The sequence below is a fragment of the Mycobacterium sp. TKK-01-0059 genome, assembly GCF_000709305.1.
GTDB classification, from domain to species: domain Bacteria; phylum Actinomycetota; class Actinomycetes; order Mycobacteriales; family Mycobacteriaceae; genus Mycobacterium; species Mycobacterium intracellulare.
On the sequence record NZ_KL446993.1, the window covers coordinates 2,496,535 to 2,552,666 of the forward strand.

Annotated in this window: 55 protein-coding genes and 1 pseudogene (2 of these 56 only partly in view); 25 read left to right on the forward strand and 31 right to left on the reverse strand. The window is 67.8% G+C overall.

Features of this window, described 5'->3' with window-relative positions; all coding sequences use genetic code 11:
* A protein-coding gene (locus tag K883_RS12100) for a cytochrome P450 (protein WP_008263839.1) crosses the window boundary here: on the forward strand, positions 1-878 show its 3' portion. 370 nt of this gene lie to the left of the window's left edge; 878 of the gene's 1,248 nt are visible here — the last part of the coding sequence; its start codon lies off the left edge, out of view; its stop codon occupies positions 876-878.
* Positions 875-1,897: a tellurite resistance/C4-dicarboxylate transporter family protein gene (locus tag K883_RS12105; protein ID WP_008263842.1), complete on the forward strand. Its 1,023-nt coding sequence runs from the start codon at positions 875-877 to the stop codon at positions 1,895-1,897. Before K883_RS12100 ends, K883_RS12105 begins: the two co-directional genes overlap by 4 nt.
* On the opposite strand, the gene K883_RS12110 is transcribed toward K883_RS12105, so the two are convergent.
* On the reverse strand, positions 1,862-2,482 hold the full coding sequence (locus tag K883_RS12110) for a hypothetical protein (RefSeq protein WP_008263843.1): 621 nt from the start codon (positions 2,480-2,482) through the stop codon (positions 1,862-1,864). The two genes, K883_RS12105 and K883_RS12110, sit on opposite strands and share 36 nt — an antisense overlap.
* 51 nt (positions 2,483-2,533) lie before the next feature.
* Here K883_RS12110 and K883_RS12115 point away from each other — a divergent pair, with 51 nt between their 5' ends.
* The gene (locus K883_RS12115; RefSeq protein WP_008263844.1) at positions 2,534-3,424 is read left to right on the forward strand and encodes a phosphoribosylaminoimidazolesuccinocarboxamide synthase; all 891 of its coding nucleotides are present in this window, start codon (positions 2,534-2,536) and stop codon (positions 3,422-3,424) included.
* Positions 3,421-5,559, forward strand: a complete 2,139-nt coding sequence (locus K883_RS12120) for a S9 family peptidase (RefSeq protein ID WP_036454572.1) — start codon at positions 3,421-3,423, stop codon at positions 5,557-5,559. The genes K883_RS12115 and K883_RS12120 overlap by 4 nt, the downstream gene beginning before the upstream one ends.
* 8 nt (positions 5,560-5,567) lie before the next feature.
* On the opposite strand, the gene K883_RS12125 is transcribed toward K883_RS12120, so the two are convergent.
* Positions 5,568-7,193, reverse strand: coding sequence for a DHA2 family efflux MFS transporter permease subunit (locus K883_RS12125; RefSeq protein ID WP_036455433.1), 1,626 nt, complete (start codon positions 7,191-7,193; stop codon positions 5,568-5,570).
* Between the two features lie 144 nt (positions 7,194-7,337).
* Positions 7,338-8,957: a DHA2 family efflux MFS transporter permease subunit gene (locus tag K883_RS12130; protein ID WP_225336781.1), complete on the reverse strand. Its 1,620-nt coding sequence runs from the start codon at positions 8,955-8,957 to the stop codon at positions 7,338-7,340.
* Between the two features lie 159 nt (positions 8,958-9,116).
* Between K883_RS12130 and K883_RS12135 the strand changes: the two genes are divergently transcribed.
* Complete coding sequence (locus K883_RS12135) at positions 9,117-9,821, forward strand: DUF2334 domain-containing protein (protein ID WP_036454576.1); 705 nt, start codon at positions 9,117-9,119, stop codon at positions 9,819-9,821.
* A 47-nt stretch (positions 9,822-9,868) separates the two neighbouring features.
* Positions 9,869-11,536 carry an FAD-binding dehydrogenase gene (locus tag K883_RS12140; RefSeq protein WP_036454578.1) on the forward strand — a complete coding sequence of 556 codons (1,668 nt, stop codon included), beginning with the start codon at positions 9,869-9,871 and terminating at the stop codon, positions 11,534-11,536.
* A gap of 9 nt (positions 11,537-11,545) precedes the next feature.
* Here the strand turns inward: K883_RS12140 and K883_RS12145 are convergent, their stop codons facing one another.
* Positions 11,546-12,184 (reverse strand): MBL fold metallo-hydrolase, encoded by a 639-nt coding sequence (locus tag K883_RS12145; protein ID WP_014710903.1) that lies wholly within the window; start codon positions 12,182-12,184, stop codon positions 11,546-11,548.
* On the opposite strand from K883_RS12145, the gene K883_RS12150 reads away from it, so the two are divergent.
* The 3 genes from K883_RS12150 to purQ all read left to right on the forward strand — a co-directional run bounded on the left by K883_RS12150 (position 12,161) and on the right by purQ (position 13,867).
* Positions 12,161-12,895: a hypothetical protein gene (locus tag K883_RS12150; RefSeq protein ID WP_014710904.1), complete on the forward strand. Its 735-nt coding sequence runs from the start codon at positions 12,161-12,163 to the stop codon at positions 12,893-12,895. The two genes, K883_RS12145 and K883_RS12150, sit on opposite strands and share 24 nt — an antisense overlap.
* A gap of 61 nt (positions 12,896-12,956) precedes the next feature.
* Positions 12,957-13,196, forward strand: a complete 240-nt coding sequence (gene purS / locus K883_RS12155; RefSeq protein WP_008263864.1) for a phosphoribosylformylglycinamidine synthase subunit PurS — start codon at positions 12,957-12,959, stop codon at positions 13,194-13,196.
* Positions 13,193-13,867, forward strand: a complete 675-nt coding sequence (gene purQ, locus K883_RS12160) for a phosphoribosylformylglycinamidine synthase subunit PurQ (protein ID WP_008263873.1) — start codon at positions 13,193-13,195, stop codon at positions 13,865-13,867. Before purS ends, purQ begins: the two co-directional genes overlap by 4 nt.
* Here the strand turns inward: purQ and K883_RS12165 are convergent.
* Both K883_RS12165 and K883_RS12170 read right to left on the reverse strand, forming a co-directional pair.
* Entirely contained in the window at positions 13,834-15,249 is a 1,416-nt protein-coding gene (locus K883_RS12165; RefSeq protein ID WP_172417486.1) for a wax ester/triacylglycerol synthase family O-acyltransferase, read from the reverse strand. The two genes, purQ and K883_RS12165, sit on opposite strands and share 34 nt — an antisense overlap.
* An 81-nt stretch (positions 15,250-15,330) precedes the next feature.
* Positions 15,331-16,146: a lysophospholipid acyltransferase family protein gene (locus tag K883_RS12170; protein WP_051445827.1), complete on the reverse strand. Its 816-nt coding sequence runs from the start codon at positions 16,144-16,146 to the stop codon at positions 15,331-15,333.
* A gap of 148 nt (positions 16,147-16,294) precedes the next feature.
* On the opposite strand from K883_RS12170, the gene K883_RS12175 reads away from it, so the two are divergent.
* Positions 16,295-17,377: an NAD-dependent epimerase/dehydratase family protein gene (locus K883_RS12175; RefSeq protein WP_036454586.1), complete on the forward strand. Its 1,083-nt coding sequence runs from the start codon at positions 16,295-16,297 to the stop codon at positions 17,375-17,377.
* Positions 17,378-17,389: 12 nt separating this feature from the next.
* Here K883_RS12175 and K883_RS12180 read toward each other — a convergent pair whose 3' ends face one another.
* From K883_RS12180 to K883_RS12220, 9 genes and pseudogenes are all read right to left on the reverse strand, one after another.
* The gene (locus K883_RS12180; RefSeq protein ID WP_036454588.1) at positions 17,390-17,857 is read right to left on the reverse strand and encodes a YbjN domain-containing protein; all 468 of its coding nucleotides are present in this window, start codon (positions 17,855-17,857) and stop codon (positions 17,390-17,392) included.
* 98 nt (positions 17,858-17,955) lie between these two features.
* The gene (locus tag K883_RS12185) at positions 17,956-18,423 is read right to left on the reverse strand and encodes a cupin domain-containing protein (RefSeq protein WP_036454590.1); all 468 of its coding nucleotides are present in this window, start codon (positions 18,421-18,423) and stop codon (positions 17,956-17,958) included.
* A gap of 28 nt (positions 18,424-18,451) precedes the next feature.
* Positions 18,452-19,132 carry a haloacid dehalogenase type II gene (locus tag K883_RS12190; RefSeq protein ID WP_036454592.1) on the reverse strand — a complete coding sequence of 227 codons (681 nt, stop codon included), beginning with the start codon at positions 19,130-19,132 and terminating at the stop codon, positions 18,452-18,454.
* Position 19,133: 1 nt separating this feature from the next.
* Positions 19,134-19,697, reverse strand: coding sequence for a TMEM175 family protein (locus K883_RS12195; RefSeq protein WP_081914366.1), 564 nt, complete (start codon positions 19,695-19,697; stop codon positions 19,134-19,136).
* Between the two features lie 39 nt (positions 19,698-19,736).
* Positions 19,737-20,162, reverse strand: a complete 426-nt coding sequence (locus K883_RS12200) for a VOC family protein (protein ID WP_081914393.1) — start codon at positions 20,160-20,162, stop codon at positions 19,737-19,739.
* A 150-nt stretch (positions 20,163-20,312) separates the two neighbouring features.
* Positions 20,313-21,047: pseudogene (locus tag K883_RS12205) on the reverse strand (DUF427 domain-containing protein); the annotation flags it as partial.
* Between the two features lie 54 nt (positions 21,048-21,101).
* Positions 21,102-22,148 (reverse strand): zinc-binding dehydrogenase, encoded by a 1,047-nt coding sequence (locus tag K883_RS12210; protein ID WP_036454594.1) that lies wholly within the window; start codon positions 22,146-22,148, stop codon positions 21,102-21,104.
* 115 nt (positions 22,149-22,263) lie between these two features.
* Entirely contained in the window at positions 22,264-23,649 is a 1,386-nt protein-coding gene (locus K883_RS12215) for a TetR/AcrR family transcriptional regulator (RefSeq protein ID WP_036454595.1), read from the reverse strand.
* A gap of 97 nt (positions 23,650-23,746) precedes the next feature.
* The gene (locus tag K883_RS12220; protein ID WP_036454597.1) at positions 23,747-24,616 is read right to left on the reverse strand and encodes an alpha/beta fold hydrolase; all 870 of its coding nucleotides are present in this window, start codon (positions 24,614-24,616) and stop codon (positions 23,747-23,749) included.
* A gap of 234 nt (positions 24,617-24,850) precedes the next feature.
* Here K883_RS12220 and K883_RS12225 point away from each other — a divergent pair, with 234 nt between their 5' ends.
* Positions 24,851-26,554 (forward strand): MOSC and FAD-binding oxidoreductase domain-containing protein, encoded by a 1,704-nt coding sequence (locus K883_RS12225; protein WP_036454599.1) that lies wholly within the window; start codon positions 24,851-24,853, stop codon positions 26,552-26,554.
* Between the two features lie 22 nt (positions 26,555-26,576).
* Here the strand turns inward: K883_RS12225 and K883_RS12230 are convergent, their stop codons facing one another.
* Both K883_RS12230 and K883_RS12235 read right to left on the reverse strand, forming a co-directional pair.
* Positions 26,577-27,374, reverse strand: a complete 798-nt coding sequence (locus K883_RS12230) for a family 1 encapsulin nanocompartment shell protein (RefSeq protein ID WP_009951922.1) — start codon at positions 27,372-27,374, stop codon at positions 26,577-26,579.
* Positions 27,371-28,384 carry a Dyp-type peroxidase gene (locus tag K883_RS12235; protein ID WP_020821570.1) on the reverse strand — a complete coding sequence of 338 codons (1,014 nt, stop codon included), beginning with the start codon at positions 28,382-28,384 and terminating at the stop codon, positions 27,371-27,373. The genes K883_RS12230 and K883_RS12235 overlap by 4 nt, the downstream gene beginning before the upstream one ends.
* A 280-nt stretch (positions 28,385-28,664) precedes the next feature.
* Here K883_RS12235 and K883_RS12240 point away from each other — a divergent pair, with 280 nt between their 5' ends.
* Positions 28,665-29,975, forward strand: coding sequence for a M18 family aminopeptidase (locus K883_RS12240; RefSeq protein ID WP_104150639.1), 1,311 nt, complete (start codon positions 28,665-28,667; stop codon positions 29,973-29,975).
* 4 nt (positions 29,976-29,979) lie between these two features.
* Here the strand turns inward: K883_RS12240 and K883_RS12245 are convergent, their stop codons facing one another.
* Positions 29,980-30,594 carry a TetR/AcrR family transcriptional regulator gene (locus tag K883_RS12245; RefSeq protein ID WP_014710911.1) on the reverse strand — a complete coding sequence of 205 codons (615 nt, stop codon included), beginning with the start codon at positions 30,592-30,594 and terminating at the stop codon, positions 29,980-29,982.
* Between the two features lie 151 nt (positions 30,595-30,745).
* Here K883_RS12245 and K883_RS12250 point away from each other — a divergent pair, with 151 nt between their 5' ends.
* Positions 30,746-31,819, forward strand: a complete 1,074-nt coding sequence (locus tag K883_RS12250; protein ID WP_014710912.1) for a phosphotransferase — start codon at positions 30,746-30,748, stop codon at positions 31,817-31,819.
* On the opposite strand, the gene K883_RS12255 is transcribed toward K883_RS12250, so the two are convergent.
* Entirely contained in the window at positions 31,816-32,037 is a 222-nt protein-coding gene (locus K883_RS12255; protein WP_008263898.1) for a hypothetical protein, read from the reverse strand. The two genes, K883_RS12250 and K883_RS12255, sit on opposite strands and share 4 nt — an antisense overlap.
* 102 nt (positions 32,038-32,139) lie before the next feature.
* Here K883_RS12255 and purL point away from each other — a divergent pair, with 102 nt between their 5' ends.
* Complete coding sequence (gene purL / locus K883_RS12260) at positions 32,140-34,473, forward strand: phosphoribosylformylglycinamidine synthase subunit PurL (protein ID WP_085976424.1); 2,334 nt, start codon at positions 32,140-32,142, stop codon at positions 34,471-34,473.
* A 19-nt stretch (positions 34,474-34,492) separates the two neighbouring features.
* Complete coding sequence (locus K883_RS12265; RefSeq protein WP_179945063.1) at positions 34,493-35,131, forward strand: Rv0804 family intramembrane glutamic endopeptidase; 639 nt, start codon at positions 34,493-34,495, stop codon at positions 35,129-35,131.
* Here K883_RS12265 and K883_RS12270 read toward each other — a convergent pair.
* Entirely contained in the window at positions 35,121-36,335 is a 1,215-nt protein-coding gene (locus tag K883_RS12270; RefSeq protein WP_036454602.1) for an MCE family protein, read from the reverse strand. The two genes, K883_RS12265 and K883_RS12270, sit on opposite strands and share 11 nt — an antisense overlap.
* A gap of 19 nt (positions 36,336-36,354) precedes the next feature.
* Here K883_RS12270 and K883_RS12275 point away from each other — a divergent pair, with 19 nt between their 5' ends.
* From K883_RS12275 to purM, 3 genes are all read left to right on the forward strand, one after another.
* The gene (locus K883_RS12275; RefSeq protein ID WP_014710916.1) at positions 36,355-36,744 is read left to right on the forward strand and encodes a sterol carrier family protein; all 390 of its coding nucleotides are present in this window, start codon (positions 36,355-36,357) and stop codon (positions 36,742-36,744) included.
* A 137-nt stretch (positions 36,745-36,881) separates the two neighbouring features.
* A complete protein-coding gene (gene purF / locus K883_RS12280; protein WP_008263903.1) occupies positions 36,882-38,408 on the forward strand; it encodes an amidophosphoribosyltransferase in 1,527 nt (508 codons plus the stop codon).
* A gap of 66 nt (positions 38,409-38,474) precedes the next feature.
* Entirely contained in the window at positions 38,475-39,569 is a 1,095-nt protein-coding gene (gene purM / locus K883_RS12285; protein ID WP_008263904.1) for a phosphoribosylformylglycinamidine cyclo-ligase, read from the forward strand.
* A 67-nt stretch (positions 39,570-39,636) separates the two neighbouring features.
* On the opposite strand, the gene K883_RS12290 is transcribed toward purM, so the two are convergent.
* Both K883_RS12290 and K883_RS12295 read right to left on the reverse strand, forming a co-directional pair.
* On the reverse strand, positions 39,637-39,822 hold the full coding sequence (locus tag K883_RS12290) for a DUF3073 domain-containing protein (RefSeq protein ID WP_008263905.1): 186 nt from the start codon (positions 39,820-39,822) through the stop codon (positions 39,637-39,639).
* 146 nt (positions 39,823-39,968) lie between these two features.
* Positions 39,969-41,063, reverse strand: a complete 1,095-nt coding sequence (locus tag K883_RS12295) for a CAF17-like 4Fe-4S cluster assembly/insertion protein YgfZ (RefSeq protein ID WP_014710917.1) — start codon at positions 41,061-41,063, stop codon at positions 39,969-39,971.
* Between the two features lie 142 nt (positions 41,064-41,205).
* Here K883_RS12295 and K883_RS12300 point away from each other — a divergent pair, with 142 nt between their 5' ends.
* Positions 41,206-42,075, forward strand: a complete 870-nt coding sequence (locus K883_RS12300; protein ID WP_014710918.1) for an aminodeoxychorismate lyase — start codon at positions 41,206-41,208, stop codon at positions 42,073-42,075.
* A 255-nt stretch (positions 42,076-42,330) separates the two neighbouring features.
* Here K883_RS12300 and K883_RS12305 read toward each other — a convergent pair whose 3' ends face one another.
* The 6 genes from K883_RS12305 to lmeA form a co-directional block, all read right to left on the reverse strand.
* Positions 42,331-43,017 carry a heme-binding beta-barrel domain-containing protein gene (locus K883_RS12305; RefSeq protein WP_014710919.1) on the reverse strand — a complete coding sequence of 229 codons (687 nt, stop codon included), beginning with the start codon at positions 43,015-43,017 and terminating at the stop codon, positions 42,331-42,333.
* Between the two features lie 146 nt (positions 43,018-43,163).
* The gene (locus K883_RS12315) at positions 43,164-43,466 is read right to left on the reverse strand and encodes a DUF1416 domain-containing protein (protein ID WP_008263909.1); all 303 of its coding nucleotides are present in this window, start codon (positions 43,464-43,466) and stop codon (positions 43,164-43,166) included.
* 1 nt (position 43,467) lies between these two features.
* Positions 43,468-44,301, reverse strand: coding sequence for a sulfurtransferase (locus K883_RS12320; protein WP_014710920.1), 834 nt, complete (start codon positions 44,299-44,301; stop codon positions 43,468-43,470).
* 37 nt (positions 44,302-44,338) lie between these two features.
* Positions 44,339-44,809, reverse strand: a complete 471-nt coding sequence (locus K883_RS12325; RefSeq protein WP_014710921.1) for a DUF4395 domain-containing protein — start codon at positions 44,807-44,809, stop codon at positions 44,339-44,341.
* Between the two features lie 224 nt (positions 44,810-45,033).
* Positions 45,034-45,468 carry a thioredoxin family protein gene (locus tag K883_RS12330; RefSeq protein ID WP_014710922.1) on the reverse strand — a complete coding sequence of 145 codons (435 nt, stop codon included), beginning with the start codon at positions 45,466-45,468 and terminating at the stop codon, positions 45,034-45,036.
* Between the two features lie 49 nt (positions 45,469-45,517).
* Positions 45,518-46,330, reverse strand: a complete 813-nt coding sequence (gene lmeA, locus K883_RS12335; RefSeq protein WP_014710923.1) for a mannan chain length control protein LmeA — start codon at positions 46,328-46,330, stop codon at positions 45,518-45,520.
* A 169-nt stretch (positions 46,331-46,499) separates the two neighbouring features.
* On the opposite strand from lmeA, the gene K883_RS12340 reads away from it, so the two are divergent.
* The 6 genes from K883_RS12340 (at position 46,500) to pstB (ending at position 52,262) form a co-directional block, all read left to right on the forward strand.
* Positions 46,500-47,288 (forward strand): winged helix-turn-helix transcriptional regulator, encoded by a 789-nt coding sequence (locus K883_RS12340; protein ID WP_014710924.1) that lies wholly within the window; start codon positions 46,500-46,502, stop codon positions 47,286-47,288.
* Positions 47,285-48,214 carry a mycothiol synthase gene (gene mshD, locus K883_RS12345; RefSeq protein ID WP_020821576.1) on the forward strand — a complete coding sequence of 310 codons (930 nt, stop codon included), beginning with the start codon at positions 47,285-47,287 and terminating at the stop codon, positions 48,212-48,214. The genes K883_RS12340 and mshD overlap by 4 nt, the downstream gene beginning before the upstream one ends.
* Positions 48,215-48,378: 164 nt before the next feature.
* Positions 48,379-49,503, forward strand: a complete 1,125-nt coding sequence (gene pstS / locus K883_RS12350) for a phosphate ABC transporter substrate-binding protein PstS (RefSeq protein WP_014710926.1) — start codon at positions 48,379-48,381, stop codon at positions 49,501-49,503.
* A 15-nt stretch (positions 49,504-49,518) separates the two neighbouring features.
* The gene (gene pstC, locus K883_RS12355) at positions 49,519-50,562 is read left to right on the forward strand and encodes a phosphate ABC transporter permease subunit PstC (RefSeq protein ID WP_036454606.1); all 1,044 of its coding nucleotides are present in this window, start codon (positions 49,519-49,521) and stop codon (positions 50,560-50,562) included.
* A complete protein-coding gene (pstA, locus tag K883_RS12360) occupies positions 50,559-51,473 on the forward strand; it encodes a phosphate ABC transporter permease PstA (RefSeq protein ID WP_014710928.1) in 915 nt (304 codons plus the stop codon). Before pstC ends, pstA begins: the two co-directional genes overlap by 4 nt.
* Positions 51,474-51,485: 12 nt before the next feature.
* Entirely contained in the window at positions 51,486-52,262 is a 777-nt protein-coding gene (gene pstB, locus K883_RS12365) for a phosphate ABC transporter ATP-binding protein PstB (protein WP_008263919.1), read from the forward strand.
* Here the strand turns inward: pstB and phoU are convergent.
* The 3 genes from phoU to dusB form a co-directional block, all read right to left on the reverse strand.
* On the reverse strand, positions 52,259-52,927 hold the full coding sequence (gene phoU / locus K883_RS12370) for a phosphate signaling complex protein PhoU (RefSeq protein WP_008263921.1): 669 nt from the start codon (positions 52,925-52,927) through the stop codon (positions 52,259-52,261). The two genes, pstB and phoU, sit on opposite strands and share 4 nt — an antisense overlap.
* A 58-nt stretch (positions 52,928-52,985) precedes the next feature.
* The gene (locus K883_RS12375) at positions 52,986-55,091 is read right to left on the reverse strand and encodes an LCP family protein (RefSeq protein ID WP_014710929.1); all 2,106 of its coding nucleotides are present in this window, start codon (positions 55,089-55,091) and stop codon (positions 52,986-52,988) included.
* A gap of 203 nt (positions 55,092-55,294) precedes the next feature.
* A protein-coding gene (gene dusB, locus K883_RS12380) for a tRNA dihydrouridine synthase DusB (protein WP_014710930.1) crosses the window boundary here: on the reverse strand, positions 55,295-56,132 show its 3' portion. 296 nt of this gene lie beyond the right edge of the window; only the last 838 of its 1,134 coding nucleotides appear in the window; its start codon lies off the right edge, out of view; its stop codon occupies positions 55,295-55,297.

Sequence of the window (56,132 nt, forward strand, 5' to 3'; positions counted from 1 at the left end):
ACGATCTGCGGGCCAGGGCGCGCCGGCTGCTCGACGCCGTGGTGCCGGGCGAGCCGTTCGACTTCCTGGTCGACATCGCCGCCGAGCTACCGATGCAGATGATCTGCATCCTGCTGGGAGTCCCTGAATCCGAACGGCATTGGCTGTTCGAGGCGATCGAGCCGCAGTTCGATTTCGGGGGTTCGCGCAAAGCGTCGCTCTCGCAGCTGTCGGTGGAAGAGGCCGGATCGCGCATGTATGACTACGGCCGGCAATTGATCGCGTCCAAGCGTGAGAACCCGACCGATGACATGTTGTCGGTCGTGGCGAACGCGATGCTCGACGATTCGGAGGCGTCGGCCCTCTCCGACCTCGAGCTGTATCTGTTCTTCAGCCTGCTGTTCAGCGCCGGCGCGGAGACCACCCGCAACGCGGTCGCGGGCGGGCTGCTGGCGCTGGCCAACCATCCGTCGCAATTACGTTCCCTGCGTGAGGATCTCGGTGCGCTGCCCACCGCCGTGGAGGAGATGGTGCGGTGGACCTCACCCTCGCCGTCGAAGCGGCGCACCGCCACCCGCGACGTCACGCTGGGCGGCCGGCCGATCGAGGCCGGACAGAAAATACAGATCTGGGAGGGTTCGGCGAATCGCGACGCCAGCGTGTTCGACCACGCCGACACATTCGATATCGCCCGGAAACCCAACCCGCACCTGGGATTCGGTCAGGGTGTGCACTACTGCCTGGGCGCCAACCTGGCCCGGCTGGAACTGCGGGTGCTGTTCGAGGAGTTGCTCTCCAGGTTCGGTGCCGTGCAGGTGGTCCGGCCGGTCGAATGGGCCCGCAGCAACCGGCATACCGGCATCCGGCACCTCGTCGTGGAGCTACGCGAAGACCAGTGACGATCCGGTTCGCCGATATCGAGCCCTCACCCGATGTGTTCGCTGCGGTGATGGCAACCGGCATCTTGTCGATCGGTGCGAAAAATCACGGGTACCGGTTGATCAGCGACACGATGGGTGTCATCGCCACCCTGGGTCTGGTCCTCCTGGTTGCCCTCGTTGTCGCGAAGGGTTGCGCCACCGGACACAAGCTGCGCTGGGATCTGACCGATCCCGACGTCACGCTGCGGATGATCACCTTCGTCGCCGCCTGCGCGGTGATCGACACGCGCCTGTCGTCGAATGTGTGGGTGGCGCGGGTGCTCGGTGCCGTCGGGCTGGCGTCGTGGCTGGTGCTGATCCTGCTCAGCGCGCGAAACATGTTGGCGCACCGCTGGTCCGCGCTGCGCGACCGCGCCCACGGCGCCTGGCAGCTGGGCAGCGTCGGAACATCGGGTTTGGCGATCGTGATCGCCCGGGCGGCCCGTCACACCGGTCATCACTGGTGGCTCGCGGTGGCCGTGGCCGCGTGGGTGGCGGCGCTGTGCATCTACGGCCTGATGACCTGGCTGACCCTGTGGCGCGTGGTCAATGAACGACAGGACCGCGACGGCTTCGAACCGGATACCTGGATCCTGATGGGCGGCATGGCGATTGCGACGCTGGCCGGCGACAACATCCACGCCGTGGCCCCCGCCTGGCTGGCCGGCCCGGTGCGCGTGGTCACCATCGTGACCTGGGTGACGGCCACCCTATGGATACCGCCGCTCATCTACTTCGCGCTGCACCGCATCCGGCGGTATCCGAACATGCTGCGGTTTGCCGGCGTGTGGTGGGCGTTCGTGTTCCCACTGGGCATGTATTCGGCGGCCAGCTTCGCCATGGCCATCGAGATCGGTCAGCGATCGCTGCTCACCGTCTCGCTGGTGTTCTTCTGGGACGCGTTGGCGGCCTGGCTGATTGTGGTCGCCGCGGGGCTGCTCCTGTTGTCGCGGGCGCTGCTGCTAAGCCCCGCGGATCGCGATACCCGCCGAGCGTAATTCAAGCGCGGCCAGGGCCCCGATGGTGACCGGGTCCTCACGGCGCCACCCGCCGACCGGGTCCGCGCTGACGGCCATCAACTTGCGTGGTGGGCGGTTGGTCAACGCGCGCAGCGCGAGCAACTGCGCACCGGCCGGGGTTGCGGCCAACGCGGTCACCGTCAGCTTGCGCCGAAAGAAGCGAACCCGCAGAAACAACCACGGGATTACCGCGACGAGGATCGGGAGCGCGACGACCGCCATCGCCAGCAGCACCGCGAGCCAGCTCGCCGCGGTGTCCAGGTCGTGGCCCGCACCCGCGATGTCCAGCGCGGCCTGGCTGGCGGAGTTGAGCGGCTTGCTGACCGTGTCGCCCACCACCGGGATGTGCTGGGCGCCGTGGCCGGCGGACGCGAGGTTGCCGGCGATGCCGTCCGCGCCGCTCTCGACCTGGCGGCCCGCGTCGGCGATGGTCGCGATGGCGTCGTAAACCGCCAGGCCGACGAGGAGCCACAGCGCAGTCCACACGACGACGGCGAAGTCGCTGAACAGCTGGGCGGCCAGCCGGCCGGGCCTGGTGGAGTAGGGCAGAAACCGCGGTGTCATAGCCCGATCCCAGCACAAGCCGCGTCGTCAGGTGCCCGATAGGCTGACCGGATGCCCGCACTGTCCGACTACCAGCATCTGGCCAGCGGCAAGGTCCGTGAGCTGTATCGCGTCGACGACGAACACCTCCTACTGGTCGCCACCGACCGCATCTCGGCGTACGACTTCGTCCTGGACAGCACCATCCCGGACAAGGGCCGCATCCTGACGGCGATGAGCGTCTTCTTCTTCGGTCTCGTGGACGCCCCCAATCATTTGGCCGGGCCGCCGGATGACTCGCGCATCCCCGACGAGGTGCTGGGCCGGGCCCTAGTGGTGCGGCGGCTGGAGATGCTTCCGGTCGAATGCGTCGCGCGTGGTTACCTGACCGGCTCGGGGCTCCTGGACTACCAGGCGACCGGCAAGGTCTGCGGCATCACCTTGCCCCCGGGACTGGTCGAAGCCAGCCGGTTCGCCGAACCGCTGTTCACCCCGGCGACCAAGGCCGCGTTGGGGGACCACGACGAGAACGTCTCGTTCGCCCGCGTGATCGAGATGGTGGGCGGGGTGCTCGCCAACCAGCTGCGCGACCGCACGTTACAGATCTACGTTCAGGCCGCCGACCATGCGCTGAGGAAAGGAATCATCATCGCGGACACCAAGTTTGAGTTCGGCACCGATCGCGACGGCAACCTGCTGCTGGCCGACGAGATCTTCACCCCGGATTCGTCACGGTACTGGCCGGCCGACGAGTACCAGGTCGGCGTGGTCCAGAACAGTTTCGACAAACAGTTCGTCCGCAACTGGCTCACCAGCCCCGACTCCGGGTGGGACCGCCACGGCACGCTACCCCCGCCGCCGCTGCCGGACGGCATCATCGAGGCGACTCGCGGCCGCTATATCGAGGCCTACGAACGCATTTCCGGCCTGAGCTTCGGCGACTGGATCGGCCCCGCCGCATGAGCGAGTCGCACCTTGCCGGTCCCGTGCCGCCCGTCGCCAAGCGGGTGGACAGCCGGCGCGAGCACCACGGTGACGTCTTCATCGACCCCTATGAGTGGCTGCGCGAGAAGACGAACCCCGACGTGATCGCCTACCTCGAGGCGGAAAACAGCTACGTCGACCAGATGACCGCCCACCTCGAGCCGCTGCGGCAACAGATCTTCGACGAGATCAAGGCGCGTACCAAGGAAACCGACCTGTCGGTACCGACGCGGCAGGGCCAGTGGTGGTACTACGCCCGCACGTTCGAAGGCAAGCAGTATCGCGTCCAGTGCCGTTGCCCGGTAAGTGATCCCGACGACTGGAACCCGCCGACGCTGGACGAGAACACCGAAATTCCCGGCGAACAAATCTTGCTCGATTCGAACGTCGAAGCCGAGGGCCACGAATTCTTCTCCCTGGGCGCCGCAACCGTCAGTCTCGACGGAAACCTGCTGGCGTACTCCGTCGACACCCTCGGCGATGAACGCTATACGTTGCGGTTCAAGGATTTACGCACCGGCGAGCTGTATCCGGACGAGATCGCCGACATCGGCGCGGGTGCGACCTGGGCCGCCGACAACCGCACCGTGTACTACCTCACCCTGGACGCGGCCCATCGCCCCGACAAGGTGTGGCGGTATCGGGTGGGCTCCGGTGCGGAATCGGAGCTGGTGTACCACGAAGCCGACGAGAAGTTTTGGCTCGGCGTGGGACTCACCCGAAGTGAGGCCTACGTCTTCATCGCCTCCGGTTCCTCGATCACCTCCGAATTCCGCTACGCCGACGCCGCGGATCCGCAGGCGCAGTTCACCGTCGTGCTGCCGCGCCGCGAAGGCGTCGAATATTCGGTCGAACATGCGGTGGTAGGCGGGCAGGACCGGTTCTTGATCCTGCATAACGACGACGCGGTCAACTTCACGCTGACCGAGGCGCCGGTCAGCGATCCCACCCAGCAGCGCACGCTGATCCCGCACCGCGACGATGTCCGACTCGACGGGGTGGACGCCTTCGCCGGCCATCTCGTGGTCAGCTACCGGCGTGAGGCGCTGCCGCGGCTCGCGCTGTGGCGCGTCAACTCCGACGGCACATACGCGGAGCCCGAAGAGGTTTCGTTCGATTCCGAACTGATGTCGGCCGGCCTGGCCGGCAACCCGAATTGGGGCGCGCCCAAGCTGCGGATCCGGGCGGGGTCTCTGGTCATTCCGGCACGGGTCTACGACATCGACTTCGTCACCGGCGAACGCACCCTGCTGCGCGAGCAACCCGTACTCGGCGATTATCGCCCGGACGATTACGTCGAACGGCGCGACTGGGCGGTCGCCGAGGACGGCGCCCGGATCCCGGTCTCGGTCGTGCACCGCTCAGGAATCGAATTCCCAGCGCCCGCGCTGGTTTACGGCTACGGAGCCTACGAGATCTGCACCGATCCGAGTTTCTCCATCGCCCGGTTGTCGCTGTTGGATCGGGGAATGGTGTTCGCGATCGCCCACGTCCGCGGCGGCGGCGAGATGGGCCGGCTGTGGTATGAGCACGGCAAGCTCTTGGAGAAGAAGAACACCTTCACCGACTTCGTCGCGGTGGCAAGGCATTTGGTGGATTCCGGAGTAACCCGCCCGCGCCGGCTGGTGGCGTTGGGGGGCAGTGCCGGCGGACTGTTGATGGGAGCGGTGGCCAACCTGGCGCCGGAACTCTTTGCCGGCATCCTCGCGCAGGTACCGTTCGTCGACCCGCTGACCACCATTTTGGATCCCTCCTTGCCGCTAACCGTCACCGAGTGGGACGAATGGGGAAACCCGTTGGCGGACAAGGACGTCTACTCCTACATGAAGTCCTATTCCCCGTATGAGAACGTCGAGGCAAAGCCCTATCCGGCGATCCTGGCGATGACGTCGCTCAACGACACGCGGGTCTACTACGTGGAACCCGCAAAATGGGTCGCGGCCCTGCGACACGTCAACGCGAACGGCAGCCCGGTGCTGCTGAAGACTCAGATGAATGCCGGGCATGGCGGCGTCAGCGGTCGCTACAAGGGTTGGGAGGAAACCGCGTTCCAGTATGCGTGGCTGCTGGCCACCGCCGACGGCGACCGTTATGGCGGCGGCCGGGACGGCTAGCTCGAGGATCAGCCGGGCCCGGCGCTAGTCGTCGCCGACGGCGGGGTCGCCAGCTTCCTGGGCAGGAAGGATGCCGGGACGACGGTGAACGCCACCAGCACGACCGCCAGCACGAACACCGTCGTATAGGCGTGCGCCAGGTGGTGCGACACGTGGCTGGCCAGATCGGGCGTCATCGTCTGCCCGGGAAGGGCCGACGGGTCAACGCTTCGCTTGCCGGCGGGCGGGCGCACCCCGGCCATCTCGTTCGCCGCCATCAGGGCTTCGTTGCGATTGAACTGATTGGTCAGGATCACCGCCATCAGCGCGGCCCCGATCGACCCGCCCACTTGCTGATTCACGCTGATCAGCGTCGTCCCGCGGGCCACCTGACGCGGGGTAAGCGCCTGCATGAGCGCCGCGGAAAGCGGCGTGGTGGTCAAGCCGGCACCCAGGCCCATGATCGCGAGCCCGGACACCAAGACCGGCGAGTACTCGGCCTGCGTCGCGACGCCGTAGGTGAACACGCCCAGACCCGCTGCCATCAGGGGCAGGCCGATCAGCACGATGTTGCCGGGACCGTGCTTGTCCATGAAGGCCCCGCCGATCGGCATGGTCAATACGGCCCCGATTCCGATCGGCAGCATGTGCAGCCCGGACTGCATCGGCGTCTCGTGGCTGACGATCTGGAAGTAGCTCGGGATCAGCAGGCCTACGCCGACCGAGGCGGCCCCGAACACCAGCATCGTCACGTTGACCTCGGTGACCACGGGGTTGCGGAACAGCCGCAGGTCGATCAGGGGGTGATCGGTGCGATGCCACGCATGCACGATGAACGCGCCGATCAATGCCAGGCCGAGCAGCGCCGGCCCCAGCACGTAAGGGTCGGTGATCGTGTGCCGACCGGGGATGGAGCACACCCCGCACAGGAAGATCGCCACCCCGGGGGAGAGCAACAGCGCGCCGGTGATGTCGAGGGCCTCCGAGGGGGCCGAGCGATCCTTCGCGAACATGATCGCGGCCAGCGCGAACGCGGTCAGCCCGATCGGCAGGTTGATCAGGAAGATCCACTTCCAGCCATACGCACCGATCAGCCAACCCCCCAGGATGGGCCCGCCGATGGGGCCGAGGAGGATCGGGATTCCCCCCACCGCCATGAGGCGGCCGACCCGTTTGGGCCCGGCCTCACGCGTCAAGATGACGAAGCTGAGCGGCAGCAGCATGCCGCCGCCCACCCCTTGCACCACCCGGAACAAAATCAGCAGCAAGATGTTTGGTGCCACCGCGCACAGCAGCGACCCCAGCGTGAAGATCAGGACCGAACCCATGAAAAGCCGCTTGGTGCCGAACCGATCCGCCGCCCATCCGGTGATCGGGATCACGGTCGCAAACGCGAGCATGTAGCCGGCGATGGTCCACGAGACGACCGCCTGAGTGGACCCGAACTGATCGATGAAGGTGCGTTGCGCGACGGCGACGACGGTGCTGTCCAGGACGGCCATGATGCAGGCCAGGCCGCAGACTCCGGCGATCCGGAACAGCGCTGCGTCGAGCTTGTCCGGGTACTCGTCTGGGTGCCGCGACGGACCCGGCTCGATGGGCAACGGAACGGTGAAAGATGCGGAACGGGTGTTCTCCATGGCGCCGCTGAGCATATCCACCCGGCTAGCCGTGCTGAGGCGTTTTTACTCGTATTCGCCGCTATTCCCACGCGTGTAATTCCTGCCGCGCAGAGGCGGCGCGGACGGCAGTTTAAAGCGAAAAAATCGGCTTTTCGCGGGCTACAGGGCGCGAATGCGTTATTCGCCGGCGGTTTCGCTTGCCGGCTTTTTCGGCAAAAAGGACGCCGGAATGATCGTGCAAACCACCAGCACGACGGCAATCACGAATACCGCGGTATACGCGTGGGAAAGATCATGCACCACATTCCCCCAAAAGCCCGGGACAAGGGCCTGCCGGGGGATTGCGGATTGGTCCACCGGCACCCCGTCGACGGTCGCACGCTGATGCAGGGCAGCAACCTTGTTTGCCGCGACGATATTTTGGCTCCGATTGAACTGATTGGTCAGGATCATCGACATCAGCGCGGTCCCCATCGAGCCGCCCACCTGGTGGTTGACGCTCATCAAGGTGGTTCCCCGGGCGATTTGATGCGGTGCCAGCGCCTGCACGGCGGCGACCGACAACGGCATCATCGTGCAGCCCATGCCCAGGCCCGTGACCGCCAGCGCCACCAGCAGCACAGGTAGATAGTGCGCCTGCTTGGCCACCCCGAACGCGAAGGCCCCCAGCCCGGCCGTGATCAGCACAATCCCGACCAGCACGATTTTGCCCGGCCCTTGCCTGTCCACCAGCGGCCCGGTCAGCCGCATGGTCAGCATGGCGCCGAGCCCCTGCGGGATCAGGTGCACGCCCGCCTGCATCGGCGTTTGGTGCAGCACCTGCTGGAAGTAGCTCGGAAGCAACAGGCCGGCGCCGAAAAAGGCGGTCGCGAAGACCAGCATCGTCACATTGGCGTGGGTCAGCACCGGATTGCGGAAGAGCCGCAGATCGATCAACGGATGATCCGCCCGGTGCCAGGCGTGCGCGACGAACCCCGCGATCAATGCCAGCCCGATCGTCGCCGGGATCACCACATGGCGGTCGGCCACGGTGCCGCGGCCCGGGACGGACGACACTGCGAACAGGAACATGGCCAGGCCGGGGGAGAGCAGCAGCACGCCGACGGCGTCGAACGTTTCCGACCGGACCGGATGGTCGCGGGGGAACACGATCGCCGCGAGAACAATGGTGAGCAGTCCGATCGGCACGTTGATCAGGAAGATCCATCGCCAGCTCGAGGTGTCGATCAGCCAGCCGCCCAGGATCGGGCCGCCGATCGGGGCGAGCAGCATCGGGATACTCAGGATCGACATCAGGCGCCCGAGCCGGGCGGGGCCGGCCTCACGGGTCAAGATCATGAACCCCAACGGCAGCAGCATGCCGCCGCCGACACCCTGAACCACCCGAAAGACGATGAGCTGCAAGATGTTTGCGGCAATCGCGCACAGCAGTGATCCGAGCATGAAGGCCAGCACGGAGCCCATGAAGAGCCGCTTGGTGCCGAACCGGTCGGCGGCCCACCCGGTTATCGGGATCACTGTCGCCAGGGCGAGCGTGTAGCCCGTCATCGTCCAGGCCACGACCGCCTGCGAGGACGCGAACTGGTCGATGAAGGTGCGTTGCGCGACGCTGACCACCGTGACATCCAGGATCGCCATGACCGTGGCCAAGATGCACACGCCGGAGATCCGCAACAGCTCGGCGTCCAACTTGTCGGGATACTCCCGTGTGTCGGCGCCCGGCTGCCCCGCGGGGGCATGGGGCAGCGGCGCTCCGGCCGCTGCGTAGGAGGCCTCGTCCATGGCGTTGCTTAGCATATCGAACAGATCGTGTCCGCCGGCGCCGGTGGCCGTTTGCTGGACCGCCCCTGAAACTCCGGTCGCCGAACCCAGTTATCGCTTTTGGGTGAGCGCATATACGCCTGCTGTCTGCGTGTCCTTCACCGTTCCGACACTTGCGGTCGGCAAACTGCTGGTGTGTCTGGAAAATTGATCGTTTCGGTCTCGGGGATCGGGGAACGCACCCTGCCCGACGTCGAGGCGTTCTGCGCGCAAATGGATGCCCGTGAGGTACCGGTGTCGCTGCTGGTGGCTCCCCGCCTGTCCGGCGGCTACCGGCTCGACAGCGACCCGAAAACCGTTGACTGGCTGACCGCCCGCCGCGCCGGTGGCGACGCGATCGTGTTGCACGGCTACGACGATGCCCTCACCAGGAAGCGCCGCGGTGAGTTCGCGATTTTGCGGGCGCATGAGGCCAATCTGCGCTTGATGGCCGCCGACCGGGTCCTCGAGCACCTCGGGTTGCGCACGCGGCTGTTCGCGGCTCCCGGCTGCGTGGTCTCGCCCGGTGTCGTCAAAGCATTGCCGGGCAACGGTTTTCGGATGCTGGCCGATCTGCATGGGATCACCGACCTGGTGCGGCACACCCCCGTGCGGGCGCGGGTTCTCGGCATCGGCGAGGGTGTTCTCGCCGAGCCGTGGTGGTGTCGCACGGTCGTGCTGTCCGCCGAGCGGATCGCGCGGCGCGGCGGCATCGTGCGGGTGGCGGTCGCCGCGCGGCATCTCCGCAAACCCGGACCGCTGCAGGCGATGCTGGACGCGGTCGACTTGGCGTTGATGCACGACTGCACACCGACGGTGTATCGCTGGCGTCGTGACAAGGCCTTGCTCGACGCCGCCTGACGAATCGACTGCCTGACCTGCTGTCCGGGGCACTACCCTGGACCGACATGAGCGTTTCTTCGGTTGGCGGGTTCGGCGCTGATGTCATCGTCGTCGGGGCGGGGCTGTCCGGCCTGGTCGCCGCCTGCGAACTGGTGGATCGCGGCCTGCGGGTGCTGATCCTCGACCAGGAGAACAGCGCCAACCTGGGCGGGCAGGCGTTCTGGTCCTTCGGCGGTCTGTTCTTCGTCGACAGCCCCGAGCAGCGCCGGTTGGGCATTCGCGACAGCCACGAGCTCGCGCTGCAGGACTGGCTGGGTACGGCGGCGTTCGACCGGCCCGAGGACTACTGGCCGCGCCAATGGGCCCATGCCTACGTCGATTTCGCCGCGGGGGAGAAGCGCAGCTGGCTGCGCGCCCGCGGGCTCAAGCTTTTCCCGTTGGTGGGGTGGGCCGAGCGCGGCGGGTATGACGCGCAGGGGCACGGCAATTCGGTTCCGCGCTTCCACATCACCTGGGGCACCGGGCCCGCGCTGGTCGAGATCTTCGCCCGTCAATTGCGCGACCGCTCCACGGTGCGCTTCGCGCACCGCCATCAGGTCGACGAGTTGATCGTCGAGAATGACGCGGTGACGGGCGTCCGGGGGACGGTGCTGGAGTCCTCAACCGCGCCGCGCGGCGTCGCCTCGTCACGAAAGGCCGTCGGGGAGTTCGAGTTCCGCGCCGCTGCGGTGATCGTGACGAGTGGTGGCATCGGGGGGAACCACGAGCTGGTGCGCAAGAATTGGCCGAAGCGGATGGGCCGCGTGCCCGAGCAATTGCTCAGCGGCGTGCCGGCACACGTCGACGGCCGGATGATCGGCATCACGCAGAAGGCCGGCGCGCGCGTGATCAACCCGGACCGGATGTGGCACTACACCGAGGGCATCACCAACTACGACCCGATCTGGCCGCTACACGGAATTCGCATCATCCCGGGCCCGTCGTCGCTGTGGCTGGATGCGAACGGCAAGCGGTTGCCGGTTCCCCTGTATCCCGGTTTCGACACACTTGGCACGCTCGAGTACATCACCCGATCCGGGTTCGACTACACGTGGTTTGTGTTGAACGCCAAGATCATTGAGAAGGAATTCGCGCTTTCCGGGCAGGAACAGAATCCCGATCTGACCGGGCAGAGCGTGCGCGAGCTGCTGCGGAACCGGGCACGCTCCGGACCGCCGGGGCCCGTGCAGGCGTTCGTCGATCGGGGCGTGGACTTCGTCAGTGCGGATTCGTTGCGCGACCTGGTGTCCGCGATGAACAAGCTGCCCGACGTGCAACCGCTGGACTACGCCACGGTGGAGGCCGAGGTCACCGCGCGGGACCGGGAGGTCGCCAACAGGTTCAGCAAGGACGGCCAGATCACCGCGATCCGTGCGGCCCGCGGCTATCTGGGCGACCGGCTGGGCCGGGTCGTGGCGCCGCACCGGTTGACCGATCCGAAGGCCGGGCCGATGATCGCGGTCAAGCTGCACATCTTGACGCGAAAGACGCTGGGCGGCATCGAAACCGATCTTGCCGCACGGGTGTTGACCTCCGACGGCACTCCGCTGAGCGGGCTGTACGCCGCCGGCGAGGCGGCCGGCTTCGGCGGCGGGGGCGTGCACGGCTACCGCGCGCTGGAGGGCACATTCCTGGGTGGATGCATCTTCTCGGGCCGCGCCGCCGGCCGCGGCGCCGCCGACGACATCACCTAGCTGCTCGCGCTAGAAGGTGACGGCGTCCTCTTCGGGCAGCACCTGGAAGTCGGTGCTGGTCATCTCGGTGAGCCGGCCGTAGTAGATGCCACGCGCATCGGGGGCGATGATCCCCTGGTGGATGGGGACGGCGCGCGCTGGTGCCACCGCGCGAAGGTAATCGACCGCTTCCGAAACCTTCATCCACGGGGCCGCCGCCGGGGTGGCCAAAACGTCCACCGGCTCGTCGGGCACGAACAGCGCGTCGCCGGGATGCATCAACCGGGCGGGATGCTCGCCGTCGCCGATGAGAAACGAAATGTTCTCGATCACAGGGATTTCCGGGTGGATGACGGCGTGCTTGCCCCCCAAGGCCCGCACGGTCAGCTCACCGATCTGCAGCTCGTCGCCGACGTGCACCTCGCGGCAGGGCGCGCCGAGTTGCGCGGTGGTCTGTGGGTCGGCATACAACGCGACATCCGGGTTACCCTCGAGCAGTGCCGGCAACCGTTTCCCGTCGACGTGGTCGGGGTGCTGATGAGTGATCAAGATGGCGGTTAAGCCGGTGATTCCCTCGAAACCGTGGGCGAAGGTACCGGGATCAAACAGCACGCGTGTCTGGTCGAACTCGGCGAGTAGGCACGAATGACCGAAATGCGTCAGTTGCATATCTACGATTGTGCCTTGATGGACAAGCTGCCGCTGCGCGTGATCCTGGCCACGATGCTGGTCGCCGGCGGCCTCGCGGTCGCGCTGGTCGTCGTCATCCCTGCGCACGGCGAGCCCGAGACCTGCCCCGCCATGTGCGACCGGATCCCCAACACCGCGTGGATCGATCAGCGTGCCGTGCCGCTGGACGCGGTGTACCACTGGCCCGCGCTCGCCGGTCAGGCGGTCCAGACGACGGGCTCGGCGCCCGGCCCCCGGTTTCGGTTCGAGGAGCTGTGCGCCACGCCGGCCACCGCTCGGGACCCCCGCGACTCGGCGGTCTCCGCCCGCTCGACGGTGCAGCATCCGGACGGTCAGTGGCAGTTGCAGGCCCAGATCCTGCATTGGCGCGGTGATACGGCCCGCGGTGGTGAGATCGCGGCCGAGGCGTTCCGTAGCGCCGTCGCCGCGTTGCGGAGTTGCCAGCAGCGTGCGCCGCAGCAATCGCCGTCGTTGACCAGCGACGACACCAACCGCATGGCCGCCGTGATCAGCGGGCCGGTGGTGATGCACACCTACCTTTTCGCCCACCCGGCCAGCAGCACGGTCAGCGAGGTCACGCTCTGGTCGACGTCCCCGCCGCAGACGCCCTGGCCGGCGATGGCCGACGACCCGGTGCTGGGCGCCATGGGCGCGCCGCTGTGCGAGGCCTACATTGCCTCGTGCCCGTGAGGGCGAGCTGCGGTTTCGCCGGTAGAGTTGGCGGCGAAACGCCAACTGAGGAGGAGCGCCGGTGGCCCGGGTGATCGTGAGCGTGATGCCCAAAGCGGAGATCCTGGACCCGCAGGGTCAGGCGATCGTCGGCGCGCTGGGCCGCCTCGGTCACCCGGGGATATCAGATGTCCGGCAGGGCAAGAGGTTTGAGCTCGAAGTGGACGACAGCGTGGACGACTCGGCGCTGGCCGAGATCGCCGAATCGCTGTTGGCGAACACCGTGATCGAGGACTGGACGATCAGCCGGGAGACGACATGACCGCACGCATCGGGATCATCACGTTTCCCGGCACGCTCGACGACGTGGACGCCGCCCGGGCGGCCCGCCGCGTCGGCGCGGAGCCGGTCAACCTGTGGCACGCCGACGCCGATTTGAAAAGCGTCGATGCCGTGGTGGTTCCGGGCGGCTTCTCCTACGGTGACTACCTGCGGGCGGGGGCGATCGCCAGGTTCGCCCCGGTGATGACCGAAGTGGTGGACGCCGCGCGGCGCGGGATGCCGGTCTTGGGTATCTGCAACGGTTTTCAAGTGCTCTGCGAGGCCGGCCTGCTGCCCGGTGCCCTGACCCGCAACGTGGGTTTGCATTTCATCTGCCGCGACGTGTGGCTGCGGGTGGCGTCGACGTCGACGGCGTGGACGTCGCGTTTCGAACCGGACGCCGATCTGCTGGTGCCGCTGAAGTCCGGCGAGGGCCGCTACGTGGCGCCCGCCGAGGTGCTCGAGGAGCTCGAGGGCGAGGGGCGGGTGGTGTTCCGGTACCACGAGAACGCCAACGGTTCGCAACATGACATCGCCGGCGTCAGCTCCGCCGACGGCCGCGTGGTGGGCCTGATGCCGCATCCCGAACACGCCATCGAGGCGCTGACCGGGCCCTCCGACGACGGCTTGGGCCTGTTCTACTCGGTGCTGGACGGGGTCCTCGCCGGCTGACCGGAAATGCCTGCGGCACAGCATAATTCGTCGAAGGCCGCGCTGATGGCGTCCGTCGCCTCATGCGGGTCGTCGAACGTCTGATCGTCGGTGAGCACGGCGACGCCGAGCCGGTCGACGTAGCTCCACACGGTGATGTTGACCGGGGCGCCGGGCGAGAGCACACCCGTGGAATAGATCTCGCTGACGGCCGCGCCGCCGAAGTGGCCGCGTTCGCGCGGTCCGACCACGCTGGATACGGCGACGTTCATCAGCTTGTTGGGCACCTCGCGCAGACCCAGCCAGCGAAATGCCGCCGGGGCGAAGGCGGTCGGCAGGTAGGCCATCATCTTCCCGTACAGCTGCGGGCCGAGGATCTCGTGGTCTTCCTTGGCGATCCGGGTGGCCACCGAGATCAGCCGGGCCCGTTCGATCGGGTCGTCGACATGCACCGGCAGCGAAATCATCAGCCCGCTGATCTCGTTGCCGGTGATCCGGTCCGACTTGTCGGTGGCGGTCGGCACCGACGCGATGATCGGGCGGTCGGCCGCGCCGTCGTAGGCCAGCAAGAGCGTTCGCAGCCCGCCGGCCGCCGTCGCCAGCACCAGATCGGTCATGGTGATGCCCAACGCTTTTGCCGTCGCCTTGGCCTGCGGCAGCGGTAACGACGTGCTGGCGAACCAGCGCCGGGGTGAGACCACATGGTTGAGGAACGTCGGGGGCGCGTCAAAAGCATCGGCGAGGTCGGGGTGGTCGCCGCGCTCGCGGGAGCGACGCCGCACCCGCATCAGCCCCACGGCCGCGTCTTTGAGCAGCCGTGGCAGTTGCGCGAGTTGCCGGACGTGGTCGCGCGCGGCGGCGCGCAGCAGGTCGGCATCGGAAACCGTGACACCGGCTTCGTCGTTGTCGCGCTCGTCGGTGAGCCCGTCCCGCAGATCCATCGCGCGCGCCAGGAGGTTGACCGACGCGACACCGTCGGCCAACGCGTGGTGCACCTTGCCGATCAAGGCGAACCGGCCGTCGGCCAGTCCCTCGGCGAAGTGAAACTCCCACAGGGGCCGGGTGCGGTCCAGGGGGGTGGACGCCACCTCGCCGATGACCCGATCGAGCTCTCGCCGCCCGCCCGGCGCGGGCACCCGGACGCGACGGAGGTGATAGTCCAGGTCGACCTCACAGTTTTCCTGCCACATCGGGTGATGCAGGTGCCACGGGATGTCAACGAGCTTGTAGCGCAACGGTTCCAGCAGGTGAAGCCGCCGGCGCACGTGGCGGCGGAACGCGTCGAACCCGAACTCGCCGTCGCAGTCGGCCGGGTCGATGATCGCCACCTTCAGCGTGTGCGTGTGCAGGTTGGGCGTCTCGCTGTAGAGCAGCATGGCGTCCATGCCGTTGAGTCTTTTCACACGTCACCTCGCCCTGCCGACGCGACCAGGCCAACAACTATGCCGTAGGGCGCCGGCCGGCGGCGCGGATTGGCGGCATCCTCAGCCGAGGATCGGAAACCGGCGCTGTTCGGCCAACCGCTTCAGCGCGTCCTCCATGACGGCGCGGACATGGGCGTCGACCTCGTCGACGTCGGGGTCCTCACCGAAGCGCGCGATGACGTCGATCGGCTCGAGCACCTCGGTGACGACCTTTGCCGGCAGCGGCAGGTTGGGCGGGAAGATCACGCTGAGCCCGAACGGGAACCCGACGCTGACCGGCAGGATGTCCATGCGGGCCTTCGTTAGCCCCAGCTTGCGGGCCAGCCAGTTGCCCCGGGTCAAAAACAGCTGGGTCTCCTGGGCGCCGATCGACACGGTCGGCACGATCGGCACGCCGGCTTCGATCGCCGTTCGCACGTAGCCGGTGCGCCCGTTGAAGTCGATGGTGTTGGCGCTGAACGTCGGGCGGTACGAGTCGTAGTCGCCGCCGGGAAACACCAGCACCACCGCGCCCGAATGCAGGGCGGCGGAGGCGTTTTCGCGGCTGGCCTCGATCACCCCGAGGCGGCGCAGCCAGCCGTCCAAGGGCCCCATGAAGATCCCGTAATGGCCGAGCGTGTAGACCGGGCGGTCGTAGCCGAACCTTTCGTAGAAGGCCGGGGAAAAGATCAACACGTCCGGTGTCAGCATGCCGCCGGAGTGGTTGGAGACCACCAGCGCCCCACCGGACGACGGGACGTTGTCGATGTTTCGCACCTCGGCCCGGTAATACCGTTTGATGGCCGGCCCGAGCGCGTTGGCGACCCGTTCGGTGAAGGCCGGATCCCATTTGGCGGTCTCGTGATTGTCCGCCGCGCCCGCACCGCTGCCCTTCATGGCTCCCTGCTGTCGTGATCGTGCCATTTGCTATTGGTTGCCGGTGTGACGCCGGTCTCAAACCTCAGGCCATGGATGACATATGATACTTTCGAATTTGGAGAATGTCATATTCGTTTGCTGGGGGCAAACCCGGCGCTGGGGGATCATGTCCGAGAAGGTTCTTGTCACCGGGGGTTTCGGGCTCGTCGGCTCACAAACGGTGCGCCGGCTGGTCGCCGACGGCCACCGCGTGGTCGCGACGGATCTGGGCACCCCCACCCAGCGCAAGGCGGCGAGGACGCTGCCCGACGGCGTCGAGGCGCACTGGGCCGATCTGACCGACCCGGGCCATGTCGACCGCCTGCTCGCCGCGACCTCACCCACCGCCATCGTCCACCTGGCCGCGGTGATCCCGCCGGCGATCTACCGCAGCCCCGCCCTCGGGCGCCGCGTCAACGTCGACGCGACCCTCACGCTGCTGCGCGCCGCGCAGGCCCGGCCGCACCCGGTGCGGTTCATCCAGGCGTCGAGCAACGCCGTGTACGGGGCGCGTAACCCGCACCGCAACGCCGAGCTGTTGCGCGCCGATTCCCCGATGAACCCGGCTGATCTCTACGGCGCGCACAAAGCCGAAGCGGAACAGCACATCCGGTCCTCGAACCTCGAATGGGTGATCTTGCGCCTGGGCGGGGTGATAAGCGTCGACCCGGAGGCCATGCCGTTCAGCGTTGACGCACTGTTCTTCGAAAGCGCCCTGCCGACGGACGGGCGCATCCACACCGTCGATGTGCGCGACGTCGCCCGTGCGTTCGCCGCGGCGACCACGGCCGACGTCGTCGGTGAGACCCTGCTGATCGCCGGCGACGAGTCGCACCGGATTCGGCAGGGCGAGGTCGGCAAGGCGCTGGCCGCCGCCCGGGGTCTCGTCGACGTCCTGCCCGGGGGACGTCCGGGTGATCCCGACAGCGACGACGACTGGTTCGTCACCGACTGGATGGATAGCGCTCGCTCCCAACAAGTCCTGCAATTCCAGCACCATTCGTGGCCGGACATGCTCGACGAGATGCGCGCGACGGCGGGGTGGCGGCGCTACCCGATGCGGTTGATCTCGCCGCTGGCACGGCGATTTCTCAAAAGCCGTGCGGCCTACCGGGATACGCCCGGACGCTACGCCGATCCGTGGGGCGCCATCCGGGCGAAGCTGGGTGAGCCGCGCCCCGATGCCCCGGGTGCCGCGAGCGGCCCCTAGACCAGGCGGGCGTCAGCCGGCGTGACGCAGCAAGGACCGCTCGGCGGACGGCAGGCCGGCGGCGGGGTCCAGCTGCTCGAAGAGCTCGGTGGCGTCCGCGATCGTCAGGTCGACGAGGGACGCGAAATCGGCGAAGGAGACTTTGCTTCGGATCCATTGCGACTTGCGGGCCACCACGCCGATGCGCTGCGGATCGCACGAGCAGTGCACGATCGCGGTGACGTGGCGGTCCTGAAGGTTCCACGTGTCGGCGAAGTGCGTCAGCCAAGGGCGGTCGGCGGCCGGAAAGTAGCACCCGGGAGTGACCCGGATGATCAACACGTCGTCGTGCGCGGGCGAGATCTCGAAATGAACGTGCAGCCGTCGCGGAGCGCCGGTGACGAAGAAGTATTCGCCATCGCGGTGCCCGCGAAAGTATTGCCGTCCGCGGGTGCGCAAATAGCGTTCGACAAGGTTCGCGCACATCTGCTCGTTCGTCATAGACGTATGGTGTCGCCGGCGACTTTGCGGACGCTGGCAGCCAAGCGATGTGGCGCCGAAGAATCTGTTGAGAATTCGCTGAGTGGCCCGCTGCCCGTTTATCGGGGCCCGTCGAGCGGATACAGGGCGGGGAGATTGATCACGATCGCTTCCTGGGTGCTGCGGGCGATCACGACCTCGGCCCCGGTGTCGGGGTCCGGGTTTTCCTCCCGGTGCGGAAGGTACGGCGGAATGAAGACGTAGTCGCCGGGTTCGGTGGCAATACGGACCTCTTGGGTGCCGTCGTGAAACACGAACTCCGGGTGGCCGCTTCGCACATAGATCGCGGTCTCCGAGTCACCGTGGTGATGGTTGTCCGAGGCGGATTTCGGCGACGCGTGCGTCTCACCCATCCAGAGCTTCTCCGCTCCGACCGACGCGCCGGAAAGCGCGGCGAAGCGCCGCAGGCCCTCCGACTGCGCGGTGTCCGAGCTGATCTCGGACGCCTTGATGTGGCGCACTCGGTTGCGGGCGATCGGCGCTGCCGTGTCTTCGAAGTCGGGATGGAATCCGTCGGAGGTGGCCATGGGTCAATTATCGTCGTGCTCTCGGCGCTCAGCGAGACCCGAGGCGCTCGGCCAGCTCGCGAAGGTTGCCGGCGACGATGTTCGGCTGCGGTAGGCCGCGGACCGGTAACGGCGCGTTGCCGCGCCGGGTGATCAGAGCCCCACTGAACCCGACGCTCTGTGCGCCGAGGGTGTCCCACACGTGTGCGGCCACCATCATGCAATCACCGGGTGTCACACGGAGCTCGTCGCACACGTACCGATAGACGGCGGGAGACGGTTTGAAGGCGCGGCGGGCATCGACGCTCAGTTGGCGCTCGAAAAAGCCTGCCAGCCCGGAATTCTGTAGCGCCGTCTGGCCGTCCGGGTTGGGTGGGGAGTTCGTCAGGGTTACCAACCGAAAACCGTTGTCGCGCAAGGTGGCGAGACCCTCGGCGGCATCGGGGTGTGCCGGCATGGTGAGCAACCCGGTCGTCAGGCGATCGAGGTGGTCATCGGTGACGTCCACCCGGTGGACGTCACCCAGCATGCGCAGCACCGCCTGAGCGAGAACGGGGAACGGCACGTACTTGCCGGCCAGTGTGATGGTCATCGAGTACTGAATGAGCTGACCGAACCACTCGCGCAGCACGCGTTCGTCGCCGAACATGTCCGCGAAAAGCGGTGCGAGGGACTCGATGTCGATCAGCGTCTCGTTGACATCGAAAACGAGGACGGAGGGTGTCGTCATGCTAGGGCTCGACCTTTTTAACGTTGGGCACATCCGGCCGCAGATACCCCGCCAGACACACGCAAATCAATACCATTCCGACGGCCGGCCACCAGAATGCGACGACTGCCGCCGCCGCGAAGACGCCGATCGTGATGAACGACCGCATGCGTAGCAGTCGGCGCACTCGCTGGGTGAGGTCCTCGTGGGCGGGACGATCGACCACTTCCTGGCACAGCGCCAAGTAGGTGATGTTGACGAGCACGAACACCGAGGCATACAGAACCACCGGTGCGGCGGCCAGCCTGCTGTCGGCGATCCATTCGGTGGTGATCGGAATCAGCGACACCGAGAACAAGTGCGCAAAGTTCGACCACACCAATCGTGGCGTCGCCACTTGCGCGTAGCCGAACAGGTGGTGGTGGTTCACCCAGACGATGGCGATGAACACGTAGCTGACCACATAGCTCAGTCCCGTGGGCCATTCCGGTAATAACGCGTTGAAGGTGTAGGACTTCGGCGGCTTGAGCTCGAGGACGAGGATCGTGATGAGGACTGCGAACACTCCGTCTGAGAATGCGCCCACCCGGTCTGGACTCGTTTTCCGCGCGGCCACGACGCCTCCTCAACCCCGCTGGTGGTTTCGTTCCTGCAAGCTCCAGGCGTTCCCGTCGGGATCGCGGAAGTCGGCGAAGCTCGCGTAGTCACCGCGATCGGGGTCGGTACCCGGGAGGAAGCCCCCTCTCCAGCCGCCGTCGGTGTCCTTGTGGCGGACCTCGCCGACGGTTACGCCGCGACCGATCAACTCGGCGCGGCAGGCTTCGATGTCCGGGACCACGAGGTATAGGCCCCGCACCGAGCCGGCCGGCGCGTCGGTCAATCCCACGCCGAATTGGATTGAGGCGTGCGATCCCTCGGGCGTCAATTGGATGACCCGGAACCCGGGCGCGGGCGCGTAATCGACATCGAGGGCGAAGCCGACCTGGTCGCGGTAGAACCGTAGTGACCGGTCGGGATCGGCGACGGGCAGGATGACGACTTCGATGGACATCCTCATGACGTGCCCCCCAACCGGGTTCTTTCCTAAGACCTCGTCGGTGTCCAATCCGCGGTCGACACCGTGCGGGATGACGGTTTGGCCTGGTTCCAGCCGAAGTTGCTTGCCGTCGAGGTACACATCGATTTTGTCCGGTTCGAAGGACACCAGGTTGCGGACGCGCGACACCTCGGTCCACGCATCGACGTAAGACCACGCCGCGTGCTGGTGGCCGCCGATGTCATAGTACGAGCAGATTCCTTTGTATGGGCAAAAGGTTTGGATAGCAACGGGTTTGAGGGCGGACTCGTCGATATCGTCGCGCTCGACGTACCATCTGGGCGCGAAGCCGGATTCATACAGGGCCACGGGTCGGCGAGTCTCGGCGATCACGCGCTCGCCGTCACGGACGACGAGATGCCGTGCCGTGGAACGGATGTCGATGCGGTGGTAAGCGTCCGCGGCGTGCCCGACGATCCGTTCCTCTTCTTCATAGAAGGCATCCATGGCGCGCCACGCAAAAGCCACCCGGCCCTGCAGGACAGTCGCATGCGCGGGCAGACCGGTATGTTCCCAGGCGCTGTGGGCGGCCTCGCGCCCCGGTGCCTTGACGGTGAACCACTGCGTGTCGCCGAGGTCGCGGTGCTGCGTCACCCGATCCTCGGCGGTCAACGTTCCCGCTTCGATATCCCCTGACGGAAAGTAGGCCACCGGGTAGCGGCCGGGCTCGTGTAACAGAAGCACGTCCTCGCTGTCGGCGATCCACCGTTCCGCGAAGCGCACCCGCATCCGGCGGCGCAACGGTTCGGCAAAGAGCAGCCGCGACGGCATCGGCTGCTCGGTGAGGAAGTGCCCTATCGACCCGGTTGCCAGCGGGCCCTGCTGCCATGCCAGTCCCATGTGGACACCTTCCTTTCCCGAATCCCCTGCGTGCCACGGTGTTTCGACGACACATCACTCCATCACGACGACCATCTTGCCGCCGGCCTCCCCGGCCTCCATCAGACGGTGCGCCTCATGGATCTGGTCGAAGGAGAAGACCCGAGACGGTTTCGCTTCCAGCGTGCCGTCGGCGACCTGCCCCGCGATGTCCCCCAGCGGTACGTCGGACAGCGGGAAGCCCGGCGTGCCGAACACGAAGCTGCCGAAGAAGTTCCAGTTCACACCGGATGCCATGCGCAACAGCGGGTTGAAATCCCCGATGGGCTCCAGCCCGCCCAGCCAACCGGCCAGGCAGGCCGTGCCGCCGCGGCGCAGCATGTCCAGGGAGTCGAGGATGGTGCTGTTGCCGACGAGATCGAGGACGGCGTCGATCCGGCCGCTCTCGGGAAGGTGGCCTGCCAGGTCGCGCCGCTCCAGCTCGATGCGCGACGCGCCCAGTTGCTCGAGCATCGCGAAGCGTCCCCTGCTGCGCGCGGTCGCGATGACTCGTGCGCCGGCGGCCACCGCCATCTTGAGTGCGGCCTGCCCCAGGGACGACGTGGCCCCGCGTAACACCAGTGTCTGCCCGGCTTTGAGATCCAGATTGCGGAAGAGGCATGTCCAGGCCACCGCGAACGTTTCGGGCAATGCCGCCAACGCTGCCCACGACAGCTCGGAGTCGATGAGGGCGACGTTGGCCGCGCGCACGCGCGTGTATTGCGCATAGCTGCCGTTGATGGTTCGGCCGAGGCCACCCATCAGCGCGGCCACCTTGGCGCCGACCGGGAACTCACCGCCCGGGCACGAGTCCACGATGCCGACGCATTCGATGCCGCTCACCTCCGCGGCCTCGGCCCACTCGCCCCGACGCATGTGCATCTCGGCGTGGTTGATCCCGAAGCCCTTCACCGCGATGACGACTTCGCCGTCTTTCGGCAGCGGCTTGGGGAGGTCGTCGTAAACCAGGTTGTCCAGCCCGCCGAATCCCTTCAGGATGATCGCCCGCATGGTTTCCCCGCCGGGGCGCTCGCGCACGACGGCCGGTGCGGTGGGCAGCTCTGGTGAATCCGTGACGGACATGGACTGCCTCTTTCGACATCGTTGGCAGCGCGAGACGCCGGTGCCTGCCGCACAATAATGGGCCAACTGACCCAGTATTATGTTCGAACCTTTCCGCCATGTCCAGGGCGGGCGGTCAGGAGTTGCGCTGACCGCGAGGCGCGCGGGGTCCGCCCTTGCGCGGCGAAACCGCGAACGAACGCACGTAGTCGACGGCGGCGGTGACGGCGGCCCGCAGCGGCTGCGGATCGCCGGTGGCGTGCGTGAGCAGTGCGCCACCCTGGTGCGCGGCAACCAGTGGCACCGCCAGGTGGCGAGGATCGGCGTCGGGGCGCAGGTCGCCACGGTCACACATCGCCTGCAGGCCCGTGCGAAACAGTTCGATCCATTGGTCGTATCCGGCGGCCAGGTCGTCGTGGATTTCGTCGTCGGCCTCGATCAGCTCGCCCGCCAAGGACCCATAGACGCAGCCTCCGACCCGGTACACCGGATCGATGTCGGAGACGCAGGCATCGGCCCACGCCTGCAGCGCATCGAGGCTGTCGAGCGCGGCGAACTTCGCTTGAGTGTGGAAGTCCCGCACATTGTTTCGGCGTACGTCGACGACGTGCCGGGTCAGGTCGCGCTTGTTGTGGAAGTAGTGGGAGATCTGGGATCCGCCGACTTCGGCGGCGCGCCGCACCTGGTCGATGCTGGTGTTGGCGACGCCGCGCTCGAACATCAGCCGGGCCGCGGCCTCGATGATGCGCGCACGGGTCGCCAGACCCTTGTGGGTGTACCGCGGCGAGGGATGTTCCGTCACCTGGTGGCCTTGGGCGCGGACGGATCCGCCGGCTTTGCGCGGGCGGCGGCTCCGCGACCGGCGCGGGGGCCGCCGCGGAACCCGTTCGGCACTATCGGTGGCGAACATTCGCAAGTAGTTCACCGCGAAACGAATCGCATCGGCGTGCGGCCATTCCTCTTGGTAGGTGAAGGCCAAAATTCCGCCTCCTTGATGCGCGGTGATGATCACCAACGCCAGCTGCCGCGGGTCGGCATCCGCAACCAGCAGCCCGTCGTCTTTCATCCGCTGGATTGCCTTCTCCACCAAATCGATCCACCGGCGGTAGCCGGCCGCCAACGCGTCGCGCGTGGCATCGTCCGACTTCGCGAGCTGGCCGGCCAGCGCGTGATAGGTGGGGGTGCCGACGTATCCGATGCGCCGCAGGTAGCGCATGTTCATCTCGATCCATTTTTCGAAGTCGTCGAACGTACTCAGGCCTCGAAGCGTGGGTTGGCGGTGAAAGTCCAAGACGACGCCGATTTGGCGTCGGATCACCGCGCGAATCAGCGCGCCCTTGTCGGCGAAGTAGTGGGCGAGCTGCGAGCCGCTGACCGAGGCGGCGCGCCGCACGTTCTCCATGTTGGCCGCGGACAGGCCGTCGGTGACGATCAACTGCGCCGCCGCTTGCACGATTCGGTCGCGGGTGGCACGCCCCTTGGCGGTCAACCGTTGTTCGTCACGAACATCGGGATGGGCCATCGCGTCAGGCTAACCCGTGGGTGCCCCCGTTTATGGGATCTCCAACCCAGACGGCGGGATCGTCGCGGTCGGTTGCCGCGCGCCCGGCGGCCGGGCATCACGCCCCGAGCTGCGCGGCAAGGAAGTTCCGGATCAGGGGAATGACGTCATCGAGCGCGGACTCCAACAGAAAGTGCCCGCCGTCGAGCAGGTGGATCTCGGCGTCGGGCAGGTCGTCGGCGAAGGCCTCGGCCCCGGCCGGTCCGAAAATTTCGTCGCCGCGACCCCAGACCGCCAGCAACGGCACCCGGCTGGCCCGGAAGTATTCGTGTAAGCGCGGATACAGGGGCGCGTTGGTGGCATAGTCGCGAAACAGCTTGAGCTGCACCAAGTCATTGCCGGGCCGGGAGAGCAGCGCGTAGTCGTGATGCCACGACTCGGGATCGACCAGGGTCTCGTCGGCCACGCCGGTCACGTACTGCCACCGGGTGGCGTCCAGCGTGAGGAACTGGCGCACCGGGGCCTCGGTGTCCGCGGTGGGCTCACGCTGGTAGGCCTGTACGACCTTCCAGAAGCTCTCGACGAATCCCGCGTCATACCCGTTGCCGTTCTGGGTGATGATCGCGGTGATCGCCGACGGGTCGCGCAGCGCCAGCCGCCAGCCGATCGGCGCGCCGTAGTCCTGGACGTACATGGCGTACCTGTCGACGCCGAGGGTTCGCAGCAGGCCCGCCGTGAGGTCGGTCAGCGCGTCGAAGGTGTAGTCGAACTCCTCGACGGGCGGCGCGTCGGACAGCCCGAATCCGAGATGGTCCGGCGCGATGACGTGGTAGCGGTCCGCCAGGGCCGGTATCAGACCGCGAAACATGTAGGAGCTGGTGGGAAACCCGTGCAGCAACAGCGCCGTGGGAGCCCTCGGGTCGCCGGCTTCCCGGTAGAAGAGTCGGTGGCCGTCGACCGTGGCGTATAGATGATGAACAGCCGGCATGACATTCCTCCTCAGCCAACGCTTTTCGCACGCGAGCGCCGCGACCGCGTTCGGTAGACATCGACAGACCAGCTCGACGTATTTTTGGGTTGTATGACCCAGTATGCACCAAACCGGACCCGGGCAACAGCCCGTGCGGCCGATGTGTTGCCGTGCGGATCGCGCTGCCATATTCTGGGCCAACCATCCCAGTTGGGTGACTGGTGCCATGGCGAGCTGGTTCGAGGTGACACGGTGGGCAAGCTTGTTTCGGTGAACGTGGGTATGCCCAAGAACGTCCGATGGCGAGACAAAACGGTCTACACCGGCATCTGGAAGACCCCGGTGCAGGGGCCGGTCATGGTGCGTCGACTCAACGTCGACGGCGACGGGCAGGGTGATCTCGCCGGCCATGGCGGGGAACAACGGGCCGTGATGGTGTACCAGAGCGAGTCCTACGACTTCTGGAAGACGTACCTGGGCCGCACCGACCTGCGGCCCGGGCATTTCGGCGAAAACTTCACCGTCACCGGGCTCGCCGACAACGAGGTGTGCATCGGTGACCGTTATCGCATCGGCGACGCCGAATTCGAGGTCACGCAACCGCGAGTCACGTGCTTTCGGGTCGGTCTTCGCCTCGACGAGCCCGACATGCCCAATCTGCTTGTCTCCCAGCACCGTCCGGGTTTCTACTTCCGGGTCATCACCGAAGGCCGGGTGCGGGCCGGGGACGACATCGTGCGGACCCGCCGCGGCCGCCACCGGCTCAGCGTCGCCGAGGTCGACGCGTTGCTCTACCTGCCGGACCGCAACGTCGAGCGGCTGCGCGAGGCCGTCGATGTTCCGGGGCTGAGCCCGGGATGGCAGCAGTCTTTTCGCGACATGCTGGCCGCACCCGATGGTGCGGCCGCCTCGCCTATCCCGGTCGAGCCCGGATGGAAGGGATTCCGAAACCTACGGGTCATCGAGACGCGTCGGGAGAGCCCGCAAGTGCTCTCGATTCGGCTGCAGGCCGACGACTCCGACCCGCTGCCGCCCGCGCTACCGGGTCAGTACCTCACGGTGAAGATTCCCGGGGCCGGTGAGCCGGCGCCGTTGCGCAGCTATTCCCTGTCGGGCGACCCGTCGGCCGGGTACTACCGCATCAGCGTCAAGCGGGAGGATCACGGATTGGTCAGCGGCTGGCTGCACACCCACCTCCGGCCGGGGATGGTGATCACGGCGGCCGCCCCGCGCGGCGACTTCTGCCTCACCGAGGACCGGCGCCCCGTCGTGCTCTTTTCCGCCGGAATCGGGGCGACGCCGGTGCTGGCGATGTTGCATGCACTCGCGGGGGCGGGCAGCGAGCGAGACATCTGGTGGGTGCACGCCGCTCGCAATCGCCAAACCCAGCCCTTTGCCGCGGAAGTCGCAACGCTGATCGAGTCGTTGCCTCACGCCCGTCAGCAGGTTTTTTACTCCGAAACGCAGGGACGCCTGAACCGCGATGCCATCGCGGGATTGGGATTGCCGACCGATGGCGTCGTTTACCTCTGCGGGCCAACGCAATTCATGGCGGACGTCCGCGAATACCTGGTCGGCATCGGATTCGACCCCGCGTTGATCCACAGCGAACTATTTGGTGCGCTGCCCGCGATCAACCCCGGCGTCGTCGAAACGGGACCGCACAGGCCGCCCCATCAGCCCGCCGGGCCGCCGGGCACGGGGCCGTCGATCACGTTCGCGCGCAGCGGGTTGACGGCCCACTGGTCGCCGGACTACGGCAGCATCCTCGGGCTCGCCGAAGCCTGCGATGTGCCCACCCGCTTCTCCTGCCGGAGCGGCGTCTGTCATGTGTGCGTCACCGGGGTCGTCGCCGGGACGACCACCTACGTCCAGCGGCCGCTGGAGCCACCGGCCGACGGGTCGGTGTTAATCTGCTCGGCTGCTCCCGAAACCGATGTGGTGCTGGACCTTTAGCGACAGAGCGAGGGGTGTGTTGCTACGCGGTCAGCGGGACGGACGCCTCCGCGGTGTAGCACAGGAAGGTGAGCGTCTCCTGCAGATACAGCTGCACGGTGTCCGCGTCGTGGCTGGTGTAGCCGATCGTGACGTCGGTCCCGAGCTGCAGGTCGAAATCGCCGCCGCGGGTGGTCAGCACGAAGGCACCGTCGATGGCCGGGGCCCAGATGATGTCTCCGGGAACCAGCCGGTCGATGTGTTCGAGGATCGGGTATCCATGCTGGGTCGTCTCGCTGACCTTCGTGTAGACGTCGGCGGACAGCAGCACCGAGTACGGGCCGTCGACGCCGGCCAGGCGGAGCTCGGAGATCGCCTGGGTGATGACGTCGGGAATCTCGCTGGGGTCCGCCGGCAGCGTCAGCGTCTTGTTGGAGCTGGCGGAACGGATGCCCTCGATCGACGCGGCGGCGTAGCCCTCGAAGATCGCCCGGTCTTCCACGAACGCGAGCTTCTTCGCCGCCGCCTTGACCGGGTCCCAGTCGGAGTCGTTGGCGCCGCGCTCGACGTTGTCGATCTCGTAGCGCGACAGGGTGAACGGAACGCGAAGCCGTACAAGCGGTTTACTCTCACGCAGGTGCGCCTCCACGCCCTCGGTGGGTGAGGCCACGTTGGCCAGCCGTCCGGTGCTGACCGCGGCGGCGACGGGACCGCCGGGCTCGCTGACGTCGACGACCCGGCGCCCGGCGATGTGGCGCTTGAATGTCCGGGTCGCCTCCAATTCGATTTCTTTCCAGGCGGCTTCGGTGACCGGTGCCAGGTCGCGGTAGAGGTTGTTCATGAAGTGGTTCCTTTCAGGCTGCCGATCGAAAGTGAGCCGTCCTGTGCAACAGACGTTTCCGCCGCCGCCGGCGTTGCGGGCAGGGGTGGGGGATCATCGAGAAAGTCGACGGTGGGGGAGAAGAACAACCCGCCGGTGATGGCGGTGGAGAAGTCGAGGATGCGGTCGGTGTTGCCGGGCGGGTCGCCGAGGAACATGTTGCGCAGCATCCGTTCGGTGACTCGAGGTGTGCGCGAATAGCCGATGAAGTACGTGCCGTACTCGCCCTTGCCGAGCTCGCCGAATGGCATGTTGTGCCGGACGATTTTCAGTTCGGTGCCGTCGTCGTCGGTGATGACGTTGAGGGCGATGTGGGAGTCATCCGGCTTGACGTCGTCGTCGAGTTCGATGTCCTCGAGCTTGGTGCGGCCGATCACTCGCTCCTGCTCGGTGACCGAGATCGCGTTCCACGCGGACATGTCGTGCACGTATTTCTGGACGTGCACGTAGCAGGAGCCGGCGAAGTCGGGGTCCTCGTCGCCGATCGCGGTGGCGCTGACGGCAAGTGGGCCGTCCGGGTTCTCGGTGCCGTCGACGAACCCGAGCAGGTCGCGGTTGTCGAAATACCGGAAGCCGTGCACCTCGTCGACGACGCTGACCGCGCCGGCCATCGATTTCAAGATCCGGTCGGCCAGTTCGAAACAGACGTCCAGACTCTCGGCCCGGATGTGGAACAACAGGTCCCCGGGCGTGGCGGGAGCGTTGTGACGCGGGCCGTTCAGTTCGATGAACCGATGCAGTTCGGCGGGACGCGGCCCGGAAAACAAGCGGTCCCAGGCGTCCGAGCCGATCGAGGCGATCGCCGACAACCGCTTCTGCGGCTCGCGGAAACCGATCGCGCGCACCAGTCCGGATACGTCCTGCAGCGCGTCGTGGACGGTTGCCTCTCCACCGTCGTCGATGGTCACCACGAGGAAGATCGCCGCGGGCGTCAGCGGCGCGAGGATGGGTTGCGGCTGGACGGGGGGCACTCTGGTGACCCTAGCGTGGCGACGGTGAGCGCCGGAAGCGGCGCGAGCAAGGAGCGCGCAATGGACCCCCCGCGTGGCGACGGTGAGCGCCGGAAGCGGCGCGAGCAAGGAGCGCGCAATGGACCCCCGCGTGGCGACGGTGAGCGCCGGAAGCGGCGCGAGCAAGGAGCGCGCAATGGACCCCCGCGTGGCGACGGTGAGCGCCGGAAGCGGCGCGAGCAAGGAGCGCGCAATCGACCCTAGCGGGAACGCCGCGGGCTCGGACAGCCATGATGTCAACATGTCCGGCGGGCCTCGAAACCAGACGAAGTCCTCGGCGAGCGCACAAGGACTCTGCGAGTTCATCGACGCGTCGCCGTCGCCGTTTCACGTCTGCGCCACGGTGGCCGCCCGGCTGATCGCCGCCGGGTACACCGAACTGAGCGAGGCCGAACGCTGGCCGTCGGTGCCCGGGCGCTACTTCACGGTGCGGGCGGGCTCGCTGGTCGCCTGGAATTCGGCGGGAGCCGATGGGCCGTTCCGGGTCGTCGCAGCGCACACCGACAGCCCCAACCTCAGGGTCAAGCAGCATCCCGATCGGGTGGTCGCCGGCTGGCGGGTGGTGGCGCTCGAGCCGTACGGGGGCGCGTGGCTCAACTCCTGGCTGGACCGCGATCTGGGAATCAGCGGGCGCCTGTCGGTGCGGGCGAAGGGTCAAAGCACCGGGATCGCGCACCGCCTGATCCGGATCGACGAGCCGATCCTTCGCGTGCCGCAGCTGGCCATCCACCTGGCCGAGGATCGCAAGTCGCTGACGCTGGACCCGCAGCGACACCTCAACGCGGTGTGGGGCGTCGGCGAGACGGCGCGGTCCTTCGTCGATTACGTCGCCGAGCGCGCCGAACTGGCGCCCACCGACGTGCTGGCCGCCGACCTGATGACGCACGACCTGACTCCCTCGACGGTGATCGGTGCCTCGGACGACGGAACCGCGGACCTGCTGAGCGCGCCCCGGCTGGACAACCAGGCCAGCTGCTACGCGGGACTGGAAGCGCTGCTGGCATGGGAGCAGGGCGCGGGCTACCTGCCGGTGTTGGTGCTCTTCGATCACGAGGAGGTCGGCTCGTCCTCGGACCACGGCGCGCAATCGGACTTGTTGGGCACCGTCCTGGAACGAATTGTGCTGGCGGCGGGCGGCACCCGGGAGGACTACCTGCGCCGGCTGCCCGCGTCGCTGCTGGCCTCCGCGGACATGGCGCATGCCACCCACCCCAATTACCCGGAGCGGCACGAGCCCGGCCACCCGATCGCGGTCAACGCGGGGCCGGTGCTCAAGGTGCACCCGAACCTGCGCTACGCCACCGACGGCCGCACCGCCGCGGCCTTCGCGCTGGCCTGTCAGCAGGCCGGGGTGCCGTTGCAGCGCTACGAGCACCGGGCCGACCTGCCGTGCGGATCGACGATCGGGCCGTTGACCTCCGCGCGCACCGGCATCCCCACCGTCGACGTCGGCGCCGCGCAGTTGGCGATGCACTCCGCGCGCGAGCTGATGGGCGCGCACGACGTGGCCGCCTACTCGGCGGCGATGCACGCGTTCTTGTCGCCGGCCTGACGGCCTACTCGGGCTTGGTCGCGGCCGCGCCGTGCAGGACCGCGTCGAGCAGCCCATCGAAAGTTCGCGGTCCCTCCGCGGCGAAATCGGTTGCGCCCCCGTGGGTTAACGCGCGAAACAGCATGGTGCCGATCAGCGCCTCGGCGATCGCGTCGAGGTCGGCGGCGGCGCTCAGTTCCTCGTCCCGGACGGCCCGGCGCAGTCGCGTCGTCAACCCGTCCAGCTGGGGCGCGCTGAGCTGCTGGTAGAGATCGTCGCCGTCGGCCGGGCGGGCGGCCGCCGCGGCGATGAGCGCCCGCACCAAGGCGGCGTTCGCCGGCTGCGCCAGGAAGTCGGCGTGCTCGCGCAGCCACGCCTGTAGGTCGGCGCGCAGGTCCCCGGTCTCGGCGACGGGAAATGACCCGGTTCCGCCGTACGCCTCCAGGACGGCCTCGGCGACGAGCGGGGCTTTCGATGGCCAGCGCCGGTAGAGGGTCTTCTTCCCCACGCCGGCGCGCGCCGCGACGCTTTCCATCGACAACTCGGCGTAGCCGCCGGTGGTCAGGAGTTCGCGGGTGGCATCGAGGATCGCGTGATGCAGCCGGGTGTCACGGGGCCGGCCGGCCCGCTCGTCTGACATGTGGGCCGAGCCTAAGTGCGCCCGGTTGCGGCGGCGAACCGATTCGGGACTGGCGGGCGGGCGTGCGCTCGGGTTACCTTCACCGGGACAAGTGTAGGAAACGATACGTGTCGTTTCTATGCTCGGCGGTCCGTGACGAAGGAGTCCACCCATGAATGCCCCCGCGTTGTCGGTGCCCACGACCTGGGATGACATCTCGCCGCAGTGGATGTCTGCGGCGCTGGCCGCCGCGCATCCCGGCGTCGAGGTGGACACCGTCACCGTGGAGGTTCGCGACGACGGCACCAACCGGCGCGCCCGCCTCGGGGTGACCTACCGCAACGGCAGCGGACCGGCGTCGGTGTTCGTCAAGGCCGCCGACCCCGACCACAAGGAACTGATCCGCATGACCAGCGGCATGTTTCACGAGCCGCGGCTGTTCACCTGCGGGGTCGACCTGCCCCTCGAGCACCCGCGCGTCTACACCGCGTTGATCGACGAGGCCGCCTACGACTTCGTGATGGTCATGGAAGACCTCACCGCGCGGGGCGCCGATCCCCGCGACGCCACCAGGCCGATGACCGTTGAGCAGGTCGCCACCGGCGTGCGCGGCCTGGCCCGCATGCACGGACGGTACTGGGGCCAACGGGTTCTGACCGAGCCGGCGCTGGAGTGGCTCGAGCCGTTCCTGCCCTGGGACGGCATGGAAATGGCGCCGTTGCCGGCCGCGCTGGAGCGCCTCGGCCCGGACGCCCCCGAGCAGGTGACCTCGCTGACCATCGACGCGCTGATCGAATCGATCTGGAAGCCCTACATCAGAACGCTGACCGCGTCGCCGCAGACCCTGCTGCACGGCGATCCGCACATCGGCAACACCTACCTGCTGCCCAGCGATGAGGTGGGGTTCCTCGACTGGCAGGTGGCCCGGCGCGGCAACTGGTCACTCGACCTGGGCTACTTCCTGCAGGGCGCCCTGACCGTCGAGGATCGCCGCCGCAGCGAGCGCGATCTCCTCGAGGAGTACCGCGGCGCGCTCGGCCTGCCGAAAGCGGAGATGCCGAGCCCCGACGAGGTCTGGTTGCGGTACCGGGCCTCGGTGGCGCACGGGCTGACCCTCTGGTTGTGCACCGCCAGCGCCGGGGAGCTCTGGCAGCGCCCCGACATCGCGCTCGCGCTGGCCCAACGGTATTCGTTCGCCTACGCCGACCTGGATACGGCCGCGGCGCTGGCAGAGATCGCCGGCTAGAGGCGCTTGGCCAGCAGCTGTTCCGCCATCTCGGCGCCCTTGCGGCTGTCTGATTGCGCCTTGCGGAACAACTCGGCCACGTCCTTGTCCCCGGCGCGCTCGGCGTCCTGGATGTAGGTCTCTAACCGCAACGCGTTGTCGAGGCACTTCTCGGTGTACCAAATCAGGTTGTAGTTCTTGTCTTTGGTGCCGGTGATGTGTCCGGTTTCGACTGTCATTTCGTACTCCGGTTGATTGCTCTTCGGACACTGTGCGGCTACCCGCCGACTACAGGTGCAAACGTTCGTCGCGCCCGGTAGGGCGGCGAGAGCGCCTTGCCGATGTCCAGCCCTAGACTGTGTCCCGTGACTGTCTCCGGGACGAGTGCGCGCACCCACGCGATCGACACCGTCGAGCACGCCGCCTCCACCCCCGACGAGCCGCAGCCGTTCGGCGAGCTGGGCCTCAAAGACGACGAATACCAGCGCATTCGCGAGATCCTGGGGCGTCGCCCCACCGAAACCGAACTGGCGATGTACTCGGTGATGTGGAGCGAGCACTGCTCGTACAAGTCGTCCAAGGTGCACCTGCGCTACTTCGGCGAGACCACCACCGACGAGATGCGCGCCGGCATGCTGGCCGGGATCGGCGAGAACGCGGGCGTCGTCGACATCGGCGACGGCTGGGCGGTCACCTTCAAGGTGGAATCGCACAACCATCCCTCCTACGTCGAGCCGTACCAGGGCGCGGCCACCGGTGTCGGCGGCATCGTCCGCGACATCATGGCGATGGGCGCGCGGCCCGTCGCGGTGATGGACCAGCTTCGGTTCGGCGCGGCCGACGCGCCGGACACCCGCCGCGTGGTCGACGGCGTGGTCCGCGGCATCGGGGGCTACGGCAACTCGTTGGGTCTGCCCAACATCGGCGGTGAGACCGTCTTCGACGCGTGCTACGCCGGCAACCCGTTGGTGAACGCCATGTGCGTCGGTGTGTTGCGGCAGGAGGACCTGCATCTGGCGTTCGCCTCGGGCGCCGGCAACAAGATCATCCTGTTTGGCGCGCGCACCGGGCTGGACGGCATCGGCGGGGTATCGGTGCTGGCGTCGGACACCTTCAGCGCTGATGGGGGGGCCGAGAACTCGCGCAAGAAACTGCCGTCGGTCCAGGTGGGCGACCCGTTCATGGAGAAGGTGCTCATCGAGTGCTGTCTCGAGCTGTACGCCGGGCAACTGGTGGTCGGCATACAGGACTTGGGTGGTGCCGGATTATCCTGTGCCACTTCGGAATTAGCGTCGGCTGGCGACGGTGGCATGGCGATCCAGCTCGAGAACGTGCCGCTGCGCACCACCGGCATGACGCCCGCGGAGATCCTGTGCAGCGAGTCCCAGGAGCGGATGTGTGCGGTGGTCACCCCGGAGAACGTCGACGCCTTCCTGGCGGTATGCCGCAAGTGGGACGTGCTGGCCACCGTGATCGGCGAGGTGACCGACGGCGACCGGCTGCGGATCACCTGGCACGGTCGGACCGTCGTCGACGTGCCGCCGCGCACGGTCGCCCACGAGGGCCCCGTCTACCAGCGTCCGGTCGCTCGCCCCGACACCCAGGACGCCCTGAACGCCGACGCCTCGACGCGGCTGCCGCGGCCCGCCACCGGCGACGAGCTGCGCGCGACTTTGCTTGCCCTGCTGGGCAGTCCGCATCTGTGCAGCCGCGCGTTCATCACCGAGCAGTACGACCGGTACGTGCGGGGCAACACCGTGCTGGCCGAGCGCGCCGATGGTGGCATGCTCCGCGTCGACGAGGTCACCGGCCGCGGTATCGCGCTGTCGACCGACGCGTCCGGCCGCTACACCAAGCTGGATCCCTACGCCGGCGCCCAACTCGCCCTGGCCGAGGCCTACCGCAACGTCTCCGTCACCGGCGCCACCCCGGTCGCGGTGACCAACTGCCTCAACTTCGGGTCGCCCGAAGACCCCGGCGTGATGTGGCAGTTCTCCCAGGCGGTGCGGGGCCTGGCCGAAGGCTGTGCGGCCCTGGGGATTCCGGTCACCGGTGGCAACGTCAGCTTCTACAACCAGACCGGGTCGACGGCGATCCTGCCCACCCCGGTGGTCGGGGTCCTCGGCGTCATCGACGACGTCGGTCGCCGCATCCCCACCGGCTTGGGCACCGAGCCGGGCGAAACGCTGATGCTGCTGGGCGATACGCGCGACGAGTTCGACGGATCGGTGTGGGCGCAGGTGACCGCCGATCACCTGGGTGGGTTACCGCCCAAGGTCGACCTGGACCGCGAAAGGCTGCTGGCCGAGGTGTTGCGCTCGGCGTCGCGCGACGGCCTGGTGTCCGCGGCGCACGACCTGTCCGAAGGCGGCCTCGCCCAAGCCGTCGTCGAGGCCGCCCTGGCCGGTGAAACCGGTTGTCGCATCGTGCTTCCCGAGGGTGCCGATCCGTTCGTGCAGTTGTTCTCCGAGTCGGCGGGCCGCGTGCTGGTGGCGGTGCCGCGCACCGAGGAGAGCCGGTTCCGTTCGATGTGCGAGGCGCGTGGCCTGCCGGCGGTGCGCATCGGCGTCGTCGACCAGGCCTCCGACGAGGTGGAGGTCCAGGGACTGTTCACGGTTTCCCTCGCCGAACTGCGCGAGACCTCCGAGTCGGTGCTGCCGCGCCTCTTCGGATGAGCGCCGGCATCGAATCCTGATGCCTGCCAGGCGTTCTCGTCAAGCCTACGCCCTGTCTTTGGCCGCCGCCCTGGTCGGTTGGAGCTTCGCCGGCCCGCGGCTGCCGGCCCGGTGGCGGATGGCGTTGCAGGCCGGCCTGGGCGGCGCGCTGGTGCTGGTGACGCGGGCCCCGCTGGGCCTGGGGCCGCCACGGTTGTGGGCCGGCCTGCGGCTGGGGTCGGCGGTCGCCTTCTCGGCGGCGAGCACGGTGGCCGCGACCACCCGCCTGCCACCGGTGCGCCAATCGATGGCCGTCCGGGAACCGCCCGCCTCCGCGCCGGACTGGCTGCTGGTGCGGATACCCGTGGGCACGGTCTGGTCCGAGGAATCCGCCTTCCGCGGGGCGCTGGCCACCGCCGGCTCCGCGGCGTTCGGCAGACGCGGCGGAAGGGTGCTGCAAGCCATCGCTTTCGGCCTCTCGCACATCCCCGATGCCCGCGCGACCGGTGAACCCGTGGCGGCCACCGTGCTGGTCACCGGCCTCGGCGGCTGGCTGTTCGGTTGGCTGGCCGATCGCACCGGCAGCCTCGCCGCACCGATGCTGGCCCACCTTGCCATCAACGAGGCCGGCGCCATCGCGGTGTTGGCCGCGAGGTCTCGGGGCGCCGTCAGGGGTTGATGGTGTAGTCACCCAGTTGGCGGCCCCACACGAAGTCGACCGCGAGGGGTGAACCGACCTCGAAGTGGTTGTAGGGAGCCATGCTCGCGCCGGTGTCCATGACCAGGAACGGGGCGGGCCACAGTTCTCGCGTGATCTTCTGCCAGCACCCCGGTCGCCCGCCCGGTCCGCCCCGGGCGTTGGTCCGGGGCAGGTTCTCCGGCCAGATGTACGGATTGGGTGCACCGGCGATAGCGCCCGAGGCGTGGGCGCCCAGCGAGTACCCGTTGTCGCCCAGCGCGTTGTGGACCCGGGGCGCGACCTCGTCGAAATTGCGGATGGTGCAATAGATTTCGGGGCTGTACTCGTCGAGCAGCTGGCTGCTTCCCACCAAATCCGCGGCACCGCGCGCGAAGTACGGCCCCGCGCGACCGAGAACATCCGCGCCGGCGTTGCCCAATCCCGCGGCCGCCAGCAGCGCCTGATCCAGATCGCGTTGCTGGCGATTGAGCGTGCGCGCGGCGGTCACCGCGTGGTCCAGCGCGTCCCATAGGTCGGGGGAGGCGTGCGCATAAGTGTCGCCGAGGGCCGCCAGCTGCGCTATGTCGGTGCGCAGCGCCGGCATCCGGGGGTTCACGTCGTCGAGGATGGCGTTGCCGTCGATCAGCGACCGGCCGAGGTTCTCACCCAACCCGGTCAACGCCTGCGCGGCCGCGCTGAGCGTCAGGTTCACTTTAACCGGATCGACCTTCTCGGCGATCGAGGTGACCGTTTCGAACAGGGTGTTGAACTCGGTTGTCACCGAAGTCGCGTCGATCACGATGGATGGCGTGATCGAATGCGCCGCAGGGTGATTCGGCGCGCTGAGCGCAACGTACTTGTTGCCGAACACCGTGGTCGCTTTGATGTCGGCGGCGACATTGGCCGGAATCCGCTTGACGTACTTCGGGGTGATGTCCAGCACCACTTTCGCGGCCGGCTTGCCGCGATGGGTGACCTCCGAAAGGCTCGACACGCGGCCGATCTGGACCCCGTTGTAGGTGACCTTGGACCCGGGGTCCATCACCAGCCCCGCCCGCGGGGCCACCATCGTCAATTGCGTATTGGGCGTGAGGTCGCCCCGGAACTGCCCATACAGCAGCAACACGATCAGCGCCATGACCACGATCGTCACCAGGCCGACGGTCTTGTACGGTGGCCGCGCCCGCAAGCGACGGGGCTCCATGATTTTGAGACCCTAGGGTATGGCGCCGCGCGACAAGGCCGATCCGGCCAAGACCCGGCAGGCCGTGTTGGCCGTGGCGCAATGGTTGGCTGACGAAACCACCCCGGCACCGAGCCGTGACGAATTGGCGGCGGCCGTGCGGCTCACCGCCCGCACCCTGGCCGCGGAGGCGCCGGGACGAAGCGTGGAGCTGCGGATCCCGCCGTTCGCGGCGGTGCAATGCGTCGCCGGACCCACGCACACCCGCGGCACCCCGCCGAACGTGGTGGAGACCGATCCGCGGACCTGGCTGCTCCTAGTCACCGGCAAGTTGTCGTTCGCCGAGGCGAAGGGCGCCGGTACGCTGCGACTTTCCGGCTCCCGTGCCGGTGAGATTGACCACTGCCTGCCGTTGTTCGATGTGGGCTGAATGCAACCCTGAACTGCACCTTTAGGGTCCGGTGCGGGTATTTCGTCGCTCAACACGCCTGGTGGATTCGGCGGCTCGGCGCCGGTGCCCGTAGACTCCCTAGCGTCACCAACCGTTCCCCGGGGAGCCGCCCAATCGTGACCGCCCAAGAGCCCGACGAGGACTTCAACGCACCCCGTGAGGAATGCGGCGTATTCGGGGTCTGGGCCCCGGGCGAGGACGTCGCCAAACTCACCTATTACGGCTTGTACGCGCTGCAGCATCGCGGGCAGGAAGCCGCCGGTATCGCCGTCGCCGACGGATCGCAGGTGCTGGTCTTCAAGGACTTGGGTTTGGTCAGCCAGGTGTTCGACGAGCAGACGCTGGGCGCCATGCCGGGCCACGTCGCCATCGGGCACTGCCGGTACTCCACCACCGGCGACACCACCTGGGAAAACGCCCAGCCGGTGTTCCGCAACACCGCGGCCGGCACCGGGGTTGCGTTGGGGCACAACGGGAACCTGGTCAACACCGCCGAGCTCGCCGCCCGCGCCCGCGACGAGGGCCTGATCGCCAAACGCGCCCCGGCCCCGGCGACGACGGACTCCGACATCCTGGGCGCGCTGCTGGCCCACGGCGCCGCCGACTCCACGTTGGAACAGGCCGCGCTGGATCTGCTGCCGACCGTGCGCGGCGCGTTCTGTTTGACCTTCATGGACGAGAACACCCTGTACGCGTGCCGCGATCCGCATGGGGTGCGGCCCCTTTCGCTCGGACGGCTGGACCGCGGCTGGGTGGTGGCCTCCGAAACGGCCGCGCTCGACATCGTCGGCGCCTCGTTCGTCCGCGACATCGAGCCGGGTGAATTGCTGGCGATCGACGCCGACGGCGTCCGCTCCACACGTTTCGCCAACCCCACCCCCAAGGGCTGCGTCTTCGAGTACGTCTACCTGGCGCGACCCGACAGCACGATCGCCGGCCGGTCCGTGCACGCGACCCGGGTGGAGATCGGCCGCCGGCTGGCCCGTGAACGCCCCGTGGAGGCCGACCTGGTGATCGGCGTGCCCGAGTCGGGCACCCCCGCCGCGGTCGGCTACGCGCAGGAGTCGGGCATCCCCTACGGCCAGGGGCTGATGAAGAACGCCTACGTCGGGCGCACCTTCATCCAGCCGTCCCAGACCATCCGCCAGCTCGGCATCCGGCTGAAGCTCAACCCGCTTCGCGAGGTGATCCGCGGCAAGCGGCTCATCGTCGTCGACGACTCCATCGTGCGCGGCAACACCCAGCGCGCCCTGTTGCGGATGCTGCGCGAGGCCGGTGCCGTCGAGGTGCACGTGCGCATCGCGTCGCCCCCGGTCAAGTGGCCCTGCTTCTACGGCATCGACTTCCCGTCGCCGGCCGAATTGATCGCCAACGCGGTCGAAGACAAAAAGGAGATGCTCGAGGCGGTGCGACACGCCATCGGTGCCGACTCGTTGGGCTATATCTCGCTGCGCGGCCTGGTCGCGGCCTCCGAACAGCCGGCCTCGCGGTTGTGCACCGCCTGCTTCGACGGCCAATATCCGATCGAGCTGCCCGAGGAGACCGCGCTGGGCAAGAACGTCATCGAGCACATGCTCGCCAACGCCGCGCGCGGTGCCGGGCTCGACGATCTCGCGGCCGGCGAAGTGCCGGTGGTGCACTGACTCGGTTGCGCTCCTTCGCCGACGTTTGATACCGGCGGTCAGCGCCGCCCGGTAGCCTTTATCGCGATGACGGATCCCGGAAAGAGCCCCGCGCGCCACTCAGGCAGTCAGGGCATCACCTACGCGTCGGCCGGGGTGGATATTGAAGCCGGCGATCGCGCCGTCGAACTATTCAAGCCGCTGGCGACGAAGGCCACGCGACCCGAGGTGCGGGGCGGCTTGGGCGGATTCGCCGGCTTGTTCGCGTTACGCGGCGACTACCGCGAGCCGTTGCTCGCGGCCTCCACCGATGGCGTCGGAACCAAGCTGGCGGTCGCCCAGGCGATGGACAAGCACGACACCGTCGGGCTGGACCTGGTGGCGATGGTGGTCGACGACCTCGTGGTGTGCGGCGCGGAGCCGCTGTTCCTGCAGGACTACATCGCCGTCGGCCGCACGGTGCCGGAACGGTTGAGCGCCATCGTCAGTGGCATCGCCGAAGGGTGCGTGCGGGCAGGCTGCGCCTTGCTCGGTGGCGAGACGGCCGAACACCCCGGCCTGATGGAACCGGACCACTACGACATCTCGGCCACTGGCATCGGTGTCGTCGAGGCCGACGACGTGCTGGGGCCCGATCGGGTCAAACCCGGCGACGTCATCATCGCGATGGGATCGTCGGGCCTGCACTCCAACGGGTATTCGCTGGCCCGCACGGTCCTCCTCGAGATCGACCGGATGAACCTGGAAGGCTACGTCGAGGAGTTCGGCCGCACCCTGGGCGAAGAGCTGCTGGAGCCCACGCGCATCTACGCCAAGGACTGTCTCGCGCTGTGCGCCGAAACCCACGTCCGCACCTTCTGCCACGTCACCGGCGGTGGACTCGCCGGAAACCTGGCGCGCGTCATCCCACACGGGCTGGTCGCCGAAATGGACCGCGGCACCTGGACGCCCGCGCCGGTGTTCGCCATGATCGCCCAGCGCGGCCGGGTGACACGCGAAGAGATGGAGAAGACGTTCAACATGGGCGTCGGCATGATCGCCGTCGTGGCTCCGGAAGACACCGACCGCGCGTTGGCCATCCTGACCGCCCGGCACCTGGATTGCTGGGTGTTGGGCACGGTCGGCAAAGGTGGAAAGGCGGGCCCGCGGGCCAAGCTCGTCGGTCAGCACCCGAGATTCTGAGGGCCCCGGACCTCAGCTGAACTGATGCGGCGCCGGTGCTCGAGGCATCGGCGCCGAGGCGTTGGTTCTAGCGCCGCCAGCTGTCCTGGTCGTCCCAGGATCCGTCGGCGCCGTCGGTGTCCAGTTCGGTGGGCTCGTCGGAGCCAGTCCCGGACAGCTCTTGCTGAAGCCGCTGGAAGTCGGTCTGCGGAGAACTGTATTTGAGTTCTCGAGCAACCTTGGTCTGCTTTGCCTTAGCCCGGCCGCGGCCCATGGGGGAACCCCCTCGCGCAATAACGGAGCGGCCTAACGAGTAGGCGGCTCCGATCTCCTGGTGTCGTATTGTCCTGCCAACAGTTTACCGTGCCCCGCCAGTGGGCGTCGGTGCCCCCTGCTCGCTGTGGCGGACGTTACCGTTCATTATCCCGCACCGCCCCGCAACCGTTCAACGGCCAGTCGCCCGGCGCCGATGTGTTCGGTGGGAGGCAGGGAATCGACGTCGATCACGGCGGCGACCGCGGCCTCCGGACCGGTCGCCAATTCCGTCTCGGCGGGCAGCCCGCGCTTGAGCAGCGCCAGCGCGATCGGTCCGAGGTCGACGTGATCGACCACGGTGCCGAGGCGGCCGACGGTACGTCCGCCGGCCAGCACCGGCTCGCCCGTCGACGGCCGTTCCACCGAGCCGTCCAGGTGCAGCAACACCAGCATCCGGGGTGGCCTGCCCAGGTTGTGCACCCGCGCGACGGTCTCTTGCCCGCGGTAACAGCCTTTGTCCAGATGGACGGCGCCCTCGCGGGGGCCGCCGATCCAACCCACCTCGTGAGGAATCGTGCGTTCATCGGTGTCGACGCCGAGCCGTGGCCGCACTGCCGCGACCCGGTGGGCTTCGTAGGCCCACACGCCGCCGGGCCGCACTCCGGCCTGCGACAACCGGTTTCGCCAGTCACCGGCGTCGGCGCGCGGAACCACCAGGTCCAGTTCGACCGGGCCGGCAGGCGTGCCGGGCATCCGTCGCACGAACCCGCCGTCGAGGGGAACCGCGGACAGCTCGGCGGGCAGCGCGTCCACTCCGAGCGCGTCGAGGATCGTTTGGTCGGCCAACCGCGGGCCCAGCAACGAGAGCACGGCCAGATTGGCGTCGGTCGGGGTGACCTCGGACCAGAACACCATCTTGCGCAGGTATTCCAGCAGCGGCTCGGCGCGCCACGGTTCGGTGTCGAGGTAGGTGGTGCCCCCGAGCTCGGTCTGGATCCAGTGGTCCTCGACGCGGCCCTGACCGTCCAGGCTCAGATTCTGCGTGCTGCCGCCCTCGGGCAGGTTGCTGACGTGCTGCGTCGAAATGCTGTGCAACCACGTCTGGCGGTCGTTGCCGGTTAAGGTGAGCACACCGCGGTGGGAGCGGTCGATCACGATCGCGTCGGTTTCGGCCGCGCGTTGCTCGCCCAGCGGGTCACCGTAATGCCAGACGGCGCCGGCGTCGGGTCCGGAATCGGGTGCGGGGACGGGGTGGCTCACACGTCAACTCTACGGCCGTCGAGTGCGCGCCCAACGAGTGTGCAGCTCGCCGCACGTTCGTCGACGACTGTGCGGCCGGCTTCACATTCGGCCCGGGAGCGGTGAGCCGATAGGCTTCTCCACCATGGCTGGCCCGAACGGTGTGATCGTCACGCTGGACGGCGAAGTCCATTCGCCGGACGCGCCGCTGTTGCACGCCGACGACCTGGCGGCGGTGCGCGGCGACGGCGTCTTCGAGACGCTGTTGGTGCGCGACGGCCGGGCCTGTCTGATCGAATCGCATCTGCAGCGGCTGACCCAGTCGGCCGTGCTGACCGATCTGCCCGCCCCGGATCTGCCGCGCTGGCGTAGTGCGATCGAGGCGGCCACCCGGCAGTGGTGCGCGGGCACCGCGGACGAAGGCGCGATGCGGCTGATCTACAGCCGTGGCCGGGAGGACGGTTCGACGCCGACGGCCTACGTCATGGTCAACGGCGTTCCCGAACGCGTCACGGCGGTCCGACGCGACGGACTGGCGGCCATCACTCTCGATCGCGGCCTGCCCGCATCGGGCGTCGACGCGATGCCGTGGCTGCTGGCCGGCGCCAAGACGCTGTCCTACGCGGTGAACATGGCCGCCCTGCGTCACGCAGCCCGCCAGGATGCCGGTGACGTCATCTTCGTCAGCACGGACGGCTACATCCTGGAGGGCCCACGCTCGACCGTGGTGATCGCCACCGACTCCGATGCACCCGAGGGCATGCCGTGCCTGCTGACGCCCCCGCCGTGGTATCCGATTTTGCGCGGCACCACCCAGCAGGCCCTGTTTGAGGTCGCCCGGGCCAAGGGGTACGACTGCGATTACCGGGCGCTGCGTGTCGCGGATCTGGTTGCTGCGCAAGGTGTTTGGCTGATCTCGAGCATGACGTTGGCCGCCCGGGTGCATACCCTCAACGGATTGCCGCTGCCGCGGTCGCCGATGGCGGCGGACTTCGCCGAGTTGGTCGACGCCGCCATCGTCAGCGATCGCTGAGCGCTGAATCCTGTTGTCGCCTCTGGGATTCGCGGGTACGGTCGGCCGTACACAAGGAAGGAGGTGGTCCGAGAAATTGATAGCTTCATGGACATGTGAGGTGGCTGCGCGCTAGCTGCATCGGCTCTCGGAAGAGCCGGCGATACAGATGCGCTGGCGAATTCCCCGCAGTCACCCGGCCCCCGAGCTTCCGGTTTTGTCCGACCTGGAATACGGCTCGGGGGCCGCTCCATGCCGGCGGCCGCTACCGAGCTGCTAGCCGGCGAACCGGGACAACCGCGCCGAAAGATGCGGCACCAGGCCGCCGTCGGCGTCGACCCGCTCCTCGACATAGGCCAGATCGCCGCCCTCGACGATGCCGTAGAGCCGCTTGGCGCCGCCGACCAGCACGCCGGACCTGCTGCGGGCCAGCGCATCGGTCACCAGCTCCCACGACGACTGGGTGCGCGGGCGCCCGTAGAACAATTCGACATAGCCCGCCGAATGGGCCAACAGCAGCTCGATCGCCTGCGATTCGCTGGGGTCGTCGGGATCGTTGACGAAGCGCCAGAAACCGGTCTCACGCAGGTCGCGCTCCTGGTAATCGCCCGTCGCGCTCAGCCGCCAGGAGCGGGATTCCCAGTTGAGATAGTCGCCGCCGTCGTGCGAGACCACGATCTGCTGGCCGAACCGGTAGTCGCCGTCGTGGCCGCGGCCCTCGCCTTCGCCGCGCCACACGCCGACCAGCGGCAGCAACGCCAGCAGCGCGTCATTGAGATTCGCGCCCTCGCGCAGGTTGGCGGTGTCGGCGGGAAGGGGCAGGTCATCGAAGGACGGGATGTTGCGGCCGGCGGTCACCTTGGCGCGCTCAGCGGCGGCGGCCACCGCCCGGTCGCCGGAACTAGCCGCACTCAACGGTTCCTCCCCATCGCTGCGCTCTGGATCGTCGCCGGCGCGCGTCACGACTCGTCAGTGATGAGCCGATAGAGGGTGTAGAGGGCGAACCATGAAATCACCACGACCGCCACAACCAGCATGATCTCGAAGAACAGCACCACGGGGACAAGTCTATTCGCCCCGTCGCGGCACAGTCGCGGGCAGCTGGCCGATCAGGCGATCTTGACGTCGACCTCGTGGATGCCGGCGCCCGACGGCGTCACGACGGCGTTCCCGTTGCCGGCCGCCGACAGCGCGCGCAGCGTCCAGGATCCGGGAGCGGCGAAGAACCGGAAGTCACCGGTGGCCGAGGCCACCACCTCGGCGGTGAACTCGTCCGACGAGTCCAGCAAGCGGACGAACGCGCCACCCACTGCCTGGCCATCGCCGTCCACGACGCGGCCGGTGATCACCGTTTCCTTTTCCAGGTCGACGCTGGCGGGCAACGTCAGTCCTTGCTTCGGTGCAGAGCACATATCAGCTTCCCAACTCGATCGGGGCTCCCACCAGGGAGCCGTATTCCGTCCAACTGCCGTCGTAGTTCTTGACATTCCTGTGCCCGAGCAATTCGTAGAGAACGAACCAGGTGTGCGACGACCGCTCGCCGATGCGGCAGTAGGCGATCGTTTCTTTGTCGCCGTCCAGGCCGGCCGCGGCGTACAGCTCGGCCAGCTCCTCGTCGGACTTGAAGGTGCCGTCCTCGTTGGCGGCCTTGCTCCAGGGCACGTTGATGGCGCCCGGGATGTGGCCGGGCCGCTGGCTTTGCTCCTGCGGCAGATGCGCGGGCGCGAGGATCTTGCCGGAAAACTCGTCGGGGGAGCGCACGTCGACCAGGTTCTTGACGTTGATGGCCGCGATGACGTCGTCGCGGAACGCCCGGATGCTGTTGTCCGGTGCGGCCGCCGTGTACGACGTCGCGGGCCTGCTGACGGCATCGCTGGACAGTGCGCGGCCGTCGAGCTCCCACTTCTTGCGGCCGCCGTCGAGCAGCTTGACCGTCTCGTGGCCGTACAGCTTGAAGTACCAGTACGCGTACGCGGCGAACCAGTTGTTGTTGCCGCCGTAGAGGATCACGGTGTCGTCATTGGAGATGCCCCGCTCGCTGAGCAGTTTCGAGAACTGCTGGGCGTCGACGAAGTCGCGCTTGACCGGGTCCTGCAAATCGGAGCGCCAGTCCAGCTTGATCGCGCCGGGGATGTGACCGGCGTCGTAAGCGCTGGTGTCCTCGTCGACTTCGACAAAGACGACGCCGGAGGCGTCGAGATTGCTCTCAGCCCAGTCGGTCGAGACCAGGACGTCGGAGCGTGCCATGGAGTGGGTCCTTTCGATCACTTTTGGTTACAGCAGGTCAGGTGGGGCGCGCGCCGCCTCGCAAGCGGGCCACCAGTGGGTAGAGCTGGCAGCCCAGGCAGATTCCGAAGGCCGCGTTGAGGGACGCGGCCGCCAGGGCGGCCGCGGTGGCGATGACGCCGACCAGGACGGCACCGGCGGCGAAACCGGCCGTACCCAGCACGGCGAAGATCAGGCCGACGAGTTGGGCGAACTTCAGCGGCGCGGCGGGTTCGCGGTCCTGCACCGGGTCCAGCCGGGGCGCGACGACGGCGGCGAATATCCGGCCGTAGGGGTGCTGGCGGGGCCCGGCGACGGCGCCGATGGCGAAGATGACGGCCTGGATGGCAAGGATCGCCGCCGCGGCGGCTGGGCTGACCGCCGACACGACCAGCGTCAGGATCAAGACCCCGGTGGTCACCCACGCGGCAAATCGTGGTCCACGCACGTCGACGAGGTCGGGCTGCGTGGCGGTGTTGCTGCTCGGCAAGGTGTTACTCCTCGAATACCCCTGTTGCTGACGGAAACGACGATGGGAGAGGTGCCACGGTCGGGATCCGGGCCCGCTCCGAGTGCTACGCGAAGGCGCGGCTACTCAGCAGCAACAGCAACAACAACAGCCCGCGGTGCGGCACAGCGCAACTGCGCGGCGCTTGGTGAGCATGGGCTCGAGGCGGGCTAACACGTCGGTCAGCTTACCCAATGACACCGTGGTCAAGCCAACAGCGGTTTCAGGGCGGACCGCAGGTCGGCGGCGCTGGGCACTCCCGAGGTCCGGTAGCGCTGCCGCCCGTCGATGTCGAAGATCAACGTGGTGGGCAGGGACAGCACCGAATAACGGCGTGCGGTCTCGGGATTGGCGTCCAGGTCGACCTCGACGTGGGCTATCGGAGATCCCGGGTCGCCCAGGTCGTCGCAGACCTGGGTGACGACCCGGCGCACCCGGTCGCACGGCCCGCACCACGGGGCGCTGAAATGCACGACGGTCGGGCCGCCGCGGGAAAGTCCCAGGGCTGCGACGTCGGCGGCGGGGTCGCGATCCGGCCCGGGATCGATTGCCCGGATGCTGCCGGAGCGGCGTGTCAACAGCCAGCCGAGCAGCGTCGCGACGGCGAGCGCGGCGACGGTCACCACGATCACCGTCATCATGCGCGCCACCCCTGGCCATCGCCGCGTTCGGCGGCATCGTCAGCGTGCGTCATGACCGTTTAAACCCATCGAGGGACACCGTTACTCCATAGGTGATGCCCTCGATGATGACGTCGGAGCCGCGCGCGCCCTCGGTGGTGGGCGCGACGCCGAAGGGAAGCCGCTGATCGGGAAGCCTGCCCGCAAAGGCGTGCAGCACCGCGTCGTGCTTGTCGGCGGGGACGATCTGGTCGGCGGTGTCCGGCCCGGTCAGCACTCCGGTGGGGGTGAAGACCAACGTCGCCGGGTCATCGGGGGCAATGGACAGGTCGACCGAGACGCTGACGCGGTGATCGAAGCCGGAGGATTTGGGCGTGCCGGTGAACACCAGCCCATGGCTGTCGGAGATGCCCGACGCGGTGACGCCGCCGGTCGAGGTGTTGGTTTCCTTGGGCGGGGCCTCGACCATCAGGTCGCTGATGCCCAGGTAGCGGCCCAGGTGGGTCGAGTCGATGATGATGCGGCTTTCCAGCTTGTGCACGGCGAGCTTCGCGTCGGGCGTGATCAGCCACGCCGCATGCGCGAGATCCACCGAGTACATCGTGGCCTCGAGGGTGGCTTTGCCGGTCATTGCGTGTTCGACGGCGTTGGCCTTGATCTCCACCTGGTCGTAGTTGCCGCGCATGGCCTGCGGAATGAAGGGAAACGCCACGATGGCCACGAACGGGTCGCTGCCCAGGTTGGCCGCCTTGCGCACGCTGGCCGACAGCCGGTATTCGGCATAGATGCTGGTGCCGTAGTCGACTCCGATCGCGCCGAGGGCGACCACGGCCAGCAGGATCGCGGTCGCGGTCACGGCAATCAGCACCTTGCGCACCCGCATATTGTGGCGTAACCCCCGGCGGGGCCGGATCGCCCGTGGCGGGGCTCACAGTGGCTCGTCCGCCACGCGAAAAAACCAGGTAACACGTTATCGTTAGATGACCTGGTAACTAACGCGTGATGGCGTTGTGAATTTGGGAGATGCCGTTCCCCCGAGCTGGAGGGACTAGTTGGAGCTTTTACTGCTGACCTCGGAGCTGCATCCCGATCCGGTCCTGCCCTCGTTGTCGCTGCTTCCGCATCCCGTGCGGACGGCGCCGCCGGAACCAGCTTCGCTGCTCGAGGCCGGGACGGCGGACGCCGTGATCGTGGATGCGCGCACCGATTTGTCGTCCGCGCGTGGGCTGTGCCGCCTGCTGAGCACCGCCGGCCGGTCGGTTCCCGTGTTGGCGGTGGTGAGCGAAGGCGGGCTGGTGGCCATCAGCGCGGACTGGGGTCTGGACGAGATCCTGCTGCCCACCACCGGGCCGGCCGAGATCGACGCGAGGCTGCGGCTGGTGGTCGGCCGCCGCGGCGGGCTCGCGGACCAGGAAAGCGCCGGCAAGGTGAGCCTGGGCGAGTTGGTGATCGACGAAGGCACCTACACCGCCCGGCTGCGTGGCCGCCCGCTCGATCTCACCTACAAGGAATTCGAGTTGCTCAAGTACCTGGCTCAGCACGCCGGGCGGGTATTCACGCGGGCGCAGCTGCTGCATGAGGTGTGGGGGTACGACTTCTTCGGCGGCACCCGCACCGTCGATGTGCACGTGCGTCGGCTGCGGGCCAAACTCGGTTCCGAGCACGAGGCGTTGATCGGCACGGTCCGCAACGTGGGTTACAAGGCGGTCCGCCCGGCCCGCGGCCGCACTCCGGCGGCCGACTCGTCCGACCCCGACGGCACGGATGGCGGCGAATCCAATGCGGAATCCGACTCCGAGGATGTCAAAGATCCGTTGGTCGATCCCTTGCACACTCAGTGATCCCGCCCGACTGGCGCCGGACGCTGACCGACGACGAACAGCGGGGCGTGCGCGAACTTGTCGGTGCTGCAACGGAATTCGATGGGGTGGCGCCCGTCGGCGAGCAGGTACTGCGCGAACTCGGACACGACCGCACCGAGCACCTGCGGATCACCTCGGACGACGCCGGCGCAATCATCGGTTATCTCAATCTCAGCCCGGCCCGCGAGGGCGAGACGGCCATGGCCGAACTCGTCGTGCACCCACGGGCGCGTCGGCGCGGGATCGGGGCCGCGCTGATTCGCGCGGCGTTGGCCAAAACGGGTGCGAGCAACCGGTTTTGGGCGCACGGCACGCTCGAGCCCGCCCGCGCGACCGCGTCCGCGCTAGGCCTGGCGCCCGTGCGGGAACTGATGCAGATGCGACGCTCGCTGCGCGATCTCCCCGACACCGCGCCGTCGGTGCCCGGGGTGCAGATCCGCACCTATGCGGGCACGGCCGACGACGCCGAGCTGCTGCGCGTCAACAACGCCGCGTTTGCCTACCACCCCGAGCAGGGCGGCTGGACCGACGTCGAACTGGCGGAGCGGCGCGACGAACCGTGGTTCGACCCGGCCGGCTTATTTCTGGCGTTCGATGACTCCGCCGGCGATCAGGGCGGCAGGCTGCTGGGTTTTCACTGGACGAAGGTGCACCTCGATCGGCCCGGTTTGGGGGAGGTGTACGTCGTGGGCGTCGATCCGTCGGCCCAGGGCCGCGGACTGGGCCAGGCGTTGACCGCCGTCGGCATCGAATGGTTGGCCCGCCGCCTGGCCGACGCCGCCGATCCCACCGTCATGCTCTACGTCGAGTCGGACAACGTCGCCGCCGTGCGCACCTACCAGCGCTTGGGGTTCACCACCTACAGCGTCGACACCGCATACGCGGTCACACCCGCGGCCAACTGACCGCGGGTACGCGGGGCATCGAGCCGGATCGTTAACCTGGTCCTTGCTACCGAGGCGTTGCTGCGCGCCGGGGCGGCACATACTTTCGCCGCGACGGGCAACCTGGCAGGGGATGACCAGCGGCGCCCACATGCGTCTTGAACGGTGTCATGAAAGCGAGATCGGTGAAGCTCGACAGGCAGGGCAGGGCGGCGGCCGCGGTAGTGCTGGCGACGGCACTCGGCGTCGCGGCGCTGACCGCCTGCGGCAGCGACGAGAACCGTCCCGGAGCCGCGGCGCCCAGCGTCACCGCCCCCGCGGGCACCGCGGGGTGTGGCGGCAAGAACAACCTGACGGCGGAAGGCTCGACCGCGCAAGCGAACGCCATCACCGTCTTCAACCAGGTGTGGGGCCAGTACTGCCCGGGCAAGGGTCTGGCCTACAACCCGACCGGGTCGGGCGCCGGTCGCGAGCAGTTCATCGCCGGGCACGTGGACTTCGCGGGGGCCGACTCTCCGTTGGTCGCCGAACAGATCGGACCGGCCGCCAGCCGGTGCGGCGGGAACCCGGCGTGGGACCTGCCCCTGGTGTTCGGCCCGATCGCGCTCGCCTACAACCTGCCGGGGAATCCGGCCCTGGTGGTCAGCAGTGACGCGGTGGCCAAAATTTTCACCGGCAAGATCACCACGTGGAACGACCCCATCCTGGTCGGGCTCAACCCGGGTGTGGCCCTGCCCGACACCAGGATCACGCCGATCTACCGGTCCGACTCGTCGGGAACCACCGACAACGTACAGAAGTATCTGACCGCCGCCGCCCCGCAGAGCTGGGCCAAAGGGGTCGGTACGGAATTCCAGGGCGGCGTCGGCGAGGGCGCGGCGAAGTCGTCCGGGGTCATCCAGGCCGTCCAGACCATTCCGGGCGCCATCGGATACGTCCAGAAGGGCTTCGCCGACCAGGCGCGCATGTCCTACGCCAAAATCGCCACCCGCGGCGGGGTGGTCCCGCTCACCAACGACACGGCCGGAAACGCCATCAAGGCGGCCAAATTCCTCGGCGAGGGAAACGACCTGTTGCTCGACCTCAACGCCATGTACGGCTCGCAGGAGCCGGGCGTCTATCCGCTGGTGCTCGTCACCTACGAGATCGTCTGCTCCAAGGGCTACGACGCCGAGACCGCCGGGGCAATCAAATCGTTCCTCTCCATCGCCGCCACCAGCGGGCAGGCCGAACTTTCCTCGGCCGGTTACATTCCGCTGCCCGATAAGGTCAAGGAACGACTGGTCGCCGCGATCGATGCGCTGCAGTGACCAGGTGAGATCGCAGTGACGGAGTTTTCGGGGCCAAACCCAATAGACTCAGGCGCGGGCGCGGTCCTCGCCACGTCGATTCCCGAGTCGCCGACGACACCCACCAGCCCGTGGGGCGAGGCCAGACCGCATGTGGGAGACCGGATATTCCGGCGGCTCGCGCAGACCTCGGGCGTGCTGATCATCGTCGTGATCGCCGCGATCGCCGTCTTCCTGCTCGGGCGCGCGGCACCGGCGTTGCAGCGCAACCGCGAGAACTTCTTCAGCTACGGCGGTAACTGGGTCACCACCGACCCATCGGCGATGCACTTCGGGATCGCCAGCCTGCTGCCGGTGACCGTGTTCGTGTCGCTGTTCGCGTTGACCTTGGCCATGCCCGTCGCGCTGGGCGTCGCCCTCTTCATCACCCAGTACGCGCCACGGCGGGTGGCGACGCCGCTGGCCTACGCGGTCGATCTGCTGGCCGCGGTTCCCTCGATCATCTACGGCGCCTGGGGTCTATACGTGTTGGCGCCACAACTGCGGCCCATCGCCACCTGGCTCAACCGCTCCATGGGCTGGTGCTTTCTGTTCGCCGACGGCAACGCGTCGGCCGCCGGCGGCGGCACCATCTTCACCGGCGGCATCGTCTTGGCGGTGATGATCCTGCCCATCGTCACCGCCGTCACCCGCGAGGTCTTCGTCCAGACACCGCAGGACCAGATCGAAGCCGCGCTGGCGCTGGGCGCCACCCGATGGGAAGTGGTCAAGACCGTCACGCTGCCGTTCGGGCGGTCCGGCTACATCAGCGGCGGGATGCTGGGGCTGGGGCGCGCGCTGGGCGAAACGGTCGCGCTGCTGATCATCTTGCGGGGCACCCAGTCGGCGTTCGGCTGGTCGCTGTTCGACGGCGGCTCCACCTTCGCCACCAAGATCGCGGGCGCCGCGGCCGAGTTCGACGACCGGTTCAAGTCGGGCGCCTACATCGCCGCGGGCCTCACACTCTTCGCGCTCACCTTCCTCGTCGACGCCCTGGCCCGGGGCGCCGTCGCCGGGGCGGGCCGAAAGGGCGCGCGATGACGTCGATGCTGGACCGCCCGCTCAAGTCGCGGACGTTCTCACCGCTGTCCCGGCGTCGCCGTACCGCGAATCGTGTTGCGACCGTACTGGTTTCACTGGCATTGCTGGTGGCCGTGGCGCCGCTGGTGATGGTGCTGTGGTCGGTGACCGCCAAAGGAGTCAGGGCGATCACGTCGACCGTTTGGTGGTCGCACTCGCAAGCCGGGATGACGGCCTTCGTGACCGGCGGCGGCGCCTACCACGCGCTGGTCGGCACCGTGCTGCAGGGATTGGTGTGCGCCGGCATCTCCATTCCGATCGGTCTGATGGTCGCGATCTATCTGGTCGAATACGGCGGCGGCACCGCGCTGGGCCGGTTGGCCTCGTTCATGGTGGACATCCTGAGCGGGGTGCCCTCGATCGTGGCGGCGTTGTTCGTCTACGCGTTGTGTGTGGCCACGCTGGGCCTGCCCCGCTCGGAGTTCGCGGTATCGCTGGCGCTGGTGTTGCTGATGCTGCCGGTGATCGTGCGGGCGACCGAGGAAATGCTGCGGGTGGTTCCGGTGGATCTGCGCGAGGCCAGCTACGCCCTGGGCATCACCAAGTGGAAGACCATCGTCCGGGTGGTCATTCCCACCGGGCTTTCCGGCATCGTCACCGGGATCTTGCTGGCGATGGCACGGGTGATGGGGGAGACGGCGCCGCTGTTGATCCTCGTCGGCTATGCGCAATCGATGAACTTCAACATCTTCAGCGACTTCATGGGGACGCTGCCAGGCATGATGTACAACCAGACGTCGGTCGGCGCGGGCCTCAACCCCATCCCCACGGATCGGTTGTGGGGTGCCGCGTTAACCCTCATCCTGGTGATCGCCGCGATCAATATCGTGGCTCGAGTGATAGCGAAATTCCTTGGCGCCAGAAAGTCATAGGCAGGAGCAGTAGTGGCCAAACGGTTGGACCTCAAGGGCGTCAACATCTACTACGGGTCGTTTCACGCCGTCGCGGAGGTGACGCTGACGGTGTTGCCGCGCAGCGTCACCGCGTTCATCGGCCCGTCGGGGTGCGGCAAGACGACGGTCCTGCGCACCCTCAACCGCATGCATGAGGTGGTGCCCGGCGGGCGCGTCGAGGGCAGCGTGCTGCTCGACGACGAGGACATCTACGGCGCCGGTGTCGACCCGGTCGGTGTGCGCCGGGCCATCGGGATGGTGTTCCAGCGTCCGAACCCGTTCCCCGCCATGTCAATTCGCGACAACGTGGTGGCCGGCCTCAAGCTGCAAGGGGTGCGCAATCGCAAGGTGCTCGATGAGACGGCCGAATACTCGCTGCGCGGCGCGAACCTGTGGGACGAGGTCAAGGATCGGTTGGACCGGCCCGGTGGCGGTCTGTCCGGCGGGCAGCAGCAGCGGCTGTGCATCGCCAGGGCCATCGCCGTGCAGCCCGACGTGCTGCTCATGGACGAGCCGTGCTCGGCGCTGGACCCGATCTCGACGATGGCCATCGAGGAGCTGATCAGCGAACTGAAGCAGGACTACACGATCGTCATCGTCACCCACAACATGCAGCAGGCGGCCCGGGTCAGCGACTACACCGCGTTTTTCAACCTGGAAGCCGTCGGGAAACCGGGGCGGCTGATCGAGGTCGACGACACCGAGAAGATCTTTTCCAACCCGAATCAAAAGGCGACCGAGGACTACATCTCGGGCCGTTTCGGCTAGCTGGACGGCGGTTTCGCCTCTTCCTCGGGCAGTCTGCCGGTCGCCTGGAAAATGACGCGCCTGGCCACCTCGACGGCGTGGTCGGCGAAACGCTCGTAGAAGCGGCCCAGCAACGTCACGTCGACGGCCGCCGCCACGCCGTGCTTCCATTCCCGGTCCATCAGCACCGAGAACAGGTGCCGGTGCAGATCGTCCATCGCGTCGTCTTCTTCACGGATCCGGGCCGCCTTCTCCGGGTCGCGCGACAACACCACCTCTTGGGCGCTGTTTCCCAATTCGACTGCGATGCTGCCCATTTCGGCGAAGTAGCCGTTGACCTCTTCGGGCAGGGCGTGCTGGGGATGCCGCCGTCGGGCGATCTTGGCGACGTGCAACGCCAGCGCACCCATGCGGTCGATGTCCGCCACCATCTGAATGGCGCTCACGATCGAGCGCAGATCACCGGCCACCGGCGCCTGCAATGCCAGCAGCACAAAGGCGCTTTCCTCGGCGCGTGCGCTCATCGCGGCGATCGCTTCGTGGTCGGAGATCACTTGTTCGGCCAGCACCAAGTCGGCCTGCAGCAGGGCTTGGGTGGCCCGCTCCATGGCGATTCCTGCCAAGCCGCACATCTCGCCGAGCCGCTCGGATAACTCCGAGAGTTGCTCGTGGTAGGCGGTTCGCATGTCGTCAAGGATACGTTCCCCGCGTCCCAGACAGGCCGCGGAGCGCCGTCAAAACGGCTTATTCGCAGGTGGTGTCGGCCGCGTTGGTGACGGTCAGGTCCTCGGGGAGCTTGGCCGGCGCGTTGCTCGAGCCGCGTTCGATCTGCAAACTCATCGGCGAGCCGCTCGGCGAGGGGGCGGTGACCGACTTGAAGTCCGGGCCCAGAACCACCTGCACGACCTGCCCGTAGCCGGAGACCCGCTGGACCTTGGCGTTGGCGAACGAGGACGCCACGGTGGCCGCGGCCTCTTCGTTGCCGGGCGAGAACAGCACCGTCGTCGCGGTCACCGAACTCGGATAGTCGTCGGGGGCCATCACGTTGAAGCCGTCCCGCTTGAGCTGGGTGGTCGCGGTCGCCGCCAGCCCGGTCTGCGTGGTGGCGTTGGAAACCCGCACGGTCACACCGCTCGGCGAGGTCGTGGTGACCTGTTCGTGTTGGGCCTCCGGCGTCGGGGACGGTTTCCTGGTGGTCGGGGCCTTCGACGCGCCCGTCGTGCCCGAGCCGGACGATGCGCTCAAATTCTTTGCGTTCTGGTCGTTTTCCTCCGGCAGCGGATCGTCGTTGATGATGGCGTCGAACAGCGCCCGCATGTCGGACATGCGCGGCGGCTCGTCGCCGTTCTGGTCGGTGACGCCGGTGGGCACCGTCACGAACGTGACGTGGCCGGCCGCCATCCCCTGCAACGACTGACCGAGCTGCACCAGGTCCTTGGACTTCACGTTGTCGACGACGGTGTCGCTGATGAACATGTTGACGACGTTGTTGAGCTTGTTGAGGTCAAGCAGCGTGTCCGCCGAGATCAACGATCTCAGCAGCGACGACAAGAACAGCTGCTGGCGCTTGATGCGGCCGTAGTCCCCGTTGATCTCCGTGGTGACCTGGCGGGCCCGCACGTAATTCAGCGCGGTGGAACCGTCGAGAACCTGGCGCCCGCCGTGTTCGAGCACGGTGCCCAGCTCGTAGTCGTGCAGCGGGGTGCTCGAGCACACCTCGACTCCGCCGAGGGCATCCACCATTTTCGCGAAGCCGGAGAAGTCGACGGCGATGAAGCGGTTGATGCTCAATCCGGACAGCTTCTGGATTTCCTTCACCAGACACTTCGGGCCGCCGAAGGCGAACGCGGAGTTCAGTTTGGTCTCGGTGTAGACCATCTTCGGTCCCCACGTCTGCGTCTTCGCGTCGTAGAGCGGGCCGTACTTGCCGGTGGTGGGGTCCCAGGCCTCGCACTGCATCGGGGTGATCGCCAGGTCGCGCGGGAACGACACCGCCACCACGCGTTTGCGATTGGCCGGGATGTTCACCAGCATGACGGTGTCCGAGCGGGCGCCGTCGGCGTCGTCGGTGTCGCCGGCGCCCATGTTGGCGTTGTCGCCGGCGCGCGAGTCGAGGCCGACGATCAAGAAGTCTTCGTCGCCGTATTGCCCGTTCGCGTCGCGGATGTCGTCCGAGTGCGGGTCGAGCGCGTTGATCGTGTTGAGCCGGGCGTTCTTCGACGTGCTCCACTGCCAGGCCCCGCCGGTCATCACCAGCGCCAGCACGGCGGCCAGCGCCGCCACCGAGCGGCCGGCCAGCAGCATCGGGCGGCGGCGTTTGGGCTCGTCGGCGGTGGTGTCGACGGCGCCGGATGGCGGCTCGTCGGGCTCGTCCTCGTTCGGGTAGTCGGCGTCCATGAGCTCGCGAAGCTCGGAGACCGCGTCGAACGAGTAGGCGAAGTCGTCGATGACCTGTGTTTTCTGTAGCTCGAGCGGTGGTTCGGGCTCGGGCCGGAAGGCTTGGGGGCGGGGCTCGAAGAATTCGGGCTCGGGAGGCTCGACCTCCGGGGCGGCGCGTCGGTGGATGGGCCGGTCGGGGGCGCCGATCTTGGCGATCAGATCGGCGACGCTGACTCCGCCCCCGGCGTGGCTTCCGGTGTGCTCGGTGTCGTCGATGTCCTGCGGCGCGGCGGGCTCGACGGCCGTTTCGGGTTGCCAGCGATGGATGCTGTCGTCGGGCGGCGGTTCGAAGAATCGCTCCCAGGGAGCGGCGCCCAGGCTGGGCGACGGGCCCGTCGGGATCGGTTGGGCGTGAACCTCGCCCGGTGCGTGCCGACCGTTACGAGTGGCGTCGCGCTCGCCGTCACTCATGTCCTACCGGCCTCCGAAGCTCTGATGCAGACGTCAGCGTGTCCGTGCGTGGTGGCAGCGCGGCGCCGCTCGTGTGACGGCTCGTGCCATCCGTTTTCGTCGCGCCCGTGCGGCGGCACAAAATCATCCGCCGTCCAAGCGCATGCAACAAAGCCCACATCGTACTGAGTTATCGGTCCGGAAGCGATTTCGAGCCGGTGGACTCAGCCGCCGGAGTGCATGACGTCGGCGCCGGCCGGCACCGTGCAGTCGTCGGGGTCGTCCAGCCAGCCTTCCGGGAGCACGACCCGGGCGGGTGAACCCTGCCGGCCCCGGGGCCCGCTCGCCTCGTCCGGGAAGGGCACGTCGGCGTCCAACCGGTCGAGAAGGCGGTCCAGCTCGTCGAGCGTCTTGACCATTGCCAGCGCTCGGCGCAGCTCGGAGCCGGCGGGAAAGCCGTGCAGGTACCACGCGATGTGCTTGCGGATGTCGCGCATGCCCTTGTCCTCGCCGAAGTGCGCGGCCAGCAGCTGGCCGTGCCGGCGGACGATGTCGGCGACCTCGCCCAGCGTCGGTGGTGTGGGCGGAGGGCTGCCGGTGAAAGCCGCCGACAGCTCGGCGAAAAGCCACGGGCGGCCCAGGCAGCCGCGGCCGATGACCACGCCGTCGCATCCGGTGGCGGCCATCATCGTCAGGGCGTCGCTGGCGTCGTAGATGTCGCCGTTGCCGAGCACCGGGATCGTGCGCACATGCTGCTTGAGGCGGGCGATCTCGTCCCAATCGGCGGTGCCGGAATAGCGCTGCGCCGCGGTGCGGGCGTGCAGCGCGACCGCGGCGGCGCCCTCGGCTTCGGCGATGCGGCCGGCGTCGATGTGCGTGTGGTGCTCGTCGTCGATGCCGATGCGGAACTTGACGGTCACCGGTATCTGGGTGCCCTCGGTGGCGCGCACGGCGGCGGCGACGATCTGGCCGAACAGCCGCCGCTTGTAGGGCAGCGCCGACCCGCCGCCGCGCTTGGTCACCTTGGGCACCGGGCAGCCGAAATTCATGTCGATGTGATCG

Bases quoted from the DNA above. Each gene is read 5' to 3' on its own strand.
- K883_RS12110 (WP_008263843.1), bottom strand. From the start codon at position 2,482: ATGACACCGCGGTTTCTGCCCTACTCCACCAGGCCCGGCCGGCTGGCC.
- K883_RS12115 (WP_008263844.1), top strand. From the start codon at position 2,534: ATGCCCGCACTGTCCGACTACCAGCATCTGGCCAGCGGCAAGGTCCGT.
- K883_RS12120 (WP_036454572.1), top strand. From the start codon at position 3,421: ATGAGCGAGTCGCACCTTGCCGGTCCCGTGCCGCCCGTCGCCAAGCGG.
- K883_RS12125 (WP_036455433.1), bottom strand. From the start codon at position 7,193: ATGCTCAGCGGCGCCATGGAGAACACCCGTTCCGCATCTTTCACCGTT.
- K883_RS12130 (WP_225336781.1), bottom strand. From the start codon at position 8,957: ATGCTAAGCAACGCCATGGACGAGGCCTCCTACGCAGCGGCCGGAGCG.
- K883_RS12140 (WP_036454578.1), top strand. From the start codon at position 9,869: ATGAGCGTTTCTTCGGTTGGCGGGTTCGGCGCTGATGTCATCGTCGTC.
- K883_RS12150 (WP_014710904.1), top strand. From the start codon at position 12,161: ATGACCGAAATGCGTCAGTTGCATATCTACGATTGTGCCTTGATGGAC.
- K883_RS12145 (WP_014710903.1), bottom strand. From the start codon at position 12,184: ATGCAACTGACGCATTTCGGTCATTCGTGCCTACTCGCCGAGTTCGAC.
- purQ (WP_008263873.1), top strand. From the start codon at position 13,193: ATGACCGCACGCATCGGGATCATCACGTTTCCCGGCACGCTCGACGAC.
- K883_RS12170 (WP_051445827.1), bottom strand. From the start codon at position 16,146: ATGAAGGGCAGCGGTGCGGGCGCGGCGGACAATCACGAGACCGCCAAA.
- K883_RS12175 (WP_036454586.1), top strand. From the start codon at position 16,295: ATGTCCGAGAAGGTTCTTGTCACCGGGGGTTTCGGGCTCGTCGGCTCA.
- K883_RS12180 (WP_036454588.1), bottom strand. From the start codon at position 17,857: ATGACGAACGAGCAGATGTGCGCGAACCTTGTCGAACGCTATTTGCGC.
- K883_RS12185 (WP_036454590.1), bottom strand. From the start codon at position 18,423: ATGGCCACCTCCGACGGATTCCATCCCGACTTCGAAGACACGGCAGCG.
- K883_RS12190 (WP_036454592.1), bottom strand. From the start codon at position 19,132: ATGACGACACCCTCCGTCCTCGTTTTCGATGTCAACGAGACGCTGATC.
- K883_RS12200 (WP_081914393.1), bottom strand. From the start codon at position 20,162: ATGTCCATCGAAGTCGTCATCCTGCCCGTCGCCGATCCCGACCGGTCA.
- K883_RS12210 (WP_036454594.1), bottom strand. From the start codon at position 22,148: ATGTCCGTCACGGATTCACCAGAGCTGCCCACCGCACCGGCCGTCGTG.
- K883_RS12215 (WP_036454595.1), bottom strand. From the start codon at position 23,649: ATGGCCCATCCCGATGTTCGTGACGAACAACGGTTGACCGCCAAGGGG.
- K883_RS12220 (WP_036454597.1), bottom strand. From the start codon at position 24,616: ATGCCGGCTGTTCATCATCTATACGCCACGGTCGACGGCCACCGACTC.
- K883_RS12230 (WP_009951922.1), bottom strand. From the start codon at position 27,374: ATGAACAACCTCTACCGCGACCTGGCACCGGTCACCGAAGCCGCCTGG.
- K883_RS12240 (WP_104150639.1), top strand. From the start codon at position 28,665: ATGTCCGGCGGGCCTCGAAACCAGACGAAGTCCTCGGCGAGCGCACAA.
- K883_RS12245 (WP_014710911.1), bottom strand. From the start codon at position 30,594: ATGTCAGACGAGCGGGCCGGCCGGCCCCGTGACACCCGGCTGCATCAC.
- K883_RS12250 (WP_014710912.1), top strand. From the start codon at position 30,746: ATGAATGCCCCCGCGTTGTCGGTGCCCACGACCTGGGATGACATCTCG.
- K883_RS12255 (WP_008263898.1), bottom strand. From the start codon at position 32,037: ATGACAGTCGAAACCGGACACATCACCGGCACCAAAGACAAGAACTAC.
- purL (WP_085976424.1), top strand. From the start codon at position 32,140: ATGTCCAGCCCTAGACTGTGTCCCGTGACTGTCTCCGGGACGAGTGCG.
- K883_RS12265 (WP_179945063.1), top strand. From the start codon at position 34,493: ATGCCTGCCAGGCGTTCTCGTCAAGCCTACGCCCTGTCTTTGGCCGCC.
- K883_RS12270 (WP_036454602.1), bottom strand. From the start codon at position 36,335: ATGGAGCCCCGTCGCTTGCGGGCGCGGCCACCGTACAAGACCGTCGGC.
- K883_RS12275 (WP_014710916.1), top strand. From the start codon at position 36,355: ATGGCGCCGCGCGACAAGGCCGATCCGGCCAAGACCCGGCAGGCCGTG.
- purM (WP_008263904.1), top strand. From the start codon at position 38,475: ATGACGGATCCCGGAAAGAGCCCCGCGCGCCACTCAGGCAGTCAGGGC.
- K883_RS12290 (WP_008263905.1), bottom strand. From the start codon at position 39,822: ATGGGCCGCGGCCGGGCTAAGGCAAAGCAGACCAAGGTTGCTCGAGAA.
- K883_RS12315 (WP_008263909.1), bottom strand. From the start codon at position 43,466: ATGTGCTCTGCACCGAAGCAAGGACTGACGTTGCCCGCCAGCGTCGAC.
- K883_RS12320 (WP_014710920.1), bottom strand. From the start codon at position 44,301: ATGGCACGCTCCGACGTCCTGGTCTCGACCGACTGGGCTGAGAGCAAT.
- K883_RS12330 (WP_014710922.1), bottom strand. From the start codon at position 45,468: ATGATGACGGTGATCGTGGTGACCGTCGCCGCGCTCGCCGTCGCGACG.
- lmeA (WP_014710923.1), bottom strand. From the start codon at position 46,330: ATGCGGGTGCGCAAGGTGCTGATTGCCGTGACCGCGACCGCGATCCTG.
- pstA (WP_014710928.1), top strand. From the start codon at position 50,559: ATGACGTCGATGCTGGACCGCCCGCTCAAGTCGCGGACGTTCTCACCG.
- phoU (WP_008263921.1), bottom strand. From the start codon at position 52,927: ATGCGAACCGCCTACCACGAGCAACTCTCGGAGTTATCCGAGCGGCTC.
- K883_RS12375 (WP_014710929.1), bottom strand. From the start codon at position 55,091: ATGAGTGACGGCGAGCGCGACGCCACTCGTAACGGTCGGCACGCACCG.